This is a genomic window from Nocardioides eburneiflavus, from assembly GCF_004785795.1.
GTDB lineage: Bacteria > Actinomycetota > Actinomycetes > Propionibacteriales > Nocardioidaceae > Nocardioides > Nocardioides eburneiflavus.
The window spans coordinates 2,661,964-2,719,634 of sequence record NZ_SRRO01000001.1; the positions used below are offsets into that span (position 1 = coordinate 2,661,964).

The window sequence follows — 57,671 nt, forward strand, 5'->3', positions numbered from 1 at the left end:
CGGCAACTCCTACTTCTGGGTGAAGCCCGACCGCATCGTCCCGGCCGACCGCGTCCGTACGGTCGGGGGCCGCCTCGACTTCACCGGCGCCGAGATCCGGCCCTTCGACGAGGAGCAGGCCGTCGCGGCGGCCCGCTGGTTCCGCGACCAGGGCATCTCCACCATCGGTGTCTGCCTGCTGCACGCCTACGCCAACGACGAGCACGAGCTCCGCCTGCGCGAGGTCCTGCGCCGCGAGCACCCCGACGCCGTCGTCTCGATCTCCAGCGAGGTGCTGCGCGAGTACCGCGAGTACGAGCGCTCGATGACCACGCTGGTCGACGCGGCGGTCAAGCCCAACGTCAGCCGCTACGTCACCAACATCTCCGAGCGGCTGCTGAACTTCACCGGCAGCGCCATCCCGTTCTACGTGATGAAGTCCAACGGTGGCGTGCTGTCGGCCGACGAGGTCGTCCACCAGCCGATCACGACCGTGCTGTCCGGCCCGGCCGCGGGCGCCCTCGGGGCCGCCCTGATCGCGAAGGTCGCCGGCTTCCCGAAGATCCTCACCTGCGACGGCGGCGGCACCTCCACCGACGTCTCGGTGGTCCTCGACGGCGAGCCCACTCTCACCACCGAGGGCACTGTCGGGGCCTACCCCAGCAAGATCCCCATGATCGACGTCGTCACCGTCGGCGCGGGTGGCGGCTCGATCGCCTGGCTCTCGCCCGAGGGCACCCTCAAGGTCGGCCCCCACTCGGCCGGCGCCGACCCGGGCCCGCTCTGCTACGGCAAGGGCGGCACCGCCCCGACGATCACCGACGCCCACGTCACCCTCGGCCGGATCCCTCCCCACCTGCTCGGCGGGGAGATCCCGCTCGACGTCGAGGCGGCCCGCGCCGGCATCACCGAGCTCGCCGGCCAGCTCGGTGTCGACTTCGAGCGCTGCGCCACCGGGATCCTCGAGATCTCCGCGTGGAACCAGGCCAACGCCCTGCGCCAGGTCAGCGTCAAGCGCGGCCTCGACGTGCGCGACTTCATGCTCACCACCTTCGGCGGCTCCGGCTCGCTGCTGGCCTGCCGGCTCGTCGACATCCTCGACCTCGCGGGCGTCGTCGTGCCCCCCAACCCGGGCAACGTGAGCGCCTTCGGCCTGCTGACCGTCGACGTGAAGAACGACTACGTCCAGACCCACGTGGCCAAGGAGTCCGCGCTCGACCACGCGGCCGTCCAGGCCGTCCTCGACACCCTCACCGACCGGGCCCGCGAGGCGCTCGACAAGGAGGGCTTCACCGAGGACCAGCACCAGTTCCACCGCACCATCGACGTGCGCTACGTCGGCCAGGCCTACGAGGTGCGCGTCGCCGCACCCGAGGGCGAGGTGGACCAGGCGTACGTCGCCGAGGTCGCCGACACCTTCCACGCCGAGCACCGCCAGCTCTACGGCTACGACTTCCGTGGGGACCCGACCCAGCAGGTCGAGTGGGTCAACCTGCGCGTCACCGGCATCGGGCCCATCACGCGCCCGGAGATCCCCAAGCTCCCATCGGTGGTCGAGGTGCGAGCGTCAGCGAGCCTCGAGACCACGACCCGGCCCGTGTGCTTCGACCCGGAGGTCGGCTACGTCGACACCCCGATCATCTGGCGCGGCGACCTCGGCGCGGGCGACACCTTCAGCGGCCCGGCCATCGTGGAGGAGTTCGGGTCCACCATCCCCGTCCACCCCGGCTTCGAGGTCGTGGTCGACGACTGGGCCAACCTCGTGATCCGGAAGGAGTCGGGCCGATGAGCACGAGCACCGACGTCAGCACCCGCCCCGTGGACCCGGCCTACGTCACGGCGAAGCCGGTCAACCCCGCCGGCCTGCCCACGGCGTACGAGCACGGCGGGCGCCTCACGCCCGAGGGCTCGAGCGTCGACCCGATCCTCGTCGAGATCGTCCAGGGCACCCTCGCCAGCGTCGAGATGGAGGTCGAGACCGCCATCGGGCGTACGAGCCGATCGCCGATGATCCGCGACGCGCACGACTTCCGCGCCGGCATCCACGACCGCCAGCTGCGCAAGCTCACCGGCCGCTCCTACAGCGCGCTGGTGCACCCGATCGTGCGCGACTTCCCGCTGGAGGAGATGCGCGAGGGCGACGTGTTCTTCCACAACGACGTCTACGAGTCCGAGGGCGGCATCGGCCATCTCCCGGACCTCTGCGTCACCGTGCCGGTCTTCCACGAGGGCGAGGTCGTCGCGTTCGTGCAGGCCTTCGGCCACCACGACGACATCGGCGGCGCCTGCCCCGGGTCGATGCCGAGCGGCGCGACCAGCGTCTACGAGGAGGGCCTCGCCGTCCCGCCGATCAAGCTGTGGGACGCGGGCGTGCCCAACAAGGCCGCGCTGCGGATCATGACCCGCAACTCGCGGATGCCCGACAGCCTCGCCGCCGACCTCGACGCCGAGTGCTCGGCGTGCCTGATGGGCGCACGCCGGCTCAGTGAGCTGTTCGAGCGCTACGGCCGCGAGGCGATCGAGACGTCGTTCGACGCGATCCTCGACGCGACCACCGAGACCTACCGTCGCGAGATCCTCTCCAAGATCCCCGACGGCACCTACGTCTGGGAGGACTACGCCGAGCACGACGGCGTCGACGAGCCGCAGCTGCACACCCAGCGGATCACCCTGACCAAGGTCAGCGACGCCCCGGCCGACCCCGAGAACGGTCGTCCCGCCGGACCGCGGCTGATCATCGACTTCACCGGCACCAGCGCCCAGGCCAAGGGGCCGATCAACCACTGCGGCGACTACGTCGGCGGCAACTTCCTCAAGAAGTGGCTCGCGCCGATCCTGCGCAACCTCGCCGACACCCCCGAGCGGATGGCCGAGCTCGACGTCAACGAGGGCATCGTGCCGCTGATCGAGATGCGCTTCCCCGAGAAGGGCACGCTGCTCACCCCGATCCACCCGGGCCCGACCAACGCCCGCACCTTCGTGATCCTGCGGCTGCTCGGTGTGCTCGCGGGGGTCGTGGCCAAGGCGGTCGACGGCAAGATGCCGGCCGACCAGGAGACGATCCGCTACACCGGCGTCTACGGCAAGGACCTCGAGGGCAACGACTACCTCATGCGCGAGGTGCTCGGCGGCGGCTCCGGCGGCCGCTACTACGCCGACGGCGAGGACACCATCCACGTGGTGCCCGACTCCCGCAACCTGCCGACCGAGTTCACCGAGTCGCGCTTCCCGTTCATCGTCGAGCGCCTCGGCCTGGCCGTCGACTCCGGCGGCGCGGGCCAGTTCCGCGGCGGGCTGGGCTACGAGAAGCAGATCCGGATGCTCAAGGACGCCCACTTCATGTCCATCGCCGACCGCTCGATCCTGGCCTGCTGGGGCGTGCGCGGCGGCAAGGCGGGTGCCCCCTTCCAGGTCGTCATCGACCCGGGTGGCCCCGAGGAGCGCGAGGTCGACGCCCTCGCCGACGCCGAGGTGGTCCGGGCCGGCCAGGTCGTGCGGATCCGTACGACCGGTGGGGGCGGCTGGGGCGACCCGCTGGCCCGCGACCCGGAGCTCGTCGTCCGTGACGTGGTCTGGGGCAAGGTGTCGGCCGAGGGCGCGCTGCGCGACTACGGCGTCGTGCTGACCGGTTCACGTGACGGCGGTGACCTCGGCTTCGACGCTGCAGCCACCGACGCCGAGCGCGCGGGGCGGGCTGCGTGGAGCCGGGAGGACGACGCGTTCTTCGACCGCGGTCCGGGATACGCCGAGCTGGCGGAGGGCGCTGCCTTCGCCGAGGTCGACCGGATCTGATCGCGGTGTCGGTGCGGCGCGTCGCGGTGCTCGGAGGCCACGGCAAGACGGGCCGGGCCGTCTGCGCCGCGCTCGCCGACCGGAGCCTCGACGCCGTCCCGCTGGGGCGGTCGGACTGGCCGGACCTCGCCGGGGCCGTGGCGGAGTGCGACGCGGCGTACGTCATCGCGCCCAACCTGCACCCCGACGAGCCCGCGTACGTCGGCTCCGCGCTGACCGCGCTCGCCGCGGCCGGCGTCGGTCGGGTGGTCCACCACTCCGTCGCCTCGCCCTACGCGCCGGCGATGCCGCACCACGTCGGCAAGGCGATCAGCGAGGACCTCGTCCGTCGCAGCGGGCTGTCGTGGACGATCCTCCAGCCCGGCGCCTACCTCCAGAACCTCGACCTCAGCGGTCCGCTCGACCTGCCGTACTCGGCCGACGTGCGCTTCGGCTTCCTCGACCTCGCCGACCTCGGCCGCGCCGCCGCGGTCGTGCTCACCGAGGACGGTCACGAGGGGGCGACGTACGAGCTCGCGACCCGCGTCGCGACGGTGCGCGAGCTGGCCGCCGAGGCGGGCGTGCCGGTGCGGAGGGTGGCCGACCCGGGCACCCACCCGTGGCTGTCGGCGATGTTCGCCTACTACGACGACCACGGCCTGCCGGTCGGCACCCGGGTCCTCGAAGCGCTGCTCGGCCGGCCCTGACGCCGCGTCACGATCCGGCAACATCCGTTGCACCTCCTCGCAGCGGGCCGGATGCTGCGGGGATGGGACGGGGGATCGTGCTGGTGGTGGCGCTGGCTGCCGCACTGACGGGCTGCGGCGAGGCGACCAGCGAGCCGGCGGCGGACGAGGCCACACCGGGCCTCCCGGCCGCGTCGCCCACCGCGATGCTCCCGGCGGACGCTCCGGTCCGTGCCAGGGCGACGGTGCTCGACGAGGGCGGTGGGCCGATGCTGTGCCTCGGCTCGGTGGCGTCCTCCTACCCACCCCAGTGCAGCGGGCCCGACGTCGGAGGGTGGATCTGGGACGAGCACCCCCACGAGTCGTCGGGCGGGGTCCGGTGGGGTGCCTACACGATGGACGGCTCGTGGGACGGCACGACCTTCACCCCGACCGAGGTGCGGGAGAGCACGCCCGAGGACTGGCCGAAGGAGGACCTGGCTGCCCTGTTCGCCAGCCGCTGCCCGGCACCCGACGGCGGCTGGGTCCCGGTCGACCCGGCCACCACGACCGGCACGGCGCTGTCCGCCGCGCACCGCGTCGCGGAGGGGCTGCCCGACTACGCGATCTCGTGGGGCGACCAGACGATCAACCCGGTGTGGCCGCAGACGGTGCAGGACGACCCACCGTCCCTGGAGGTCCAGCAGGCGATGAACGACCCGCGCTGGACCGTCCTGAACGTCGGCGTGACCGACGACGTCGCCCGCGCCGAGGCCGCCGTGCGAGAGGTGTGGGGCGGCGCCCTGTGCGTGTCGGAGTTCGCGAACACGCACGCCCGGCTCCGCGAGGTCGCGGAGGACCTGGAAGACCTGCCGGGTGGCCTCGACAGTGGCTACGGCAGCATCGGCAACACCGTCGAGATCGGGGTGGTCTTCGACGACGGCTCGATCCAGGCATGGGTCGACGAGGAGTACGGCCCGGGCGTGGTCGAGGTGACCTCCGCCCTCACCCCGGCCGGCTGACGGCTCGCTTTCTCCTCCTGTTCGGCACGCCGCCGCGCGTCGTCCGCGCGTCGTGCGCCCCGTGGACAGGTGGCGGCAGTAGGAAGTGCGCAGACGCAGGCATCGGGCCTGCCTCCCGCAGGAGATCACCATGTCTCGTTCTCGGAAGCTGCACCACCGTCCCACGGCCGCACGGCGGTGGTCCTCGGCGCTGCTCGTGCCGATCATCGGCGCGCTGCTCCTCCTCGCGCCCGCCCCCGCGCAGGCGGCGACCTTCAGCGGCACGCTCGCCCAGGCGGTCGCGGCCGTCCCGACCGCCGCGGAGGCCAACACCGGCTACGACCGCACCCTCTTCAAGCACTGGGTCGACGCCAACGGCGACTGCCAGAACGCTCGCGCCGAGGTCCTGATCAGCGAGGCGGAGCCCGACACCCCGCTCACCTACACCACGTCGGGCAAGTGCACGGTGTCGACCGGTCGGTGGTTCTCCTACTACGACCGCGTCTCGTGGACCCTGGCGTCCGACGTCGACATCGACCACATGGTCCCGCTCGCCGAGGCCTGGGGCTCCGGTGCCAGCGGCTGGACGGCCGCCCGGCGCGAGGCGTACGCCAACGACCTCGGCGACTACCGCACCCTCGTCGGCGTCACCGACAACGTCAACCAGTCCAAGAGCGACCAGGGCCCCAGCACCTGGCTGCCGACCTACGACAAGTGCCGCTACGTCGCGGAGTGGGTCGCGGTGAAGATCCGCTGGGGCCTGACGGCCGACTCGGCGGAGAAGAGCGTGCTCAACAGCTACGCCTCGACCTGCTCCAACACCGTCACGGTCACGACCGCGTAGTCCTCCACAGCACGTGCAGGGCTGCGCCTACGGCTCGACCATCCCCGCACGTACGGCGCGCTGCTCGATCTCGTCGACCACGTCCACGTCTCACACGTGGTGGCCGCGGCGCTCGAGCTCGGTGGCGACCGAGGTCTTGCCGGTGCAGGAGACGCCCTCGACGAGGTAGTTGTGAACGCCCACCGCACCAGTATCAACTGTTGCCAGCGATACCTGCCGTCGTTGGCCGAATCTGCCGTGGGGGGCAGGTGAGCGCCGACACTAGGTTTGCGCCATGAGGGTCCTGCTCGCACTCGGCGGCAACGCCATGACGAACGCCGACGGCCGGGCGCGCCCCGAGGACCAGATCGAGGCGGCCGGCGTGGCGATGGCCGCGGTCGCCGGCCTCCTGGAGCACGACCACGACGTCGTCGTCACCCACGGCAACGGTCCCCAGGTCGGCAACCTGCTCGTCAAGAACGAGCTCGCCGCCGCCGTCGTGCCCCCGGTCCCGCTCGACTGGTGCGGCGCGCAGACCCAGGCCACGCTCGGCTTCGTGCTGCTGGACGCGCTCGACAGCGAGCTGGCGGCCCGCTCCGTCGACCGGCGCTGCGCCGCACTCGTGACCCGCACGCTCGTCGACCCCGACGACGAGGGCTTCACCACGCCGACCAAGCCGATCGGGCGTCACCTGCCCGAGGCGGAGGCCCGGGTCCTGATGGACCACGGCGAGACCTGGGAGGACCGCGGCGAGAAGGGCTGGCGCCGGGTCGTCGCGTCGCCCGAGCCGCGCGAGATCCTCGACGCCCCTGCCGTGCTCGCCCTGATCGAGGCCGGGTTCGTCGTCGTCGCCAACGGTGGCGGCGGCATCCCCCACGTACGCCGCCCCGACGGCTCCCTGGCCGGGGTGGAGGCCGTCATCGACAAGGACCTCGGCGCCGCCCTGCTCGCGCAGACCACGGGTGCCGACGTCCTGGTGATCGCCACCGACGTGCCCAACGCCGTGATCCGCTGGGGCGAGCCCGACGCCGAGCCGCTCGGCACCGTCACCGTCGACCAGCTCCGCGCGTACGCCGCCGAGGGCCACTTCGCCTCCGGCTCGATGGGCCCCAAGGTCGACGCGGTGTGCCGCTTCGTCGAGGCCACCGGCAAGCGCGGCGTCATCACCAGCCTCGACCAGATCACCGCGGCCGTCGCCGGCGATGCCGGCACCGTCGTCGTACCCGCCTGACACCCCACCGAAAGGAACCCAGATGCCCAGCGCCATTGAGGTCCGCAAGGTCCCCATCCACTCCGTCGCCGACGCCTCGGAGCTCACCAAGCTCATCGACGAGGGCGTCATCGCCGCCGACCGCGTCTTCGCGATCATCGGCAAGACCGAGGGCAACGGCGGGGTCAACGACTACACCCGCATCATCGCCGACCGGGCGTTCCGCGAGGCGCTGGTCGCCAAGGGCGCCGACCCCGAGCAGGTCAAGGGCGTGCCGATCGTGTGGTCGGGCGGCACCGACGGCGTGATCAGCCCCCACGCCACCATCTTCGCCACGACCGACGTCCCCGAGGACGACCCGTCGCGCGAGGAGATGCGACTCACCGCCGGCTTCGCGATGAGCGAGGCGATCCTGCCCGAGGAGATCGGCTACACCGCGATGATCGAGAAGGTCGCCGCGGGCGTGAAGGTCGCCATGGAGCGCGCCGGCATCACCGACCCCGCCGACGTGCACTACGTGCAGACCAAGACCCCGCTGCTCACCATCCACACGATCCGCGACGCCAAGTCGCGCGGCAAGACGGTCTGGACCGAGCACACCCACGAGTCGATGGACCTCTCCAACGGCGTCACCGGCCTCGGCATCGCCGTCGCCCTCGGCGAGATCGACATGCCGACCGACGCCGACGTCATGCACAACCGCGAGCTCTTCTCCTCGGTGGCCTCGTGCTCGTCGGGCGTCGAGCTCGACCAGGCCCAGATCGTCGTCGTCGGCAACGCCAAGGGCGTCGGCGGCCGCTACCGCATCGGCCACTCGGTGATGAAGGACGCGCTCGACGCCGACGGCATCTGGGAGGCCATCCGCTCGGCCGGCCTCGACCTGCCCGAGCGCCCGCACACCGACGACCTCGACGGCAGGCTCGTCAACGTCTTCCTCAAGTGCGAGGCCAGCCAGGACGGCACCGTCCGGGGCAGGCGCAACGCGATGCTCGACGACTCCGACGTGCACTGGCACCGCCAGATCAAGTCCTGCGTCGGCGGCGTCACCGCGGCCGTGACCGGCGACCCCGCGGTCTTCGTGTCCGTCTCCGCGGCCCACCAGGGCCCCGAGGGTGGCGGCCCGGTCGCCGCCATCGTCGACCTAGGCTGACGACACGCCCGTACGCCCCGCGCGGGGCCGGCAGGCGACTGTCGGTCCCGCGTGATGGGGTGGTCCCGTGAGCACCCCGACCACCCGCTACCGCCTGGTGCAGCCCGACCGCGAGGTCGTGGTGCCCGAGCTCGACGAGCACCAACAGCGCGTCGTTGACCACGAGGGCGGCCCGCTGCTCGTGCTCGCCGGTCCCGGGACGGGCAAGACCACCACGCTGGTGGAGGCGATCGTCGACCGCATCGAGCGCCGCGGCGCCTCGCCCGACGCCGTGCTGGCGCTCACGTTCTCCCGCAAGGCCGCCGAGCAGCTGCGCGACCGGGTCACGGCGCGGGTCGCCCGCACGACCTCCGCGGCGTCCTGCTCGACGTTCCACTCCTTCGCCTACGCACTGGTGAGGAAGTACGCCCCCGCCGAGCTCTACGAGGGGGCGATCCGGCTGCTGTCGGCGCCCGAGGCCGACGTCGTCCTGCGCGAGCTCCTGCGTGACAACCCCGAGTCGGTGGTGTGGCCCGAGCAGCTGCGCCGTGCGGCCGGCACCCGCGGCTTCGTCCGCGAGGTGCAGGCCGTGCTGGCGCGGGCCCGGGAGAAGGGCCTCGACCCGGCCGGCCTCCGTGCCCTCGGCATCGAGCACGACCTCCCCGAGCTCGTCGCCGCCGGGCTCTTCCTCGAGCAGTACCTCACCGTCCTCGACAACCTCGGCGCCACCGACTACTCCGACCTCATCCGTCGCGCCGTCATCGAGGCCGAGACCCACCGTGACGAGCTGCGCGCCCGCTGGAGCCACGTCTTCGTGGACGAGTACCAGGACACCGACCCCGGCCAGGTCGCCCTGCTCCGCGCGCTCGCGGGCGACGGGCGCGACCTCACGGTCGTCGGTGACCCGCACCAGTCGATCTACGGCTTCCGCGGGGCCGACGTGCGCGGCATCCTCGACTTCCCGGCGAGCTTCCCCACGGCAGCGGGCTCACCCGCCCCGGTCGTGGTCCTGCAGCGCACCCGCCGCTTCGGCCCGCGGATCCTGCTGGGTGCCGGCCGGGTGGCGAGCCGCCTCAGCCTCACCGGCAGCATCGCGCCCGAGGCCCGCGAGGCGTTCCTCGCCCCCGAGGCGGTCCCCGGCCCGCAGGGCGAGGGTCGCATCGAGGTCGTCACCTACGACACCGAGCGCGCCGAGGCCGAGCGGCTGGCCGACCTGCTGCGCCGCGCCCACCTCGAGGACGGCATCGCGTGGGACCGGATGGCCGTCCTGGTGCGCTCCGGCCGCGCCAGCATCCCGCCGCTGCGCCGGGCGCTCGCCGCCGCGGGCGTCCCGGTCGAGGTGGCCTCCGACGACCTGCCGCTGGTCCGCGACCCCGCCGTGGTGCCGCTGCTCGACGGGCTGCGCGCCGTGGTCAACCTCGACAACGACGACCCCGACTCGCCCGACTTCCTCGACCCGGGCCGCGTCGAGTCGCTGCTGCTGTCGCCGCTCGGTGGCCTCGACGCCTCCGACCTGCGCGCGCTGGTGCGCCGCCTCCGCGCGCGCGAGAAGGACGCCGCCGACGCCGCAGACCGGCGCACCTCGCGCGAGCTGCTCCGGCTGGCGGTCGTCGAGCCGGGCTTCCTCGACGGCCTCGACGCGCCCGACGTCGAGCGCGCCGGCGCCCTCGCGACGCTGTTGGGCGAGGGCGCGCGGATGCTGGCCGAGCGGGCCGGTGTCGAGGACGTGCTCTGGCACCTGTGGTCCGGCACCTCCTGGCCGCAGCGGCTGCGTCGCCAGGTCGACGGCGGGGGAGCGGGTGCCCGGCGTGCCCACCGCGACCTCGACGCGATCGTCGCGCTCTTCGACCTCGCGTCCCGGGCCCTCGACCAGCGCGACCACGTGGGCGTCGCCGCCTTCTTCGCCAGCGTCGTCGCCCAGCAGCTGCCCGCCGACACCCTCGCCGAGCAGGGGGTGCGTGGCGCCGCCGTACGCCTCCTCACCGCCCACCGCTCCAAGGGGCTGGAGTGGGACCTCGTCGTCGTCGCCCACGTGCAGCAGGAGGGCTGGCCCGACCTGCGTCGCCGCACCACCCTGCTCGGTGCCGACCGCATCGGGGTCGACGCCTCCGGACACCCCGACCTCGTCCCGCCGGTGACGACGAGGGCACTGCTGATGGAGGAGCGCCGCCTCTTCTACGTCGCGTGCACCCGTGCCCGGCGGCGCCTGGTGGTGAGCGCGGTGCGCTCGCCCGACGACGACGGCGAGCAGCCCTCGCGCTTCCTCGAGGAGCTCGGCGTCACCATCGACCACCAGGACGGCCGGCCGCCGCGCCCGCTGTCGCTCGGCGGGCTGGTGGCCGAGCTACGCCGCACGGCGGCCGACCCCGCGACCTCGCCGGCCATGTGCGAGGCGGCGGCCCGCCGGCTCGCCGCGCTGGCGGGCGAGGAGGTCGACGGTCGTCAGCTCGTGCCGGCGGCCGACCCCTCCAGCTGGTGGGGCACCCGCAGCACCACCCGCTCCGTGCAGCCCATCCGCGACCCGGACCGCCCCGTGCCGGTCTCGGCCAGCATGCTCGAGTCGATCCTCGTGTGCCCGGCGCAGTGGTTCTTCGAGCGCGAGGCCGGTGGGGTCTCGGCGGTCCACCAGTCCGCCAACCTCGGCCAGGTCCTCCACGCCCTCGCCGAGCGCGTCGCGGTCGGCGAGCTGCCCGCGGAGGTCGAGCCGCTGATGGCCGAGGTCGAGGCGGTGTGGGACCGGCTCGCCTTCCGTACGCCGTGGTCGCGCCAGCGCGAGCTCGCCCGCATCGGCAAGGCCGTGGCCCGCTTCGTGCAGTGGCACCTCGCCAACCCGCGCGAGTTCCTCGGTGCCGAGCAGCGCTTCCAGAGCGTCGTCGACGTCGACGGGCGGCCGGTCCGGCTGACGGGGTTCGCCGACCGCCTCGAGATCGACGACGCCGGCCGGGTGGTCGTCGTCGACTTCAAGAGCGCGCGCACCGCCCCCACCGGTCCCGCGGTCGCCGGCAACCTCCAGCTCGCCCTCTACCAGTACGCCGTCGACACCGGCGCGATCGACGACGCCGCCGGCCGTACGGTCGTCTCCGGTGGCGCCGAGCTCGTCCAGCTCGGCATCGACGACGACTCTTCGGCCGCCAAGGTGCAGGCCCAGCCCGCCCACGCCGACGACGGCGCCGAGCGTCTCGCGCTCCGCGCGGGGCTGGCCCGCGCCGCCGACCTCGTCCGCGCCGAGACCTTCCCCGCCACCGCGGGCGCCCACTGCCGGGACTGCGCGTTCACGGCCATCTGCCCGGCCAAGGGCGCAGGGAGCGTGACCGTCCAGTGACCCCGGCAGAGCCCGCCCAGCCAGTCCAGCCGTTCCGGCCGGTCCGGCTCGACACCCCCGAGGACCTCCGTGCCCTCATGGGTGCCACGCACGCCGCCAGCGACGAGCAGTGGGCCGCGATCACGTCCCCGCTGCGGCCCACGGTCGTCGTGGCCGGTGCCGGCTCCGGCAAGACCACCCTGATGGCCCAGCGCGTGGTGTGGCTCGTCGCCACCGGCAAGGTGCGGCCCGAGGAGGTCCTCGGGCTGACCTTCACGACCAAGGCCGCGGCCGAGCTCCGCCAGCGGGTGACCGCGGCCCTGGGGGCGGCCGGCCTGCTCGACCGCTCCGTCGTCGCCGAGGGCGAGGACGTCCTCGAGCCCACCGTCGCCACCTACCACGCCTACGCCGCCAACCTCCTCACCGACCACGGCCTGCGGATCGGCCACGAGCCCGACACCCGCGTCGTCTCCGACGCCTCGCGCTACCAGCTCGGCGCCCGCGTCATCGAGCGGTTCACCGGTCACATCGAGCTGCTGACCGACCACCCCGCGACCGCGATCCAGAACCTCCTCGCCCTCGACGGCGCGATGAGCGAGCACCTCGTCGACGCCGACGACGTGCGGCGGATCGACGAGGAGGCTCGTCGCGGTTTCGAGCGGGCCCTCGTCGAGGAGCAGGCCGGCAAGGCCCGCAAGACCTACCTCGAGCCGCCGGCCAGGGCGATCAACGCGATCGACCGGCGCGCCGAGCTGCTCCAGCTCGTCACCGGCTACCGACGCCTCAAGGCCGACCTGGGGCTGATGGACTTCGGTGACCAGATCGCCCTCGCCGCCCGGCTCGTGGAGGACCAGCCCGAGGTCGGCGAGCTCGAGCGCGCGCGGTTCAAGGTCGTCCTCCTGGACGAGTACCAGGACACCTCCGTCGCGCAGGCCACGATGCTCGCGCGGCTCTTCTCCGGACCCGACCCCGACCACGGGCTCGGCCACCCGGTGATGGCGGTCGGCGACCCCAACCAGGCGATCTACGGCTGGCGCGGCGCGTCGGTGTCCAACATCCTCAACTTCGCCGACACGTTCCCGGCCGCCGACGGCGAGCCCGGGCGGCTGCCGCTCACGGTCAACCGGCGCTCCGACCGGCACATCCTCGACGTCGCCAACCGGCTCGCCGAGCCGCTGCTCGCCGCCTACGGCGACAAGGTCGCCCGCCTGCGTGCCGCCGACGGCGCCGCCGACGGTCACGTCGAGGCCCACGTCTTCGAGCGCGCGAGCGACGAGCTGGCGTGGCTGGCGGTCGAGGTGCAGCGGGTCCACGACGCCGGCACCGCGTGGTCGGAGGTCGGGGTGCTGAGCCGCGACAACGCGCAGGCCGAGGAGGTCTACGACGCGCTCACCGCCGCGGGGGTCCCCGTCGAGATCGTCGGCCTGTCGGGACTGGTGCGGCTCCCCGAGGTCGCCGAGGTCGTGGCGACGCTGACGCTGATGCACGACGTGACGGCCAACTCCTCGATGCTCACCCTGCTGACAGGTCCGCGCTGGGCGATCGGTCCTCGCGACCTGCGGCTGCTCGCCGAGCGCGCCGCCGAGATCGCGGGCGTGCGCGGCCGCCGGGAGACCGCGTCGATCGCCGACCAGCTCCTCCAGATCGCCGACGGCATCGACGCCTCCGAGCTGCCCGCGCTCAGCGATGCCGTCGAGTCGCCGGGGGAGGCTGCCTACTCGGCCGAGGCGCTCGACCGCTACGGCCTGCTCGCCGCCGAGCTGCGCCGGCTGCGCGCCCACGTCGGCGACCCGCTCCTCGACGTGGTGCGCCGCATCATCGACACGACCGGCGTCGACGTCGAGCTCGCCTCCGCGACCTCGCCGGCCGCCGCCGCGCGTCGCGACAACCTCGACCTCTTCGTCAAGGCGGTCGCAGAGTTCCAGTCCGTCGACGGCGACGTGACCCTGCCCGCCCTCCTCGCCTACCTCACCGCCGAGGACGACCAGGGCAACGGCCTCGACGTGGCGACCCCGACGGCCGCCGACTCGGTCAAGCTGTTGACCGTCCACCGGGCCAAGGGCCTCGAGTGGTCGTCGGTGTTCTGCGTCGGGGTGGGGGAGACCCGCTTCCCCAGCAACCGCTCCCGCACCCTCTGGACGTCCTCTCCGGCAGTGCTGCCCGCGCCGCTGCGCGGCGACCGGGCCGACCAGCCGCAGCTCGCCGGTCACGACAAGGCCGCCCTCGACTCCTACCGCGCCGCGACCAAGGCGCACGACGCCGAGGAGGAGCTCCGGCTGGGCTACGTCGCCTTCACCCGGGCGGCGCACCACCTCAGCGTCACGTCCTACGTCTGGGGCCAGCGCTCCACGCCCTTCGGGCCCTCCGACTACCAGGCCGTGGTGCGCGACCAGCTCGACGACTGGGGCTGCCCGGTCGAGCGGTGGCTCGAGAAGCCGCCGCCGAAGTCCCCCAACCCCAACGACGACGTCGACACCTCGCGACCGTGGCCGGTGCCCGGCACCGGCGAGGAGGCGCGCCGACGACTGGCCGCCGCGGACCTCGTACGCTCCGTCGACCCCACCGCACCCGACGAGGGTCTCGACGTGGTCGAGGCCGCGAGGGTGGCCGAGTGGGACGACGACCTCGCCCAGCTGCTCGCCGAGGCCCGGGCCGAGCGCGCGACCACCCTCGACCTCCCGCTGCCCGGCAGCCTCTCCGTCACGTCGCTGGCCCGGCTGCGCGACGACCCCGACGCCTTCGCCGCCGAGCTCGCCCGGCCCATGCCGCGACCGCCCGCGCCGGCCGCCCGCTTCGGCACCGCGTTCCACGCCTGGGTCGAGCACCGCTTCGGCCAGCAGGCCCTGATCGAGCCCGACGAGCTCCCGGGTCGCGCCGACGCGGGCATCGACGACGAGGCCGACCTCGGCGAGGTGGTCAAGCGCTTCGAGGACGGCCCCTTCGGCGACCGTGCGCCGCACGCGGTCGAGGCCCCGTTCGCGCTGGTGCTCGCCGGTCAGGTCGTCCGCGGCCGCATCGACGCGGTCTACGCCGAGCCGGAGCCCGCCGGCGGCGGCTTCCTCGTCGTCGACTGGAAGACCGGCCGCCACGAGACCGCCGACCCGCTCCAGCTCGCCCTCTACCGCCTCGCGTGGGCCGAGCTCACCGGCACGCCCTTGGAGCACGTACGCGCCGCCTTCCACTACGTCCGCACCGGCCGCACCGTGGAGCCGGCCGACCTGCCGGACCGCACCGCGCTGGAGCGCTTCTTCAGCGAGGTCTGAACGCCTGACGCTCCGGGGAGCGGTGCCCCAGCCACCTTCCCCGGGCTGGGAATGTGGCTCACGCACCGCCCACGGGCGCGTCGTACGCCGCCACGCGGGCGAGCGGTGCCCCAGCCACCCTCCGCGGTCCGGGAATGTGGCTCACGCACCGCCCGGGCGGGCGGCGGCCGTAGGCCGGACGCCTCAGCCCAGCGCGGCGGTCAGCGCGATCTCGATCATCTCGCCGAAGGTCTGCTCGCGCTCCTGTGACGTCGTCTCCTCACCGGTGACGATGTGGTCGGAGACCGTGCAGATCGCCAGCGCGCGCCGGCCGTGCTTGGCGGCGAGCGTGTAGAGCGCGCTCGCCTCCATCTCGACGGCCAGCACGCCGTACGTCACCATCTCGCCCAGCAGCTCCGGCCGCGCGGGGTAGAACGAGTCGCTCGAGAAGATCAGCCCGACGTGGAAGGGCGACCCGCCCTCGCGCGCCTCGGCCGCCTCGACCGCGCCGCGCAGGAGACCGAAGTCGGCGACGGGTGCGTAGTCGATGCCGTAGAAGGCGATGCGGTTCATCGAGGAGTCGGTGCACGCGCCCGAGGCGATGACGACGTCGCGCACGCCGACGGCCTCCGTCACCGCGCCGCACGAGCCCACCCGTACGACTGTCTGCACGTCGTAGTCGGTGAAGAGCTCGTTGACGTAGATCGCCATCGACGGCTGGCCCATGCCGGAGCCCTGCACGGAGACGGGCTGCCCGTCCCAGGTGCCGGTGAAGCCGTACATCCCGCGGACCTCGCTGTAGCAGCGGGCGTCGGAGAGGAAGTTCTCCGCGATCCACTTGGCCCGCAGCGGGTCGCCGGGCAGGAGGACGGTGGGGGCGATCTCGCCGGGCTGGGCGCCGATGTGCGTGCTCACGGGCGCTGACGCTACCGGCTAGCGTTGCGGGTCGTGAGCACCGAGCGCCCCCTCCCGCACGTCGCCCTGTCCGCCCACGCCCACAACCGGATGGGGTTGCGGCGCACCGACGAGGCGTGGCTGGCCGAGCGGACGGCCGACGCGACGACCCGGGTGCTGGTGGTGGCCGGCAACCGGCTGCGGCCCGTCGACGGCGCCGTCGAGTGGATCTCCCCCCACGAGGCGCCCGACGGGACGCTCGTGCTGCTCGGCGAGGCCGCCGACGTCGTGCACCTCGCCGTGATCGTGGATCCCTCGCAGGCAGCGGGCGCACCCGAGGAGTGGGTCCCGCTGCGGTCGGTGCTGACCGCCCTCGCGGAGCACGCTCCCGACCAGGCGCCGCTGCTGATGCACGCCATCGGCCTGGCCGAGTGGCACCACGCGACCCGCTTCTGCCCGCGCTGCGGCGGCGCGCTCGCGAGCCGTGCCGCCGGCCACGAGCTGCGGTGCACGCAGTGCGACCGGGCGCAGTTCCCGCGCACGGACCCGGCGGTGATCATGGCCGTCACCCACGGGGAGGGCGACGACGAGGCCCTCCTGCTGGGCCGCAACGCGGCGTGGCCGGCCGGTCGCTGGTCCACGCTCGCCGGGTTCTGCGAGCCGGGGGAGACCCTCGAGGACGCCGTGCGACGCGAGGTCGAGGAGGAGGTCGGCATACGGGTGGGCGAGGTCCGCTACTTCGGAAGCCAGCCGTGGCCGCTGCCGGCGAGCCTGATGCTCGGCTTCACCGGTCGCGCCCTGACGACGGACATCGACGTGGACGGCGCCGAGATCGAGGAGGCGCGGTGGTGGACCCGCGACGACTTCGAGGCCGCGGTCCGCGAAGGGGACATGGTCGTGCCGCGCGGCGTCTCGATCTCGTCCTCGCTCATCGAGAGCTGGTTCGGCCGGCCGCTCGACGGCCCCGGCTGGGACTGAGCCGGGCTGGTCGCGGTCAGTCGCAGTTGTCGCAGATGCCCGTGGCGGGCACCGCGATGAAGCAGCGCGGGCACAGCGTGACCGGCTTGTCGGTGGCGGCGACGCGCGTGGGCCGTGGGGTCCCGGTGCTGCGGGTCGTGCTGCGCGTCGACGTCGAGCGCGTACGCGGGGTGCTGGCTCGCGTGCCGGGCACCCGCTCGCTCGGGGGCGAGTCGTCGCGGATGTCGAAGCCCAGCCGCGTGAGGGCCTTGCTGGCCCCGGCGGCACCGCCCGGGATGTCGGCCGGGGTGAGCGTACGGCCGGTGGCGAGGCCGTGGGCGATGCCGGCGATCGCCGCGGCGTCGTACTCCCTGCCGCGGTGGAGCAGCACGTGGGTCGAGACGCCACCGCGCACGAGCATGTAGTTGGCACCGCCGGCCGTGTCCCACGTCTCGATGGCGGTGAGGACGTGGTCGCGGTCGATCGAGTTCAGCAGTGACACGACGTCAGGCTAACCCCGGGGCCCTGTGGCTGCTCACGCGAGGGCGGCCAGCTTGTCCTTGACCTGCGCCACGGACGGGTTGGTGAGCGTGCTGCCGTCGTCGAACAGCAGCGTCGGCACGGTCTGGTTGCCGCCGTTGGCCTGCTCGACGGTGAGGGCTGCGTCCGGCTCCTGCTCGATGTCGACGATCGAGAAGGGGATGCCCTCGCGGTCGAGCTGGCTCTTGAGGCGGTGGCAGTACCCGCACCAGGGCGTGGTGAACATCGTGAAGGTCATGGGATGGAGTGTCCCCTCCGGCGTCTAGGGTGAAGAACAAGGGTCAGACAGCCCTCTCAACCACGATCTCCCAGGAGTTGTTCCGTTGCTCGAAGCGCTCGATCCCGAGCAGCGGCAGGTCGCCGAGGCGCTGCGTGGACCGGTGCGCGTCCTGGCCGGTGCCGGCACCGGCAAGACGCGCGCCATCACGCACCGCATCGCCCACGGGGTGGCGCAGGGCGTCTACGCGCCGACCGAGGTCCTCGCGCTCTCGTTCACCACCCGGGCCGCCGGCGAGATGCGCGAACGGTTGCGCTCCCTCGGAGCGCCCGGCGTGCAGGCCCGTACGTTCCACTCCGCCGCGCTGCGCCAGCTGAGGTTCTTCTGGCCGCGGGTGCACAACCGCGAGCTGCCCGAGCTCACCGAGTCCAAGCTCGGCATGCTCGCCCTCGCCGCCCGGCGCCAGCGGCTCGGCGTCGACCAGGCCACGCTGCGCGACCTCGCGAGCGAGATCGAGTGGGCCAAGGTCTCCAATGTCAGCCCCGACTCCTACGCCGCCATCGCGCGCGTCCGCGGTCGCGCGGTGTCCGGCATGGACCCGGAGGTGGTCGCCCGCGCCTTCGACGCCTACGAGGAGGTCAAGCGCGGCCAGGGCCGCATGGACATGGAGGACGTGCTGCTCTTCGGCGCCGGCCTCCTCGCCGACAACGACGCGGTCGCCGCGCAGGTCCGTCGCCAGTACAAGTGGTTCGTCGTCGACGAGTTCCAGGACGTCTCCCCGCTCCAGCAGGCGCTGCTCGACCTGTGGCTCGGCGGTCGCGACGAGCTGTGCGTGGTCGGCGACCCCGCCCAGACGATCTACTCCTTCGCCGGCGCAGACGCCCGCTACCTGCGCGAGTTCACGAAGACCTTCCCGGGCGCCACCAGCGTCGAGCTGGTCCGCAACTACCGCTCGACCCCCGAGGTCGTCGCCGCCGCGAACCAGCTGCTCGCCGGCACCCCCAGCAAGGGCGTCGACCTCGTCGCCCAGCGCCCCTCCGGCGCCCGGATCACCTGGCGCGAGGCCCCCGACGAGGTCGCGGAGGCCGACGCAGTCGCCGAGCGGGTGGCTGCGCTGCGGGCGTCCGGCACCCCCGCGAGCCGGATGGCCGTGCTGCTGCGCATCAACGCCCAGTCCGAGCGCTTCGAGGAGGCGCTGGCGGCCCGCGGCCTCCCCTACGTCGTACGCGGCGCCGCACGCTTCTTCGACCGCGGCGAGGTGCGGCAGGCGATCACCCTGGTCCGTGGTGCGGCGCGCAGCGGGGAGGCGTCGGGTGCCGTCGCCGAGGCGGTCGTGGCGGTGCTGTCGCAGATGGGCCACTCGACCGAGCCCCCGGAGGGCAGGGGAGAGGTCCGCAACCGCTGGGAGTCGCTGCAGGCCCTCGTCGACCTCGCGACCGAGTTCGGCCGTGAGCGACCCGAGGCGGGCGTGGGCGACTTCGTCGACGACCTCGACCGTCGGGCGAGCGAGCAGCACGCCCCGGTCGCCGACGCGGTCACGGTGGCGACGATCCACTCCGCCAAGGGCCTGGAGTGGGACGCCGTCTTCGTCGCCGGCATGCACGAGAAGATGATGCCGATCTCGCAGGCGCAGACACCGGCCGAGGTCGAGGAGGAGTGTCGCCTGCTCTACGTCGCGATGACGCGGGCCCGCGACGAGCTCACCGTGTCGTGGGCGACGGCGCGTGAGCCCGGGGGCCGGTCCAACCGCGGCAGCTCGCCGTTCCTCGCCCCGCTGCTCGATGGGGTGCCCGGGGTCACCGGCCAGCGTCGCGAGCGCAGCCGCCGCAACCGCGCGGCGATGCACTGCCGGGAGTGCGGCACCGCGCTGTCGACGGCCGTCGAGAAGAAGACCGGCCGGTGCGCCGACTGCCCGGCCTCCTACGACGAGGCACTCTTCGAGCGCCTGCGGGCGTGGCGGCTCGCCCGCGCCACTGAGGACGGCGTCCCCGCGTTCGTGGTGTTCACCGACGCCACACTGCAGCTCATCGCCGAGCACGTCCCGAGCGACGAGAAGGGCCTGCGCGCGATCAGCGGCGTAGGCCCCGGCAAGATCGCGAAGTACGGCGACGACGTGCTCGCCCTGGTCGCCGGGGAGGCCGTCGGAGCCGGCTCCGAAAAGAAATCTCGGTAATACCCACAAAATGGTTTGCCCCTGACGATGTGCGGGGTCTAACGTTCCCCTCACAACAACCCACGCGCATGGGATCGCTGACGACGATCCGCGCCCGACGCCCCGAAGGAGGTGGCCCCCATGGAGAACTACACGAAGACGATGACGGCTTGGACGCCGTCCTTCGGCATGCCCGCTGCCGGCCACCGCTGCGCCACTGATGTGCGCGTCCTCGGTGTCGATGTCGCAGCTGCGCTCCAGGGGACCGCTGTGTCCATCGAGCGCGTCAAGGGCGTCTTCCCGGGTCTTCCAGCCTGGAGTCCACCGACGAGTTGAGACAACTCGCATCGGCAGCCTCCAGGCCGCGGAACCCGAACCCGGGATCCGCGGCCTTTCTGTTTGTCCCAGTGAGTCAACACCCGCGATCAGGTCAACGAGAAGGAGGTGAACACATGACCATCAGCGTTCTCGACCGCGATCGAGCTGCCGACAAGACCGTGACGGAGCCCCAGGCCCCGCTCGGAGCACTGCACGACGCAGCTGCCGGAGTGGATGAGGAGTTGCTGCCCTGCCGCGTCAACGACGCAGAGCTGTGGTTTGCCGAGTCCCCCGCGGACGTGGAGCACGCCAAGGCCCTCTGCATCGAGTGCCCCGTGCAGGCGCTGTGCCTCGACGGAGCCCTCGAACGGCGTGAGCCGTGGGGCGTCTGGGGAGGCGAGCTCTTCCTCCAGGGCGTGGTGATCCCGCGCAAGCGGCCGCGAGGCCGGCCCCGCAAGTCCGACCAGACCGTCCAGGTCGCCTAGGGCGGACAGCAACCAGTCGAACGGGGCCCGCGCAGGCGCCACCGCTCAGTCACCTCCGAGGAAACACAGGAAATACACCGATGAAGACCTACCGAAATGGACGCAACGACATGAATCTCATGCATGAAGAACTCGCTCGCGCGCAAATGACCGCGCGCCTGGGAGAGGCGCACGAGCTGCGGCGTGGCCACCACCTGGCCATGGCCCGCCGGATGAGCCGCAAGGCCGAGCAGGCCGCGCAGCAGGCGCGTCTCGCCCTCGCCCGCGCGATCTGATCCATCCCCCTCGGGGGACGCTCTCACCCTGATCGCGGGTGAGCACCACCAGTGAGCCGGTACGTCGTCACGATGACGACGTACCGGCTCACTGTCGTTCCGGGCAGGCTCCGCGAGACCGGGAGCGGGAGTACGCTCGACGCGTGAGCGAGCTCGTGACCTGCGACTTCTGCGGCACCCAGGCACCGGAGGGCCAGACGCTGACCTGGAGCACCGCGGTCGAGCGCGGACGCCGGCAGGTGTTCTGCGAGACCTGCTCACGCGACAACCTGCGCGCCATGGAGGGCAAGCTCGACAGCGAGTGGTGGTGAGCGCTGCCCTGTCCCGCCCGGTCGCGCCTCAGGCGGTCTCGAACCACGCGCACCCGCAGTAGGGGTGCCGCTCCCACCGGCGGGCGGTCGGCACCGGGTCGTGGTCGTGGCGCCACGACGTGAGCCAGGAGTGCGGCGGCTCGCCGCGTGCCCAGGCGCCGAGGTCGCGGGCGGCGGCGCCGACCGCCAGCGCCAGCAGCGGTCGCGGGAGCACGCCCGGGGTGGCCGGCACGCCCGCGTCCAGGACCGCCGCGGCGACGCACCGGGCGCACGGCCCGACGCCCGGCAGCGACCACGGACCGACCTCGACGGCGTACGGTTGCACCGCGAGCAGCAGGTGGGGGAGCGAGGCGACGCTCCAGTCGTCCACGACGGGGGAGACCAGCCGGCCGGGGCTCACCGCGACGCCCACGGGTGCCGCGTGGTCGACGACGACACCCGCCGCCGAGAGCGCCGCGACGACGTCCGCGCGCCACGCGGCGGGGCATTCGACCTGCGCCCGGACGGGGGTGTGGTCGGACGTGGCGTACGCGGGGCCGTTCACGCGTACGACGGTGCCACGGGCGGTTCCGCGGGAGTGCGTCGTCCACAGGGGAAATGCCAGCGGCGGCGCCACCCGGGTGGGTGACGCCGCCGCTCGGTGATCAGGTGAGGCTCACGCCTTGCCGAGGATGCGGTTCAGGTTGGTACCACAGACCGGGCAGACGCCCTTGGCCATCTTGGTGCCCTTGTCGTTGACCTTGATCTCGCCCTCCGCCTCGCGCTTCTCCTTGCACTTGACGCAGTAGAACTCGCCGCTCCAGGTCTCCGCCATGACGGCCTCCTTGCTTGTTTCTTCGTGGTCGTCGCGACGGGGTAGTCGAAGGGGAAGCCCGCCGGGGAACCCTGGCCTGCGCCAGTGCTCCGTGAGGGACCCTACGCCACGCTCGGCCCACGCTCACGCACCACACGCGCTGAGCGTGGAACCGCCTGATTCCACGCTCAGCGGCATCAGTACCCTCGGGCCATGCCCGACCACACCCCAGACCCCGTTCCTGGCCCCGTACCGGAGCTCCGCCACCTGCGTCTCGAGCGCCCCGCCGAGGGGGTCGCCCTGCTGCGGCTCGACAACCCCGCGATGCGCAACGCGATGAGCGACGAGATGACCGCGTCGTGGGTCGCGGCCATCGACGCGCTGGCCGCCGACCGGACCGTGCGCGCCGTCGTCGTGACCGGTGAGGGGAGCGCCTTCTGCTCCGGGGGCAACACCTCGTGGATCGCCAGCGAGCCGGACGCGACCGTCGACCACCTGCGCGCCAGGATGCTGCCGTTCTACCGCGCCTGGCTCTCTATCCGTCGCCTGGAAGTGCCGACGATCGCGGCCGTCAACGGGCACGCCATCGGGGCGGGCCTGTGCCTGGCCCTCGCGTGCGACATCCGGTACGCCGCTGCCGGGGCGAAGCTCGGCCTGCCGTTCAACAAGCTCGGCATGCACGCCGGCATGGCCGGGACGTGGCTGCTGCCCAACGTGGTCGGCCCCGCGCACGCACGCGACCTGCTGCTCACCGGACGCGTGGTCGAGGCCGACGAGGCCCTGCGCCTGGGCCTCGTCTCGCGCGTCATCGACCCCGACGTGTTCCTCGACGAGGTGCTCGAGACAGCGACCGGCATCGCGGCGACCGCCCCGATCGCCGCCCGCCTGACCAAGGTCGCGCTGGCGGACGGCGGCCACGCCGACTTCGAGGCGGCCCTGCAGTGGGAGGCACTGGCCCAGCCGATGACGCTCGCGACCGCCGACCTCCAGGAGGGGATCGCCGCCGCGCAGCAGAAGCGGGCGCCGCAGTTCCGCGGGGAGTGAGCCCGGGGAATGAGAGCGGGGAATGAGAGCGGGGAATGAGAAGGGGCCCCGCAGCCTTCGACGCCTGCCTTCCCCTGCTGACGTCGAGGAGGCCGTGGGGCCCTTCTGCTGCGCAACGCTAGGGCCGGCGCCGGGGGCGGTCAACGAATCGACGTCCACCCCTGTGGACAGGGCTGTGGACAGCATGTGCACGCCGCGCCCGTGATCGTGGAGGGTGACCCCCGGGGTGGGGAGGGTCCTGTGGGCGACACGCCCGGACGGGGCGACGTACTGTGCGGGTGACCAGCGGGTTCGAGGACCCTCAGGCTGTGGAGGAGAAGAAGGTGGGTGAGGAGTCGGCTGCCGCCGCGCGCGGACCGGTCGCCACGCTGCGACGCATCGCGTTCCTGATGGAGCGCCAGCGTGAGGAGACCCGCCGGATCGAGGCGTTCCGCAACGCCGCGCGCACCATCCTGCCGCTGCCCGAGGACGAGGTACGCGCCCGCGCCGACGCCGGCACGCTGACCGAGCTGCCCGGCATCGGCCCCAGCACCGCCGCGGTGATCACCGACGCGTGCCACGGCGTCGTCCCCGACCGCCTCGTGCGGCTGGAGACGACGTCCGGTCCGCTCGCCCGCGGCGGCGAGGAGCTCCGGGCGCTGCTGCGCGGCGACCTGCACTCGCACTCCGACTGGTCCGACGGCGGATCGCCGCTGGAGGAGATGGCGATGACCGCCATGGAGCTCGGCCACGACTACCTCGTGCTGACCGACCACAGCCCGCGGCTGCGCGTGGCCAACGGCCTGAGCGCGGAGCGGCTGGCCCGCCAGCTCGGGGTCGTGGACGCGGTCAACGAGCACCTCGGCGGGTCCTTCACGCTCCTCAAGGGCATCGAGGTCGACATCCTGGACGACGGCTCGCTCGACCAGACCACGCAGATGCTCGACCGGCTCGACGTGCGCGTGGCGTCCGTGCACTCCAAGCTGAAGATGGACGAGGCGCCGATGACGAAGCGGATGGTCGCAGCGGTGCGCAACCCGCACACCAACGTGCTCGGGCACTGCACCGGCCGCCTCGTCACCGGCAACCGGGGCACCCGCCCGCAGAGCCGGTTCGACGCCCGCGCGGTCTTCACGGCCTGCGCCGAGGAGGGCGTCGCGGTCGAGATCAACTCGCGTCCGGAGCGACGCGACCCCCCCACCCGGCTGCTCGAGCTCGCCCGCGACCTCGGCTGCCTGTTCTCGATCGACTCCGACGCCCACGCGCCGGGCCAGCTCGACATGCTCGACCACGGCGCGGCGCGCGCCACCGAGGCGGGCATCGATCCCGAGCGGATCGTCAACACGTGGGAGCGGGACCGCCTGCTGGAGTGGGCCTCGGCGCGGCTGTGACCCGCGCGTCCCGGTGCCGACGTGGGTGGGTGGGGCTAGGTTCGATCACATGAGCAGCCCCGCCGTCCCGCCCGACGTCGAGGTGCGCCGCTCGCGCCGGCGCCGGCGTACGGTCTCGGCCTATCGCGACGGCGATCGCATCGTGGTGCTCATCCCCGCCACGATGAGCAAGCGCGACGAGGCGACCTGGGTCGCCGACATGGTCGCGCGCGTCCAGCGGCAGGAGAAGCGCAAGCTGCACTCCGACGACGACCTGGTCGCCCGGGCCGCCAAGCTCAACGACCTCTACTTCGGCGGCCTGGCAGTGCCGGCGTCGGTGCGGTGGGTGTCCAACCAGAACGCGCGCTGGGGGTCGTGCACGCCCGGCGACCGCACCATCCGCCTGAGCGACCGGTTGCAGCAGGTGCCGGCGTGGGTCGTCGACTACGTCCTCGTCCACGAGCTCGCCCACCTGCTGGAGGCCGGCCACACCCCGGCGTTCTGGGCCTGGGTCGACCGCTACCCGCGGGCCGAGAAGGCCAAGGGCTACCTCGAGGGATACTCCGCCGCCGCCCGCCTCGAGCCGCCGCCCGGGGTCGAGTCCGACTGACCTCGTCCGCGGCGGTGCCGGAGCCGATCCTCCCCCAACACGGGGTAGGTTCCGGTGGACGGCGACCCGCGCGGGTCCCGGACTCGGACCATGCGTCCCATGTCCCCCTATGTCGCCAGTCGCCACCGGCCGTGGGCCCTCGCGGCCATCATGGTGGTCGCCGCCGCAGGCATGGCAGCTGCTGTGCTGCTCGCCGCGCCCTCACAGGCCGTCCCGGCGCACCCGGAAGCAGTCACCCTCACCCAGCCGGACGGGGAGAGGTTCAAGGCGCGGCTCTTCGGCGACGAGTGGTACAACGGCCACGAGACCGTGGACGGACACACCATCCTGCGGGGCGAACGGGGCGTGTGGCGCTACGCCCGCCAGGACGCGCGCGGTGAGCTGCGCGCGTCGGGGCTCGTCGTCGGTCGTGACGAGCCGGTCATGGGCAAGCACCTGCGCGACCGCGTGCTGACCGCCCGAGCGGAGCGGCACCGGAAGTCCGCCTCCCGGGAGGTGCGCATCGCCGAGGGCGTCGGCGGCCCAGCGGCGTCACCCTCGATCGGACAGGACAGGTCCCTCGTGATCCTGGCGACCTTCAACGACCAGGGCAGCCTCGGCACGACAGCAGCTCAGTGGAGCAGCGCGTACTTCAACCCCACCAAGAGCGTCTCCCAGTACTACGCCGCCAACTCGGGTGGTCAGTTCGGTCTCGTCCCGGCCGCCGAGAGCCACGGCACGGTCAACGACGGGGTCGTCGGCTGGGTCAACGTCGGGATCAACCACCCGAACAACTCCATCTCCGACGTCAGCAACCGGCTCGCCACCCGGGCCGCCATCCTCGCTGCCGACCCCTACGTGAACTACGCGGCGTACGACACCGACGGCGACGGCGTCGTCCGCAACACGGAGCTGCACGTGACGGTCATCGCGGCCGGCCAGGAGGCCTCGTGCTGCGCCGGTCTCGGCGGCGCTCGGTCCCTGTGGGGTCACCACTGGGTGCTGCAGGGGACGGAGATCCCCAGCGTCGACGGCAAGTGGGTCGGCGGCTGGGGCTACACCCAGTTCGGCGAGATGCACGGCGACCACATGGCGGCCATGGGGATCATGGTCCACGAGATCGGCCACGACCTCGGCCTCCCCGACCTCTACGACATCGACCGCAGCTCCAGCGGCGTCGGCACGTGGAGCGCCATGGGTGGGGGATCGTGGGGCTACGTGCCAGGTGTCGACCCCTACGAGGGCATGACCCCGCCCCTGATGGATGCCTGGTCGCGCTCGTTCAAGGGATGGATCACCCCGACGGTGGTCACGGGCACGCAGACCACCACGCTGAACGCCGCCACGACCGGCACCGCCGGCGTGGCCGTGCAGATGCTCCCCAATCCCGACGGCCCCCACGACTGGAGCTGGCAGGGCACCGGAACGGGCGAGTACTTCCTGGTCGAGAACCGTCAGAGGACCGGGTACGACGCCTCCCTGCCAGGCGCCGGCGTGGTCGTGTGGCACATCGACGAGTCGAGGGGCAACAACGCGAACGACGTGGCCAGGCTGGTCGACATCGAAGAGGCTGACGGCGCCATGACGGGACGCGGAGACGCGGGTGACACCTTCAAGGCAGGAGGAGCCACCGCGTTCAACGGGGCCACGACCCCCAACAGCAACCTGAACAGCGGGGCACCGAGCGGCGTCTCCATGAGCGGAGTGAGCGCGACCAGCGCCTCGATGTCGGCGACCTTCACCGCCCCCGGCGGTTCGTCGACACCCGTCAACGACCACTTCGCCAACGCCACCGCTGTGAGCTCGCGCGTCTTCGACGCCACCGTCAACAACACCAGTGCGACAGCGGAGGCCGGCGAGTTCGCCCAAGCCGGCTGCCCGATCGGTCGCACCGTCTGGTACCGCTACACACCGGCCCGTGACGTCCGGGTCGCTGCCGACACGTCCGGCAGCGCGATCGACACCGTCCTCAGCGTGTGGCGAGGCACGTCGCTGGCGAACCTGACCGCCCACAGCTGCAACGACGACGTCTCGACAGGCACCGAGACGACGTCGCGCGTGCCCGAGTTCGTCGCCCAGGCCGGACAGACCTACTACTTCCAGGTGGGTGGCTACTACGACAGCGCTGCCAACACCGTGGCCGTGGGCAACATCCGCACCCGCGTGCGGGTCCGCCCGCTCAACGACGACTTCGCCCAGGCGACGACCCTCGCCGGGACCGGCGGGGCGGCCACGGGCAACAACCAGAACGCCTCCAAGGAGCCGGGCGAGCCGCCGATCACCGGCAACGCCGGCGGAGGGTCGGTCTGGTGGAGCTGGACCGCTCCGAGCTCGGGGCAGGTGGTCGTCGACACCCAGGGGAGCGGCGCGCAGGTCGACACCCTGCTCGGTGTGTACACCGGGGCATCGGTCAACGGGTTGAGCCTGGTGGCGGAGAACGACGACATCGACGTGACGGGCAACCGGTGGAGCAGGGTGACGTTCGACGCGGTGGCCGGGTCGACCTATCGGATCGCGGTCGACACCTACGACAACGCGTCACAGGGCGAGCTGAAGGTCAGCTGGAGCCTGGCGGCGTCCTCGACACCGGGTGCACCGACGAACGTCACGGCCACCGCGGGGGATGCAAGTGCCGTCGTGTCGTGGTCACCCGGACCGGACAACGGGTCGCCGATCACCGGGTACACCGTGACCGCGAGCCCGGGAGGCATGACCAAGAACGTCGGGGCGGCGGCGACCAGCACGACGATCGGCGGGCTGACCAACGGGACCGCCTACACCTTCACGGTTCGGGCGACCAACGCGCTCGGAACGGGCCCGGCCAGCGCACCATCGAACCAGGTCGTCCCAGCAGCGGTGGTCGTCGCGACAGACCTAGCGGTGTCGATGTCGCTCGTGGACCGACCGGAGCAGACGGGGTTCGCCTACCGGGTGCGCGTGGAGCGCACCGGCGCGACCTCAGGCACGCCGGTCGAGGTGTCCGCGACGGTGCCAGCGAGCGTGGTCCTCGAGTCGCGTGCCGGCTGTGCGGGCGGCAAGGTGCTGGTCTGCGACCTCGGAGCGGTCGCGAGCGGCACTGGGGCGGTCCTCGACCTCGGAGTCCGGCCCCTGTCGCCCGGACCGCACGAGGCATCCGCGTCGGTCGCGGCGCCTGACGCCAGCCCGGGCAACAACAGCGCGTCCGCGCGGGCTGGGGTCGGGTTCGTGTGCGACAACACCCCGACGGGAGCCAGGGACAAGGTCGTCGGCACGGCAGGCGACGACGTCCTGTGTGGTCTCGGTGGAGGCGACACCATCTCCGGCCGCGGGGGCGACGACCTGCTCTTCGGCGGTCGGGGCGACGACAAGCTCGACGGCGGGACGGGCAAGGACTGGCTCTACGGCAACGAGGGGAAGGACCGGCTGGTCGGTGGGCCGGGTCGCGACCGCCTCGACGGCGGGCCCAAGCGCGACACCTGCTCGGGGAGGTCGGACAAGCGCGTGTCCTGCGAGCTCTGACTCGAGTGCCGTCAGGCCCGTGCGCGGGACCGCACCCGCGCCACCGCGGCGTCGACCAGCGCGTACATGTCGTCGAACGTCGCGGGCAGGGCGTCCACGGGCCACCAGCGCACGTCCAGCGACTCCTCGCTCGCGGCGTGGGAGGCACCGGGCTCGGCCGTGGCGAGGAAGCGTACGTCGAGGTGGTGGACGGTGCCGCGGTCGGAGCAGAACTCCACCGCGTGCTCGTCGAGGCACAACGGGTCGTGGTCGAGCTCGAAGTCGGTGAGCCCGGACTCCTCCTCGAGCTCGCGGCGCGCACCGGCCGCGAGTGAGCCGTCCCCGGGCTCAAGGTGACCGCCGAAGGCCAGCCACGCGTCGGCCTTGCGATGGTGGTTGAGCAGCACCTGCTCGCCATCGGGGGAGACGACGATGGCGCCGGCTGTCAGGTGGTCGGGGAAGCAGGACTTCGCCAGTCCGTCGTCGTGGGCGTCCAGGTGGGCCAGGAAGCGGGCCCGGAGCCCGGCCTGGGCGGGGGAGGGGGCGGGCCAGACGGTCAGGGTCGCGACGGCGCTGGCGTGCGGGAGGCTCACGCGGTGGGGCGCTCGTCGCCACCGCCGTCGAGCAGGTCGCGCAGACCGGCGTCGAACTCCTCCTCCGACAGCTCGCCGGGCGCCACCGAGTCCTCGCGGAAGCCCAGCGGGTCGTCGAGGTCGGCGGCCGTCGGCAGCAGGTGTGGCGACATCCACACGCCGTCGCGGGCCTCCGTGCCCTGACGGGTGCGCAGCGATCCCCACAGGGTGGCGGCGTCGCGCAACCGGCGCGGGCGCAGCTCGAGGCCGACCAGCGTCGCGAAGGTCTGCTCGGCCGGGCCGCCGGCGGCGCGACGGCGGCGTACGGTCTCCTGGAGCTTGGCCGCGGCCGGCATCCGCTCCGCAGTGGCCTGGCTGACCACCTCGTCGACCCAACCCTCGACCAGCGCGAGGGTGACCTCGAGCTTCTCCAGGGCGGCCTTCTGGGCGGGGGACGGCTCGGGGTCGAAGAGGCCGCCGGCGAGGGCGTCCTGCATCGCGGCCGGGTTGGTCATGTCGACCTCGCGCAGCTTGGCCTCCATCCCGGAGGTGTCGAAGTCCATCCCGGCGCCGTACTCGGCGACCGCCCCGATGAGGTGGTCGCGCAGCCACGGCACGCCCGCGAAGAGGCGCTGGTGGGCGGCCTCGCGCAGCGCGAGGTAGAGGAGCACGTCGTCGGTCGAGACGTCGGGGAGCTCGTCGGCGAAGGCCGTGACGTTGGTGGGCAGCAACGCCGCCCTGCCGATCGGGCCCAGCGGCAGGCCGATGTCGGAGGCGCTGAGCACGTCGCCGGCGAGGGCGCCGAGCCCGCTGCCCACCTGCGAGGCGACCATCGCTCCGCTGGCCTTGCCGAGCATCGCCATCAGCGGGCCTGCGAGCTGCCGCATCTCCTCGGGCATCGCCTGGCCCAGCGCCTGGGTCGCGGACCCGGCGATCGGCTCCACGAGCACCTTCCAGACCGGGATGGTCTCCACGATCCACTCCGCGCGCGACCACGCGGCGGTGGTCGTCACGCCGGACGGGAACTCGGTGGTGGTGTCGAGCCAGTGGTCGGCGAGGCGTACGGCGTCGGCGACCGCGCTCGACTGCGCCGCGCTGACGGCGGGGTCGGGCTCCTGCGCGGCGGCGCGGCGGGCGAGGTCGGTCACGGTGTCCCAGTTGACGGGCCCGTCGTGGGGCGCGAACAGCGACTGCATCTGCGCCATCAGCGCGTTGAGGTCGGGCATGCCGCCACCGGCGCCGAACCCGCCCATCTGGGAGAAGATCTGCTCGAAGGGCGTGCCCTTGAACGGGTTGTCGTCGTCGGGGCCCTGACCGGACTGTCCGGGGCCTCCGGGGGTGTCACTCATGGCATCCACGGTACTCACCGCGCCCAGCACGGGCACCCCTCCTCTCCTAGACTCGGCCGGGTGACCGATCCCGTACGCCTCGTCGACATCCGCGACACGCCGCTCGACGTCACCGAGGTCGTCGACGCGCTCGGCGACGACGGCGCCGGCGGCCTCACCCTCTTCATCGGCCAGGTCCGCGACCACGACGGCGGCAAGGGCGTGACCGCGCTGGACTACTCCGCCCACCCGACCGCGCTCGCGCGCCTCGAGGACGTCTGCCGGCGGGTGGCCGCGGAGCACGACGTACGCGGCGTGGCCGCCGTGCACCGCGTCGGCGAGCTGCGGATCGGCGACCTCGCGGTGGTCGTCGCGACCACGGCCGCGCACCGCGGTGACGCGTTCGCGGCGTCGCGTGCCCTGATCGACACCCTCAAGGCCGAGGTGCCCATCTGGAAGCACCAGGTCTTCGACGACCGGACCGAGGAGTGGGTCGGCACGCCGTAGGGCCTCCCTGTTCCTGTGCGCCCACGCGCCTAGGCTCGGCGCGTGGAGATCCTGCTCTGGCTCGTCCCGTCGGCCGTCGTCACCGCCGCCGCGATGGCGTGGGTGTCGTGGGCCGGGCGCGACGGCCGCGGCGAGGTCGACCGCGACGTCGCCGTACAGCGGCTCGGCAAGGCCCTCGGCAAGGACCTGCCGGCCGGCACGCGGCGTACGTCCCCTCCGCTCCGCGACCGCAGCACGGGCATCGCCGTGCGACCCAGCCACGGCGCCGGTGCCGACCGCGGTGCCTCCCGTCGGGCGGGCTGAGGCGCTGGCCGGGACGACGGCGGACGGGCCGGGTGTCGGCTGGGTGCCGGTGAGTTGCTGCCGTTTGAGAGAGTTGCGTCCATGAGTCAGCGGACCGGGGCGGGTTTGGTCGCGCTGTGCCTGCTGGCGGTGCTGTGGGCGACCGCCGTGTTCGTGCCGCTGCCCTACGTCACCTACTACCCCGGGCCGACCGTCGACATCCTCGCCGAGTCCGACGGCGACGAGATCGTGCAGGTCGCCGGGCGCGAGGCCTACTACGACGACGGCGAGCTGCGGATGACGACCGTCTACGTCAGCACCCCGCAGGAGGACGTCACCCTGCCCGAGCTGCTGCGCGCCTACTTCGACCCCGACGCGGCCGTGTGGCCGCGGTCGTCGATCTATGCGCCCGACGAGACCGACGAGTCGAGCGACCGCGAGTCCGAGGCCGCGATGGTGTCCTCGCAGGACACCGCCGTGGCGGCCGCCCTCACCGAGCTCGGCGAGGAGGTCGACCCAGTCGTCGAGGTCGTCAGCGTCACTCCCGGACTCCCGGCCGACGGCCGGCTCGAGGTGCGCGACCGGCTGCTCCGGGTCGACGGCGCCGAGATCGCCGACGCCCAGGACGTCGTCGACGCCGTGGACGCGGCCGCCGAGGGCGAGGCGCTGACCTTCCTCGTACGCCGGGGCGGGGAGGACGTGAGCGTCGACGTCACGCCGGAGGAGGTCGACGGCGACCTCCGCATCGGGATCACGCCGGGGATCGGCTTCGACTTCCCCTTCCGGGTCAGCGTCGACATCTCCGACAACATCGGCGGTCCGAGCGCCGGACTGATGATGTCCCTCGCGATCTACGACACGCTGACCCCGGGGTCGATCACGGGCGGCGCCGACATCGCCGGCACCGGCACCATCACCCCGGCCGGCGAGGTCGGCCCCATCGGCGGGATCCAGCAGAAGATCGCCGCCGCCCGCGACGCCGGCGCCGAGCTCTTCCTCGTGCCCGCCGACAACTGCGACGGCATCGGGGGAGTGGACCCCGGCGACATGCGCCTGGCCCGGACGACCACGATGCACCGCGCCGTCGAGACCCTGGCCGACTGGGTCGCCGACCCCGACACCGAGCTCCCCACCTGTGAGGACACCGCGTCATGACCGAGCTGCCCGACCAGCCCCTGCCCGAGGACCCGGCCCTCGCGGCGGCCGTCCTCGAGATCGAGGCGCACGTCGCCCAGGACGGCTGGGACCAGCCGGCGCGCCTCTACGCCCTCGTCGACACCGCGACGCTCGTCGCGCAGGAGCCGGCGCTCGCGGCGGCGATGTCGATCGACGGCCCGGGCGACGAGGGGTCGTTCACGCCGATCGAGCAGGACGGGCTGCCGCCCGGCCAGGCCCTCGAGGCGGCGCTCCACACGATCGCGTGGCCCGACAGCGTGACTGGGTGCGCCGCCGTGATCGAGCGGCTCGTGCTGCCTCCCGGCACCGACGACGACATCCCGGACGACCCGACCGCCGCCGAGCTCTTCGCCCGCGAGCACCCCGACCGGCAGGAGGTGCGGATGGTCGCCGGTGCGACCCGCGCCGGCGCGTCCTACTGCGCCCTGCGCCTGCGCGCCCACGACGACGAGCAGTCCGTGGTCAACGGCACCGAGCTGGTGCCCGGTCTGCTCGAGCTCCTCCACGCGACGTTGCACGACCCCCAGACCCGCCCCGACGAGAACCCCTGAGCAGGCCATGAGCAATCCCTTCGATCGACCCAGCGGACCCGACGGACCGAGTGGCCCCAAGCGACCCGGTGGGTCCGGCGGCCCCGGCGGTCCCGCTGGCGGTGGGGGCGCCCGGCCCGCCGTCGCCTCGCGCCGCCCGGGCGCCCTGGTGATCACCGCGATCATCCTCGTGCTCGCCTTCATGCTGCTCAGCGGCTTCGCGTCCTTCTGGACCGAGCGCCTGTGGTTCGGCTCGGTCGGCTTCCAGGACGTCTTCACCACGCTGCTCCTGACCCGCATCGGCCTGTTCCTGGTCTTCGCCGGCCTGATGGCCGCCACGGTGGCGACCGCGATGGCGCTCGCCTACCGCTTCCGGCCGGTGCTGTTCCCGGGCATGCCGGGGCTGCCCGACGACGGGATGGACCGCTACCGCGAGCTCCTCGCGCCCCGGATGGGATGGGTCATCGCGGGCGCCTCGTTGCTCATGGGCCTGTTCGCCGGCGCCTCGGCGTCGGGCCAGTGGCGCAGCTACTCGCTGTGGCGCCACTCGCAGACCTTCGGCACCACGGACCGTTACTTCGAGAAGGACGTCGGCTTCTACGTCTTCGACCTGCCCTTCTGGCACTACATCGTCGACTACGTGATGGCGCTCGCCGTGGTCGGGCTCATCGCCTCGATCCTGATGAACTACCTCTTCGGCGGGATCCGGCTCTCGGCCCGCCCGGGTGAGCGCCTCACCAGCGCCGCGCAGATCCAGGTCTCCGCCCTGCTGGCCGTCTTCGTGCTCGCCAAGGCGGTCGACTACTGGCTCGACCGCTTCGACCTGGTCACCAACTCCGGCTCGATCTTCACCGGCATGGGCTACACCGACGAGAAGGCGGTGCTGCCGGCCAAGGAGATCCTCGCCGGCATCGCGATCGTGTGCGGCCTGCTCTTCCTCGCCAACATCTGGCGACGCACGTGGTTGCTGCCGTCGGTGGGCGTGGCGCTCTTCGCGCTCTCGGCGATCATCCTCGGGCTGATCGTGCCGACGGTGGTCCAGGCGATCCGGGTCAACCCCAACGTCCCGGACCGCGAGGGCCCGTACATCAAGGCCAACATCGACGCGACCCGGGCGGCCTACCAGCTCGACCAGATCGACGTTCGCAACGTCGGCGGCACGGCCGTGACCGAGGACGGCCGTCTCGAGGCGCTGGACGGGATGACCGACGGCATCCCGCTGGTCGACCCGCAGATCGTCAGCGAGATCTTCGAGCAGCAGCAACAGGTCCGCGCCTACTACTCCGTCCCCAACGTGCTCGACGTCGACCGCTACGAGATCGACGGCACGGACCGCGCCGTCGTGCTCGGCGTGCGCGAGCTCGACCAGAGCGGGCTCGCGGAGAACGACCAGAACTGGTCCAACCTGCACACCGCGTACACGCACGGCAACGGCGTGATCGCCGCCTTCGCCAACCAGCGTCCCGAGGACGACTCCACCCAGCAGACGGGCATCCAGTGGGCCGAGGGGGCGGAGGCCGACGAGAACACCCTGTCCCGCCTGGCCGGCGAGGACGGCTACGAGACCAGGGTCTACTTCGGTGAGCAGAGCCCGTCGTACAGCATCGTCGGCCTCGACCCCGACGGCGGTCCCGTGGAGTTCGACCTGCCGCGGGGCGACCGCAGCGAGGAGGACGTCGCCACGACGTACGACGGTGAGGCGGGGGTGAAGATCGGCAACGTCTTCACGCAGCTGCTCTACGCCGTGCGCTTCGGCGAGCCCAACCTGATCCTGTCGAGCCGCGTGCACGAGAACTCGAAGATCCTCTACGACCGCAACCCGCGCCAGATGGTGGAGAAGGTCGCCCCGTGGCTGACGGTCGACTCCGACCCCTACCCCGCGGTCGTCGACGGACGGATCCAATGGATCCTCGACGGCTACACCGTCACCGACAAGTACCCGCTCTCGCAGCGCGAGTCGCTCGAGGAGATGACCGACGACTCCCTGCAGGAGAACACCGGCTTCCAGACGCTGCCGACCGACGAGATCAACTACCTCCGCAACTCGGTCAAGGCGACGGTCGACGCCTACGACGGCACCGTCTCCCTCTACGAGTGGGACGAGGAGGACCCGATCCTCAAGGCGTGGACCGAGGTCTTCCCCGACGTCGTGCAGCCCAAGGAGGACATCCCCGACGCGCTCGAGGAGCACCTCCGGTATCCCGAGGACCTGTTCAAGGCCCAGCGCTTCCAGTTCCAGCGCTACCACGAGACCTCGGCGTCGGCCTGGTTCGAGGGATCGAGCCGGTGGGAGGTCCCCAGCGACCCGCAGAGCCCCAACCGCCTGCAGCCGCCGTACCGCCTCTTCACCGACACCGGTGAGGGCGAGACGTGGTCGCTGACGTCGGTCTACGTGCCGCGCGACAAGGAGAACAACCTGGCCTCCTACATGGCGGTCAACAGCGACGCGACGACCGACGACTACGGCAAGGTGTCGGTGCTGGAGCTGCCCAACGAGCCGACCGGCGGGCCGCTGCAGATCGCCAACACGTTCGCCACCAACGAGGACGTCAGCCAGGCCCTGCTGCCCTACACGACCGGTGACGCCGACCGCGTGCCCGGAAACCTGTTGACCGTGCCGATCGGCGACCAGTTCATGTACGTCCAGCCGGTCTACACGCGCCGCGCAGGAGAGTCGAACTTCCCGATCCTGCGCTTCGTGCTCGTCTCGTACGAGAACCGTGTCGGCATCGGCACCACCCTGGCCGCTGCCATCGAGGACGCGCTGACCTCCGACTCGTCGACGGACGGCACGGGTGAGGAACCCACCGAGGAGCCGACAGAGGAGCCCACCGAGGAGCCCACCGAGGAGCCCACCGAGGAGCCGACGAACACGCCGGGGGAGAACCCCACCCCCGGTGGTGACGCCACCGTCGAGGAGCTGCTCCGCCAGGCCGAGGCCAAGTTCGCCCAGGCCGACGCGGCGCAGCAGGCCGGCGACACGGTGCGCTGGGCACGCCTGATGGAGGAGGGCCGCGATCTGGTCGAGCAGGCGGTGCGCCAGCTCGGCTGACCCCGATTTGGGCTCTGCGGACCACCCCTGTAATGTTCTGTTCACCGACGCGGGGTGGAGCAGCTCGGTAGCTCGCTGGGCTCATAACCCAGAGGTCGCAGGTTCAAATCCTGCCCCCGCTACAAATCCGAGAGGCCCTCACAGTCTGACTGTGAGGGCCTCTCGCATGTGCGCAACCATGTGGCGGGGGACTGCAACGACGCGTGTGACAGGCATCGCGTGTTCGATCGTCGCGAAGAATCCTGGCGTGCTGATCACAGACCGAGGTCCCGGCCGATGAGCTCCTTCATGATCTCGTTGGACCCGGCCCAGATCTTGGTGACGCGGGCGTCTCGCCAGGCGCGGGCGACGCGGTACTCGTTCATGAAGCCGTAGCCGCCGTGGAGCTGCACGCAGTGGTCCAGGACGGTGTTCTGGACCTCGGAGGAGTACCACTTGGCCTTGGCTGCGTCCGCCGGGGTCAGATCGCCCTCGTTGTGGGCGAGCACGCACAGATCGAGGTAGCCCTCGACGACCTCGATCTGCGTGAAGAGCTCTGCAAGGAGGAACTTGTTGTGCTGGAACCGGCCGACTGACTGCCCGAACGCTTGGCGTTCCTTCGTGTACTCGAGGGTCTCGTGGAGGATCTGCTTGGCGTGCGCGACGTTGGAGACGGCGCACCCCAGTCGCTCCTGGGGCAGCTTCTCCATCATGTGCATGAAACCCATGTTGAGCTCGCCGATGATCTCCGCGTCCGTGAGGCGCACGTTGTCGAAGAACAGCTCTGCGGTGTCGGACTCGTCCTGGCCGACCTTGTCCAGCTTCCTACCCCGCACGAAGCCCGGGCTGTCCGCCTCGATCGCGAAGTGCGTGATGCCCTTGGCACCCTTCCCGGGGTCGGTGCGTACTGCCGTGATGACGAGGTCGGCGGAGTAGCCGTTGGTGATGAACGTCTTCGAGCCGTTGATGATCCACTCGTCGCCATCCCGCACCGCTGTCGTCCTGAGCGCGCCCAGGTCTGAGCCGCCGGACGGCTCTGTCATGCCGATGGCGAGGAGCGTCTGACCCGAACAGACACCGGGTAGCCACCGCTGCTTCTGCTCCTCCGTGCCGAGGTCGACGAGGTCGGGCGCTGCAATGTCCGCGTGGATGCCCCAGCACGAACCCAAGGCCGCGTTGACGCGGTTCAGCTCTTCGAGGACGACGGCGTTGAAGCGGTAGTCCCCAAGCGTGGACGCCGCCGTGGGCTTCTGGGACTTCGAGGCCGAGGAGCCCCTGCTCGCCGGCCGCGAGCCACATCCCACGGTCCACCTGCTTGTTCGCAGCGTGCTCGTCGACGTACGGCGACACCGACCGCTGCACGAACTCCCGTACGGACGAGCGGAACGCCTCGTGGTCGTCGTCGTACAGGCGGCGCTTCACTGCGGCGTCCCGTCGGCGCCCGTGACCGCTGTCGAGCAGGTCCAGCACGAGTTCTGGGCCCCGGGAACGAATCGACGGGTCCAGAACACGTACCACGTGAGGGTCGGCAGGCCGCACGCGGTGACGTTGGAGCCGTTACGCCGTACATGCACCGTTCCCCAAGGGCGACGTTCCCCATGGGCTGAGGCCTTCTGTGGTCCGGTGACCTGCCAAGGGACCTGTTCGAGGGGTGCAGTTCGCATTGGTGGCTCCTGTTCACGACGCTCGGGCGTGCCAGCTTCTGTAGGGATGGGGTAGTGGAATCAGCCGTGGGGTAGGCCGGCGCCGTGGCGCTGGAAGTCGAGCAGTCGTTCGTTCTCGTAGGCGATCCGCTCGGACGTGTGCTCCAGGTGTCGGAACATCTGCTTCAGATCCCGGACACCGTTGCTCGACTGGCGCCTGACCTGGTCCGCGAGCTCGACCGCTGCGGTTTCTGTCTGGTCGGCAGGCGTGACGCGATGCACCAGGCCGTACGACGCCGCTTCGGCGGCGCCGACCGTGCGCCCTGTGTAGACGAGCTCCTTGGCGCGGGAGAGTCCCACCAGCTGCGTGAGGCGAGCGGGTCCGACCGGCACGCCGAGCCGGGCTCCGGCCCAAGCGAGCTTGAGGTTGTCGCCCGCGACGCGGAGGTCGCAGCCCGCCACGATCTCGGCTCCCGCCCCGACGCACGCCCCCACGCAGGCGGCGATCGTGGGGACCGGGACGTGCTCCAGGCGGTGGTACAGCTCGGCGAACGCCTCCATCCGGGCCACCCCGGACTCGGTGTCCAAGGGCTCGGTGACGTCGGCTCCGGCGCAGAATGCGTCTACCGACGTCGTCGACAGAATGAGCACCCGCAGTGCCGAGTCCTCGGACAGCTCCGTGAGCGCCATGACAAGCTGCCGGAGGGTGGAGCTGTCCAAAGCGTTGCGGTTGGCGGGCCGGTCGATGCGAAGCAGTTCAACGCCGTGCTCGTGGCGTTCGCGCAGGACGCTCATGTGCCCGGGGGCGGGGTCGAAGACGTCGAGCCGGTCCGCGTCAGCTCGCGCTTCAAGATCTTCCCGGTCGCGGTCATTGGAAGGCTGGGGACGAGCTCCACGATGCGCGGGTACTTGTAGGCCGCCATCTGCTCCTTGGCCCAGGCGATCAGGTCGCTCTCGGTGAGCGAGGCGCCGGGCTCGAGGATGACGAACGCCTTGATCTCCTCACCGTGGCTGTCGTGGGGTACGCCGACCACCGCGGCCAGGCTGATGCCAGGGTGCGTGATGAGGACCTCCTCGATCTCGCGCGGGTAGACGTTGAAGCCGCCCCTGATGATGAGGTCCTTGGTCCGGTCGACGATGTAGTAGTAGCCGTCCTCGTCGCGGCGCGCCAGGTCGCCGGTGCGGAACCAGCCGTCGCTGTTGAGCACGGCAGCGGTCGCTTCCGGGCGCTGGTAGTAGCCCTTCATCACGTTGTGTCCCTTGATGGTGATCTCGCCAACCGCGTCGGGAGCCCACATGATCTCGGTCCAGGAGTCGGGTTCGATGAGCGTCATCTCGACGCCGGGGATCGGCTTGCCGATGGAGCCGGGGCGCGGCGGCGCGCCGAGGGGCGCGAAGGACGCGACGGGGGAGGTCTCGGAGAGGCCGTAGCCCTCGGCGATCGACACGCCGAAACGCTTCTCGACCTCGCGGTGGATCTCGACCGGGAGGGCAGAGCCGCCGGCGATCGCGATGCGCAGGTTCTTCCCCAGGGTCTGCACGTCGGTGTCGCTGTCGAGGGCGCCGAGCAGTCCCCAGTACATCGTCGGGACACCGGCGAAGACGGTCACTGACTCGCGGAGCATCGCCTCGATCGCGGGTGCTGGCTCGAAGCGAGGGAGCATCACGATCGTTCCTCCGAAGGCGAAGGCCCCGTTCTGGATGACGGTCTGCCCAAACGAGTGAAACAGGGGGAGCACGCACAGGTAGGTGTCGGGTCGGTCCTCGTCGCAGCCGAACAGCTCCCTGCCCGCCATCGCGTTGTCGCGCATGTTGCGGTGGCGGAGCTCTGCACCCTTGGGTTGGCCGGTCGTGCCGGAGGTGTAGAGGATGACGGCTGTGTCGTCCTCGTCGGTGGCTGCTGTCGCGAAGGTGGTCGGGCGGTCCGCCATCGCGTGGCCCAGGGTCTGCATGCCGTCGATCGGCGAGGGAGCTTGGGGGTCGGCCGTGATGAGGAACAGGTCCGCGCAGCCCTCTGCCTGGTCGAAGCCGGCCTTGGCCTCGACTCCGATCGGCAGCTCTGCGGTGCCTTGGAACGCGAAGAGCGCCTTGGAGTCGGAGTCGTCGAGGTGGTAGGCGACCTCACGTCCCTTGAGAAGCACGTTCAGCGGGACGACGACGGCGCCGGCCTTGAGGATGCCGTAGTAGACGATGGAGAACTGGGGCAGGTTGGGGCACATCACGGCGACCTTGTCGCCAGGCCGGATCCCGCGGTCGACGAGGAGGTCCGCGACCTGGCTGGCTGCCGCGTCCACTTGGCCGTACGTCAGGCGCGTGGACCCCAGGACGAGCGCATCGCGCTCGGGATGCTTGCGGGCTGAGTCCTCGAGCAGGTTCGACAGGTTGTGCATGGGTGTAGGGACCTTTCGGGAAGCCTGATCAGTCATCGAGGCTGGCGAGGACGCGGTGGGCTGCCTGCTCGCCTGACGCGGCAGCGTCGGCGAGGGAGGGCATCTCGAGCTGATAGTCACCGGCGAGGTGGACCGGCCCGATGGGTTCGCGCAGGGTCGCGAGGGAGGCGCGGCCGCCGGGTGCCCAGAACGGCACCACCCGTGGATGGCGGCGGAGGATGCCGGGCTCGATCTTCCCCTCCAGCTCGGGGTAGAGGTCGAGGAGGTCGGCCGTGAAACGAGCGACGATCTCCGCGTCTCCGAGCTGGAACAGCCGGTCGGCCTCGGCGCCGCCCGCGAAGCAGGCGAGCGCGCCGCCAGGCTTTCGGCCACCACCGCGGCGCAGGGCGGCGGCATGGTTGAACACGGCTTGGAACGACCGGTCCGGCGTCGACACCGCAAGGAAGTCGTCCCACCGCTGTGGGCCCTCTTCGTGGGTGAAGAACCCCACGACGACGTAGCGGCCGTAACGGATGGACTCGAAGGCAGTTCGGTACGCCGCAGGTAGCCCGGGCATGATCTTGAGCGCGATGTCGGCGGGTACGGCCACGATCGCGCGTCCCGCGTGGATGCGTGCCGGGCCGTCGTGGCTCTCGTAGTCGACGACGACACCGCCGTCGGTCCACTCGACGGTGTGCACCGGAGAGCTGAGACGGATCCGGTCACCCAGGTCCTCGGCCAGGATGTCGGTGAGCGTCTGGTTGCCGCCTTCCGGCAGGGTCAGGTTGTCCACCTTCTCGGGGTCTGTGAGGAGGATGCCCATGGAGAAGACGAACTGCGTGGCAGCGGTCTCCTCCGGCTCGCAGCCCATCCACTGTCCCGACCAGGATCGGACCATCTCGCGGGCGAGCTCGGACCTCACCCCGCGCAGGACGAAGTCGGCGCGCCGGTTGTCGAGCTTGGCCCGCACGCGATTGGCCCACCGGCTGTCAGGGCTCATCTCCAGGAACGGGACGTTGGCGAGAATCCGTGTGCCGACCGCCGCGAGGCCGATCCGGTCGCTCCACGTCATCTTGGTCCGGAACATCAGGGCGAATGGGTTCGACGTGTCGACCTGCTCTCCGCCAAGGGCGAGGGCGACCGACTTGTCTTCCAGCGTCCCGAGGTGGACGCCGTGCCGGTGGAGGGCGTCGATCAAGGGACCGGTGCCCTCGGTGAACTGCGTGCCCAGGTTGATCCAGTAGTCGCCCTTGCGGACGGTGTCCACGCGACCGCCCGCACGGTCGCTTGCCTCGAGGACGACGACGTCGCGGTGTGCCAGGTTGGTCGCAGCCATCAGACCGGCCATGCCGGCTCCGATGACGACGACCTCGCAGCTCTGCTCACGCTTCGTGGGTTCAGCCATGGGTGCTCAGCTCGCCTTCATGGAGGAGATGGTGTGGTCGGCGCGGTCGAGCGCTGCGCTGACCGAGGCGACGAGCCGCTCGGTCGCCTTCCTGCAGCTCGGGCTGATGGCGGTGTAGGAGAGGTAGCCGTGCACCTGTCCGGGCTCGAGATCCACCTCGACCGGGATGCCCGCCTCGCGGAGGGCGGTCGCGTAGGCGAGGCCGTCGTCGTGGAGCGGGTCGAAGCCGGCGAGGTTGACGATCGCGGGCGGGAGCCCGGCGAGGGACGACGCGCGGTAGGGGGAGATGCGGGGGTGGGCGGGGTCGGTCCCGTCCGGGAGGTAGTTCTCCACGAACCAGGCGACCTGCTTGGCCGACAGGGCCGGCGATGCGGCGAACTCGTCCTGCGAGGGCCGGTGCTCCACGAGGTCGGTCACCGGCTGGATGAGCACCTGGAGCATCGGCCGGACCTGCTCGTCACGTAGCTCCTGGCACAGCACGGCGGCGATGTTGCCGCCGGCACTCTCGCCGGCGATCACAATGCGGCGCGGGTCGACGCCCCAGTCGGCCGCGTGCTCGAGGACGTACCGCCACGCCGCGACGGCGTCGTCCTGCGCTGCCGGGAATGGGTGCTCGGGCGCGAGGCGGTACTCGACTGACACGACGTCGGCACCGGTTCCATGGGCGAGCATCCGCACTGGCGCGGTGTAGCTCGCACGGCTGCCGATGACGAACCCGCCCCCGTGGAAGAACAGAATCAGACCTCGTTCGGGCGTCCCGTTGCTGTAACGCGTGGCCAGGATGCCATCGCCGATCTCGACCTCTTCCTCGACGTCGCACGCAGGGAGCCGTGCCGCGAAGAGCGCGAGATCGCGCTCCGTCATCGTCCTTGCGTCATGCGGAGGAAGGTCGCTGTAGTCGGGTCCGGACGCGCTGAGCTTCATCAGCAGTGCCACGTCGGGCGCCATGGTGTGGCCTGCCGCGTTGGTCGCAGGTTGCGCCAGCATGCGTTGCACAGCCTCGGGCAGGCGGCTGAGCGCGACGAGGCAGGTTCGCTGGACGCGCTGACCAACTGTGAAGTCCTGTGTGCTCATGACGCCGCCTCGGCGCTCACAAGGTGAGGCGCCTCCGCCGACCGCTTGGAGAACTGGAGGTCGCGGTGGATCAGCCGACCCTTGAAGAGCCGGTTGTCCCGGACGAAGGTCGTGTGCATCTGCCAGGGCGAGCCGGTGCCCTGACGCGGAAGACCGGCCTGCGCCCGCTGCATGTAGCCGGATGAGAGATCGAAGAGCGCCTGGGTCGACATGCCTTCCGGAGCGACCGGGACTGCCGTGTCGTAGCCCTTGTCATCCATCTCGCGGATCACGTCCGCGACGAGACGACACACGTTGCGGATGCGCAAGGTCCACGTCGCCTTGGTGAAGCCGAGCATCATGCCCCAGTTGGGCACCCCGGAGATGAGAGCGCCGCGGTAGAGCACCGAGTCGGACATCTTCACCGGCACACCGTCCACGGTGGGCTCGATCCCGCCCAGCATCTGCATGACGAGGCCTGTAGCGGTGACGATGACGTCGGCCTCGAGCTCGCGGCCCGACGCGAGCAGGATGCCGTCCTCGGTGAAACGCTCGATCTGGTCGGTCACCACGTCGGCGTTCCCCTCGCGGATCGCGGCGAAGAAGTCCCCGTCAGGAGTGGCGCACAAGCGCTGGTCCCACGGGTTGTACGGCGGCGCGAAGTGGGTGTCCACGTCGAATCCGGCCGGAAGCTCCTTGGCCGTCATGCTGTGCACGAGCTTGCGCCCGAACCTCGGGAACCGGCACATCACCGTCACCGTGAAGTGATCCCGCCAGATGTTCTTGAACCGCGTGGCGGCATACCCACGCTCGATCCCGAAGAGCTTCATCATGGCCTGGCCCACCTTGTCGATGCGGGGGATCGACGCGACGTAGCTCGGGGTGCGTTGCAGCATGGTGACGTGGGCCGCCGCGCCCTCGCCCTTCAGCATCGCGGGAAGCATCGTGACGGCGGTCGCGCCGCTGCCGATGATGACCACGCGCTTGCCGCTGTAGTCGTAGTCCTCCTGCCAGTGCTGCGGGTGGAGGATGTCGCCGCGGAAGTCCTCACGCCCGTCGAAGTGGGGCTCGTAGCCGCGGTCGTAGCGGTAGTAGCCGGTGCTGCTGAAGACGAACCTGGTCCGGATGGACCTCTGGGTCTCGTTGCCGTCCTCGTCGGTCACCGCGACCTGGAGCGTCCACTGCGCGTCGTCGCTCGACCAGTCCGCAGCCGTGACCCGGTGACGCAGCCGCAGGATCTTGTCGAGCCCGAACTCGGTGACGGTCTCGGTCATGTACTCGCGGATCAGTGCGCCCTCGGCGATCGCGTCCTCGTGCAGCCACGGCTTGAACTCGTAGCCGTAGTGGTGCACGGCGTCGTCCGACCGGATCCCTGGATAGCGGAAGAGGTCCCAGGTGCCTCCGATCGCGTCACGGGCCTCGAGCAGGAGGACCTTCTTCTCGGGGAAGTCATCCGTCAGGTACTTCGCTGCGCCGATGCCGGAGAGCCCGGCGCCGATGACGACGATGTCGGCGTGCTCCGTCTCAGGGACGTCGTGGTTCATGCTGCACTTCCTCTTCGCTGATGGGTCCGGGCGGCGAATGCCGCCTAAGTAGGTCATATGACCAAGTCTTTCGACTAAGTATGTGGCCGCCGTCACGTTCCGTCAAGGCACTCTCGGCCGAGGATCACTCGATGGCGGCGTACGTCGCCGGCCTCCGTGCCTTGAGCCAGGCGGCCCAGGCCGGGCCCGTGAGCAAGGCGGCCACCATCACTGCCAGCAGCACGTAGGCCAGCCAGGCCGTCCCGATGAGCAGCTCGAAGTTGCGCACCACCAGGACGAGGATGAACCCCAGGCTGAGGAAGGCGATGGTCGGCGCGATGGCGCCCTTCCAGAGCGAGACGCGGCCCGGCGTCCTGCGGAAGTGCGCGACCACGGCGACCGACGTCAGCGTGAGCAGCATGATCAGGCCCAACGTGCCACCGCCGCCGAGCCACGCGTAGATCTCGAGGACCGGGTCGAGGCGGAACAACGCCATCACCGCCAGCAGGCCGCTGACGACTACGGAGGTCGTCAACGAGGCGACGTGCGGCGACCGGTGGTCCGGGTGCACGGCCCCGAACCGGGTTGGCAGCGCTCCCTGATTCCCGAGTGCGAAGAGGTAGCGCGCGACGACGTTGTGAGCAGTGAGGACACAGGCGAAGAAGCTCGTCGCCAGCAGTACCTGGATCGTGTCGTGTGCGAAGCTCGACAGGTAGGCGTTTGCCAGGTCGGTGGTGAGGCCCTCCGGACTGGCGCCAGCCATCCCGACGACCTGGTCGACTCCCGCGCCGTTGATGACGGCCCAGGCGGTGAAGGCGTACAGCCCGCCGATCAGGAGCACCGCGATGTAGGTCGCCCTCGGAATGGTGACGTCGGGGTCCTTCGCCTCCGAGCGGAACACGGCGGTCGCCTCGAAGCCGATGAACCCGAAGATCGCGAACATCACGCCGGTCCCCACGGCCCCTTGGCTGAACGCCTCCCAGGAGAACGGTGCAGCCGAGAGGCCGTTCCGACCTCCCTGGAGCACGATGGCCAGGTCGAGGATCGCGACGGCCAGGATCTCGGCGACGAGGAGCGCGCCGAGGACGCGGGCGCTCATCTCGATGCTGCGGTATCCGAGCAGGCCGATGGCGAGCAGGCACAGTCCGGCGAGGGCCCACCACGGCACCGAGATCTCGACGAGCGACACCAAGGCGTTCCGGGTGGCCGCACCCAGGTAGGCCGATACCGCTACCAGCAGGACAAGGTAGGTGGTGATGGCGAGCGATGCGGCACCTAGTCCGGCGACCTTCCCCAGTCCCTTCTGGACGTAGGAGTAGAACGCGCCCGCATCCTTGACCTCGGGTGTCATCGCGGAGAAGCCGACCGTGAAGAGCGCCAGGATCAAGGCCACCAGGATGAAGTCGAGCGGCACTCCGGTGCCGTTTCCGACGGCGATCATGATGGGGATGAGTCCGGCGACGACGGTCAGCGGCGCCGCCATGGCAACGACCATGAAGACGACCTGGGGAACCCCCAGTCTTCCGTGCAGCCGTTCGGGACAGGTGGTTGGTACGTCTTGGTGCTGGGTCATGACGGCTCTCCGCTCGGTGCTTCGTGAAGGGGATGGATGTTGTCGGGCTCACACCTTGTCAAATGACTCAGTCATATGACAAGGTTTGCGAATCGTTGATCCCCATCGGACGAAAGGGCCGCGCGATGACCGAGACAACGACACTCCCCGTGCGAGTCGGGACGGGCGATCCCGTCACGCTCGAGGACGACGCCACGCCGCTCGTCCGGCTGGTCGGACGCGCCCTTCGGGCATCGGTGAGAGACGGCCACGTACCCGACGCGTTCGACCTGCTCTCCGGCGCGGTCGCCGTCCGGTCCCACGACACCCCGCACACGGCGACGATCCGTTTCGACCGGGGGACGGCGGCGGTGTCGAGCGGAGTGCTGGGCCAACCTGACGCCACGCTCGTCGTCGACCTACATGCGCGCTTCGCCTCGACGGAGGAGCCGAGCGGCGACGCGGCGCTGGCCTCCGCGGCGCTGACTGTGCTGCAGCCACCGCCTCCGCCCTGGCGCGAGGCCGCGGCGCAGTTCTGGGAGGCGGCCCGAGTCGTCAAGGGCATCCCGGACGTCTTGGTCCTGGAGGCGCACGGACCGGACGGTCCCCAGCACGGTCGCTTCGGCGAGGGCACGACGACGTACGGGATCGCCGGACCGGCCGACCTCCTCGCCGGAGTCTTCAGCGGCGCCGACGACTTCCTCGTCGCCCTGGCTGCGGGCCTGAAGGTCAGAGGCACTCTCTCCCAGCTGTCAGTGATGACAGCCGCCTCCTGGAAGGTCCGCTTCGATGTCTGAGACCAGCACCCACCGAAAGGCCGTCCGCCTCGAGGCCACCAACCACGAAGGCAGCCTCCTCGGCAAGAACGTGTCACCCGCGAAGTTCGAGGCGGGCAAGGACAGCGGCTTCGCGTTCGCAGACATCCTGTTCGCTATCGACCTCAACAACGAGATCGTGCTCGGCGACGCCTTCCCCGACTGGCGCGGCAACCTCTACGACATCCAGATGGTTCCGGACATGGCCACGATGGTGGAGTGGAAGCCGGGCCTGGACTCGGTCATCGGCGACTACTGGCTCAAGGACGGCACCCCGGTCCCCATCTGCCCGCGCAACCTCGTGCGCAAGCTGGTGGCCCGCCTCGCCGACCACGGGTACGGCGCAACGGTGGCCGTCGAGATCGAGGCGACGCTGTTCGAGGAGCCCGTCCAGGAGGCCCGTGCGCGCGGCTACCGCGACCTCACGCCGCTGGGCGGCAGCACCGGCGCGACGTACCACCTGGCACGGTCCAACGACTGGGTCGCCTACATGGAGGCGGTCGTCGACCGGCTCGACCAGGTCGGCATCACATGGGAGGCATGGACCGACGAGGCCGCGCCCGGCCAGACAGAGCTCAACCTCGCGCCGACCGACCCCGTCCGGCTCGGCGACAGCTGGGCACGGACCCGCCAGGTGATGCGCGAGGTGGCCCACGAGCTGGGCCACACGGTCTCCTTCATGGCCAAGCCCACGGCGGGCTTCGGTCAGGGTGCGCACATCAACATCTCGCTCCGGAGCGACGGCGTGAACAGGTTCTACGCCGAGGACGGCCCGTCCGAGCTGATGAGGCACGCTGTCGGCGGGCTGCTCGCCACCATGGAGGGCAACACGTCGATCGCCTTCCCCCAGATCACCTCCTACCGCAGGCTGGTCGACCTGACCGGACCCCCGACGACCGTGAGCTGGGGCGTCAACAACAAGACGGCGGCAGTACGCGCGATCACCGGCCACCCGAAGTACTCCCGCCTCGAGTACCGGCTGCCCGGGGCCGACGTGAACCCCTACCTGGCGCTCGCCGGCGTGCTGGCAGGCGTGCTCGCCGGCATCGAGCGACGCATCGAGCCGCCGCAAGAGGTCACGGACATGGCGTGGTGCCTGCCCGAGAGCTGTGGAGTGCGCCGGATCCCGGACACCATGTCGAAGGCCGGAGCCGCCCTCGACGCCGACCCGCTGCTGCGGGAGTACCTCGGCGACGAGTTCGTCGACTTCTGGGTGGCGTCACGGCGCTGGGAGTGGATGGAGTTCCACACCAAGGGCGGCGACCCCTTCGCCGAGCTCTCAGCGTGGGAGTCCCAGCGATACTTCGAGTTCCCGTGAACGCGGGCAACCGGGCCGCGCGGCGGCCATTGATCGGCATCACCGGCCGGCGCTTCAGGCTGTCCCTCGTCGAGGGCTCTGACGAACGGTACGGCGACCGGTGCATGGACACGTCGATGTCGGACTTCGCCACGAGGGTCGCCGATGCCGGTGGGCTCCCGGTGCACCTGTCCTACGACACCGACCCGGAGGCCATCTGCGACTGGATCTCCGGCGTCCTCGTCAGCGGGGGACAGGACGTCCACCCGTCGTGCTGGGGTGGCGACACCTCCGTCGTCCGGGGCCTCGACCCGCGCACGGACCCGATGGTGCACGACCTCCAACGCGACGAGTACGAGATCGCCCTGATCCGAGCCGCGCTCGAGCGGGGCATCCCCGTGCTGGGTGTGTGTCGTGGGATGCAGGTCCTCAACGTCGCCCTCGGCGGCACGCTCGTCCCCGACCTCGCGCCGGGAGCGGTGAGCCACCTGTCCGCCGAGACGGCGCCCACCGACGGCGACGTCGACCACCTCGTCTCCTTCGTGGACGGCTCCATTGCGGCGGGCCTCTTCGACGGCGACGTGGTGACGAACTCCTGGCACCACCAGGCCGTCGACCGCCGCGGCGTCGGGGTGGCAGTGACCGGCCGCACCGCCGACGGGGTCGTCGAGGCGATCGAGGTGCCCGGCCACCCGGTCCTCGGGGTGCAGTGGCACCCCGAGTGGATGAAGAGCACCGACCCCACGCTGACCTGGGTCGTCCGCGAGGCGGCCCGTCTGATGCAGAGGAGTGGTTCGTGATCACGCGAGTGATCGACGTGGCGCGCAAGGCGACAGTCGCACCGGAGCAGATGGCGGACGAGCCCTCCGGCGCGACGCTCACCGAGCTGCTCGCACGTCGTGCAAGAGATATGGGCAACCGGGAGTTCCTGCGCTTCGGAGACAGGTCCTGGACGTTCGCGGAGATCGAAGCCTGGACCTCCCGCCTTGCCCACCGGATGCGCGAGGTCGACGGTATCCGCCCCGGCGAAAGGGTCGCGATCGTGCTGCCCAACGTCGTGCAGTGGCCCGTCGTGTGGATCGCCACCCTCAAGGCCGGCGCAGTCGCCGTACCGATCAACTGCAGCTACCAGCGCGCCGACCTCGCCTTCGTCCTGAGCGACTCGGGAGCGCGGCTGGTCTTCACCGACAGCGAGCGCGCAGACCTGGTCACCGACGTACTGGCGGGCCTGGACGAGGGACACAGCGTGTGCGTCGTCGACGTCGCCGACGACGGCTCCGACCCCTTCCCTGACACGCCACCCGCCATGCCAGCGTCAGCCGGCACCCTGGCCAACCTGCAGTACACCTCAGGCACCACGGGCTTCCCCAAGGCCTGCATGCTCACCCATGGTTACTGGGTCCGGCTCGGCTGGATCTGCGCGGCGGCCACCGGGCTGGGCGACGACGACGTGCTCCTCACGTCGCAGCCGTTCTCCTACATGGACCCGCAGTGGAACACCGCCCTCTCCCTGACAGTGGGGGCGCCCCTGGTCGTGCTCCCACGCTTCTCCGCGTCGAGCTTCATGGCGGACGTACGACGCCACCGGGCGACGTTCTTCTACGTGCTCGGCTCCATGCCCACGCTGCTCTTCAAGCAGCCTCCGTCCCCGGACGACCGCGACAATGACCTCCGCATGGTGCTGTGCTCGGGAATCCCGGTGGCGTTGCACGCCCAGCTGGAGGAGCGCTGGGGCGCGCCGTGGCGCGAGGTCTACGGGATGACCGAGTCCGGGATCGACCTCTTCAGTTCCTTCGAAGACCCCACGGCCGTGGGCAGTGGAAGCATCGGCCGACCCGTGCCCACCAAGCAGGCGCGCCTCATCGACCCCGCTGGGCCGGCGGGGGAGGAGGAGGTGGCGGCGGGGACACCGGGGGAGCTGCTCCTCGCCGGCGCGCCGATGATGAGCGGCTACTGGAACCGTCCCGAGGCCACGGCCGACGTGCTGCGGGACGGGTGGCTGCACACCGGCGACCTCGCCGTACGCCGTCCCGACGGCGGCATCCAGCTCGTCGGCCGGATCAAGGACATGGTGCGGCGCGGGGGCGAGAACGTCGCCTGCGCCGAGGTCGAGGCCGTCCTCGAGCGGGACGACCGCGTCGTGGCGGCGGCCGTCGTCGCCGTACCCGACGACGTCCTGGGCGAGGAGGTCAAGGCCTTCGTCCAGCTCAGGGCAGGAGCGCTGCCCGACCGCGACACGGCACAGCTGCTCCTCGAGCAGGCCGGCACGCAGCTCGCGCGCTTCAAGGTGCCGCGCTACCTCGAGTTCGTCGCCGACTTCCCGCGGACCCCGTCCGAGCGGGTCTCGAAGCCCGCCCTCAAGGCCCGAGCGGCCGACCAGCCCGGGACCACCCACGACTTCGCCCGACCCAGGAGCTGACCATGACCACACCCAGCAACGTCGGAGAGCACCTCGACGTCGCCCTCGTGCGCGACGTCGCCGTCCTCACGCTCAACCGCCCCGAGAAGCTCAACGCCCTCACCGTCGCCATGCGGCGACGCATGGCGTCACTGGTGCGCGAGCACGGCACGGGCAAGACGGTCCGCGGCATCGTCCTCACAGGGAGTGGCCGCGCCTTCTCCGCTGGTGAGGACCTGCAGCAAGCGCCGACCACCGAAGCAGAGGTGCACGAAGCGTTCGAGAGCTTCCACGACGTCACCCGCGCGATCCTCCAGACCCGAGTCCCGGTGATCGCCGCTGTCAACGGCCTCGCCGTCGGAGGCGCCTCCGAGATCACGCTGTGCTGCGACGCCCGGATCGGAACGCCGTCGGCGGAGTACTTCCAGCCGGAGAACGCCCGCGGTCTCACCATCTCCAACGCCACCAGCGTCCTGCTGCGGCGCCTCGTCGGCAACCACGCCATGCGGATGGTTCTCGGATCGGATCGGATCCCGTCCGACGAGGCGCTACGCATTGGCCTGCTCGACGAGACCGTCGCGTCCGACCAGCTCATCGACCGCGCCGTCGACGTCGTGCACGCGTGGACCCCCGAGGGAAACACCACCGCGTTGCACCTCGCGCTGCTGCGCCCTCTCCTCACGGAGGTCGAGGCCGCCTTCGAGCGCGAGGACCACGCCGCCCACGAGACGTGGGCGAGCGGACTGCTCACCGCCGGTGTCGCCGGCTTCTGGAAGTCGAGGGAGACCACCGCATGATCACCACACAAGCGGCCGTACTGAACGAGATCGGCACACCGCTCGAGCTGACCGAGATCCGCGTGGACGACCCCGAGCCGCACGAGGTGCGGGTTGGCGTCACACACGCCGGGCTGTGCCACAGCGACCTCCACTACATGACGGGAACCGTTCCGACGGAGCTCCCAGTGGTCGTCGGACACGAGGTGGCTGGAGTCGTCGAATCCGTCGGCTCGGCGGTGACTACGCTGCGCCCCGGCGACCGGGTCACAGGAGCCTTGACCCCCTCCTGCGGCGGGTGCGTCAACTGCGACGCAGGACGCTCGACCCAATGCCTGCGCCTCGACGAGGTCCGCCGGCGCGAACGTCCCGCCTTCCAGACCGTCGACGGTCGGCCGATCGAGCGGCTCGCCGCCATCGGCGCCTTCTCCCAACACATCCTGCTCCGAGAGAACGCACTGGTCAGGCTCTCCGACGACGTGCCCCTGCACGTCGGGTGCCTGCTGTCCTGCTGCATCGTCACCGGGGTCGGCGCCGTCTTCCGGGGCGCTCAGGTGCGACCGGGCAGCACCGTCGCCGTCATCGGCTGCGGCGGCGTCGGCTCCGCCATCATCCAGGGCGCACGCCTCGCAGGTGCGTCCGCGATCGTCGCCATCGACCTCGACGACGCCCGGCTCAAGGCCGCCCGGCAGTACGGCGCCACCCACCTCATCAACGGCGGCGACGGGGACCCGGTCGAGGAGCTGCACGCCCAGCTGGGCGACGGCGTCGACTACGCGTTCGAGGCCGTCGGCTCAGCCCGCACCGCGGAGACCGCATTGGCACTCGTGCGGCCGACCGGCACCGCCTGCCTGGTCGGCATCGCGCCGGTGGGCACCAACCTCACCGTGCCCGCACTCGACTTCTTCTTCGCGGAGAAGCGGCTGATCGGGTCGTACATGGGATCCGGCCAGGCGCGCGAGGACATCGCCCAGTTCGCGCGGCTCTACCAGCAGGGCCGGCTGATGCTCGACGAGATGGTGAGCCGGGTCGTCCCGTTCGCCCAGATCAACGACGGCTTCGAGCAGATGAAGTCCGGCGACGTGACCCGCATCGTCGTCGACCTCCAGTCCTGAACTCCCACCGAGCACAGAGGTGAACACCATGACCACCATCTCCCCAGAGGCCGCCCTACCCCCGCCGGTGAACTACATCGCCGACGAGTGGACCGACTGCACGACCGTCGGCGACGCCTACAACCTCGACCCGAACACTCGCAATCCCATGCACCGCACCGCGGGCACGACTGCGGAAGACCTCGAGCGGGCGCTTCGGCACGCCGAGCAGTCGTACGACGTCGGGCAGTGGGACGAGGACGCTCGGCACGAGCGAGCCGCCGTGCTCGACCGCGTCGCCGACCTCCTGGACGCCAGGTCGGAGGACATCGCCCGGACCGACGCACTGACCAGCGGCACCCCGATCGCGGTGACCCGCCTCGTAGCGGCCTTTCTGCCCCACCGGATCCGGGCCTCAGCGGGGGAGCTCCGCACGATCCCCCGAGTCACCCAGCTCGAAGCGGGAGGTCGCGACGTGCGCCTCTACAAGGTCCCGTGGGGTCCTGCAGCGATCCTCACCCCGTGGAATGGGCCGAGCTTCATTCCTGCCTCGAAGGTCGCCAGCGCGATCGCTGCCGGCTGTCCGGTCATCCTCAAGCCGTCGGAGCACGCACCCGCTAGCGCCCAGGTGGTCGCCGAGTGCTTCGTCGAGGCGGGGCTCCCGGCTGGTGCGCTGCAGCTGGTGCACGGTGCCGGTGACGTCGGCGCTGCGCTGACGGCCGACCCGAGGATCAAGGTGGTCTCGTTCACGGGCGGCCCCGGCGCGGGCCGTGCCATCGCACGTGCTGCAGCAGAAGACTTCAAGGTGCTCCAGCTCGAGCTGGGCGGGAACAACCCCGTACTCGTCCTGGACGACGCGGACGTCGACGTGACTGCCGACGGCATCCTTGACGGGATGACCATGCTCAACGGCCAGTGGTGCGAAGGACCGGGCAAGGTGCTCGCGCCGCGCGAGCTCGTCGGTCCACTCGTCGAGGCGCTGACCGAGCGGATCTCCAAGCTGGTCGTCGGCCACTCCCTCGACCTGGACGTCCAGGTCGGCCCGATCTCCAACGAGCCGCACTTCCGGACCCTGCAGGCGAGGATCGACGGGCTGCGTGAGCTCGGCGCGACAGTCCACCAGGCGGCCCGGCTGCCGGAGCTCGGTGGCTGGTTCCTCTCGCCGACCGTGGCCGTGGGTGCCGATCCGGACCGGGCCACGGCTGAGCTCTTCGGCCCGATCGTCTCCGTGCACGCCGTCGACTCGGCCGAGGAGGCGCTCCGCATCGCCAACGCGAACCCGTCGGGCCTGGACGCCTACGTCTTCGGCACCGACACCGACCGGGCGATCGACGTGGGGTCGCGCGTCGTGTCCGGTGAGGTCCGGGTCAACGGTGCGAAGGTCGCCGATCTCGGCGACGACTCGGCCCAGAGCTTCTGGGGCCCGGCCGGCATCGGCGGCCACGGACCCGCTGAGTCCGTGCGGGTCTTCTGCGGCGACCGGGTCGTCGGCGTGGACTCCCCGGACCTGCCGCTCTGAACCCGCCACCTCGGCGTGAGCGCAGCCTGAGCGTGCGGCTGGGGCTCAGACCCCGGCCGCGCGCTTGCGTCGTGTGGGTTTGGCGGGGACCGCTGCCGTCCGGCTGGAGAGCCAGGCATCGAGCACCGCGCAGTTGACGTCCATCTGCTCCCGCGCCACGGAGGCATCGCCGTACGTCAGCCAGTTGACGCCGAACCCGTCGGCCAGGGTGGCCAGCACGTAGGCCATCTCGTCGATGACCGGCGGGGCGACCGAGTTGTCCGCGGACTCCTGGAGTGCCTTGCGCAGGCTCTCGAGCGCCTGGTCGTAGACGGCGATGCCGCGGTCCCCGTGCTGGCGTCGCGCCCAGTTGACCAGCTCGAACGTGGTCGCCGTGAAGCTCGGTGAGTCCACGTAGCACTGCATCACGCCCCGCAGGATCGCCTGGCCGGTCTCGGAGAGCGTCGTATGGGGGTCACTGTCCTCGATGACCTCGCGGTACTTGCCGGTGACGTACTCGAAGACGTCGGCGAAGAGGTCCTCCTTCGAGTCGTAGCAGTAGTGCAGCATCGCCAGGTTGGCCTCCGCCTGCTCAGCGATCCGGCGCGTCGTGGCGCCGTCGATGCCGTGGCTCGCGATCACCTCGACGGCGGCTCGGATGAAGTCCTGCCGCCGCTGGGCGGCCGGGATGCGGGCCATGAGGTCCTCCTGCGCTGGGCGTCGTGAAGTTGGGCAACTGTCTAAGTCGAGGCGAGCGTACCAGCGCTGTTCCGCGGAACTCTCGGCGTTGCAGCGTCAGCACGTGCCTGACGGGTCTTGGTCAAACAACTTGGTCATACATCTTGATCGTATGACTAACTAACGCCTACCGTATGAGCCGGATCACACAGACCCCCGAATCGGAGACCATCCATGACCCAGACCCAAGCGGCAGCCGGAAGACGCGGCAGCACCACGGCAGACCATCGGCCGAACCGGGTAACGCTCATCGGCATCGGAGCGTTGCTCGTCGTCCTGACCAACGCGGTGATCTTCATCCTCCCGCCGCTCCTGCCGGTCATCCAGGCGCAGTACGGCCTGGCGACGGTCGCGGAGACGACCTGGCTCTACACCGTCCTGACCCTCGGCGGCGGCGCCGGCTTCATCCTCCTGCCCCGCCTGGCCGACCTGTACGGCGACCGGAACGCCAACGTGGCGGCGGCGGCCTTCCTCACGGTTGGCGCCCTCGTCCCCGCAGTGGGCGACTCCTACCCGACGCTGCTGGTCGGCTGCTCCCTCATGGGCTTCGGCGGGGCCGCCCAGGTGCTGCCCCTCGGGTTCCTGCGGCGCGGACTGGGGGAGGGCGGCATCGCGGTCGCGGTCGGGGTCCTGGTCATCGGCACGGGCGTCGGCATCGTCGCCGGGATGATCGGCGGCGGGCTGATCGTGCAGAGCCTGTCGCTGCAGAGCTTCTTCGTCGTCCTCACCGCGGTCAGCGCGGTGGCCACCCTCGCGTCGTACGTCCTGATCCCGCACCTGCCTCCCGCCGAGCGGAGCGGCCGCATCGGCGCCCTCGGCACCGTGTGGATGATCGCGTGGGTCGCCGCGATCCTGTTGACCCTGACCCAGGGTCTGGTCTGGGGCAACGCCGCGCTGATCCCGCTGGTGCTCGGCGTGGTGGGCGGTGTCGCCTGGTTCCGGGTCGAGCGCAGGTCCACCACGGCGGTGTTCGACGTCGCCCTGATGAAGGCGCCTCTCGTCACCGCCTCGTGCATCTGCATTGCGCTGTTCGCCGCGGTGAACTCGGCCTTCCTGCTGCTCGTCAGCACCTACGCCCAGATCATCCCTGAGGCGCTGCGCCCCGGCGACGCCTACGGCCTTGGCCTCACCGCACTCGAGACCGGGTGGCTCATGCTCCCCTTCGCCGTCACCTTCGTCATCGGCGGTGCCATCGTCGACCGCCCGGTCAACAACGGTCGGGTCGTGCCGGTCTTCGTGATCGGCGCGCTCATCACGGCCGCCGGACTTGCCTGGCTCGCCCTCGCGCACGACCGGCAGTGGCACTACCTCGTGGGCGCGGCCGTCATCGGGCTCGGATGCAGCATCGGCTACGCCGCGGGTTTCACGCTCGTGCAGCTGGCGGTGCGCGAGGAGAAGGCGGGGATGGCCACCGGAGCCGCAGGCACCTGCCTGGCCGTCGGGTTCGCCTTCGGCACGGCGCTCGTCAGCGCCGACCTCAGCGCCTCCCTCGTTCCCGTTCCCGGCACGACCTTGGAGGTCGCCGCCGAGAGCCTGTACGGCGTCGGCTACTGCGTCGCCGGGGGCCTCGCCCTGGCCATCGTCCTGACAGTCCTCATCTCCACCGCCCGCACCCGTCGTCGTACCGGCCGGGTCGCCGCCTGACCGGGCCCCGGCCCCTCACCCCAAGGAAATGACATGAAAGAAGACGTTTACGGCCTGACCTTCCTGGTCGCCGACCTGTTCATGATCGTGTGCGGCTACTGGGCGGGCTGGCGCTTCATCAAGCACCACCGCAACTACCTGCTCGGCATCGAGTGGTTCGTCGTCGCGACGTCCGGCACCAACTTCCTGATCTGGGCGCTGCGCTTCGCGGACGACCCGGAGGGCGGCGAGGCGAGCGGGCAGTACGCCTTCGCATTCTTCCTCGACGCCTTCTCGCGGTCGATCGGCATCACGCTGCTCCTGGTCGTCGGCCTGATGGCCGTGACCCACCGCTACAAGGCAAGCTTCGCGGTCGAGATCGGCATCTTCGCCCTGGCGATCGGATGCGGCCTCTTCCTGGCTCAGCCGACGTATCGCGCTCACATGGACGACAACGGAGAGTTCCTGCTGCACCCTGGCCCGGCCACCTTCTACATCGTGGTGAACCTGCTGACGTTGGCGTTCCTCCTCTACTTCGTGAAGCGGCTGTGGCAGATCGGGGCAACCCGCGTCGCCCTCGCGACCCTGGCGGTCAGCCTCGCGGCGACGGTCATCGCCCTGACGTACGACTTCTTCCCGCTGCCCGCCTCCGTCGACCCGCTCGAGGACCGCGCGCTCTTCTACACGTTCGCGCTCACCGTGTGGGGACTGCAGATGCTCACCTACCTGTTCGCCTACCGCGCCCTCGACGCCCACAACGTCGCCTCGGGTCTCGCTCCAGCCCACGACGACCTCAAGGCGGTGCGCGCATGAGGACCGACCACGTCGAGTACCTCCCCTTCAGCGGCTGGGTCGACCCTCCGACCGACGTCCAACCGGCGCTCGACGGCGACGTCAGCTGCCGCGTCGCCGTCATCGGAGGCGGCATCAACGGAATGTCCACCGCGTTGCGCCTGGCCCAGCGAGGGCTGGACGTCGTCCTGCTCGAGGCCGAGTTCTGCGGCCACGGCTCGAGCTCACGCAACGCCGGTCAGCTGGCCGGTGCCCCGGGTGGCGACCTCCAGCTGCTGAACCTGCTCTCGCGCAAGAAGATGCCGGGCATGATGCGACTGGCCGAGCACGCCACCCACCACGTCGAGGAGTTCATCGCAAAGCACGACATCGACTGCGAGTACGAGGCGACCGGCAACGCCTTCGCCGCCGTCTCCCGCGGACAGATGGGCCGGGTCGGGAGAGTTGCCAAGATCGTGACTCGCGCCGGGGGACACGTCGAAGTCGGCACGAGCGAGGAGCTCGGGATCCCTCGCGGCTTCGTCGGCGGGATGCGGGAGACCGTCGGCGGACGGATGAACCCAGGGAAGTTCAGCCTCGGAATGCGCCGGGTGCTGCTCGACTCCGCGGCCCGCGTGTTCGAGCAGACGAAGGTCACCGATGTCTCGCGCGAAGGCGGACAGGTCGTCATGACCACGTCGCGCGGGCAAGTGCGGGCGGACCGCGTCGTGCTGGCGACCAACGCCTTCGCGGGCGAGTGGGACGTGACGCCGAAGCACCTGTCAGTGCCGATCTACGTGATCGAGGTGGAGACCGAGCCGATCGACCCTGCGCGGATCGCCGCGCTGGGCTGGACGAGCGGGATGGGACTGGTCACCCAGCACGCGATCATGGAGAACTACCGGCTCACCCCGCGCAACACCATCGTGTTCGGCGTACGACGACTGGAGCGCGGCACCAGCTACCCGCTTCCGGAGAAGGTGCCTGACCCCGAGCTGGTCCGGGAGCTTGCCAGCGCCTTCGAGCGGCGGTTCCCGTCGCTGGCCGACGTCGCGATCGAGCGAGCATGGGGCGGTTGGATCGCGATCACACCGTCCTGGCTTCCCGTCGCCGGGCGGATCGACGGCGACGTCTACTACTCGATCGCCTGCAACGGCCACGGCCTGGC

The 57,671-nt window shown here is 71.2% G+C and carries 48 protein-coding genes, 1 tRNA gene and 1 pseudogene (2 of these 50 only partly in view); 34 read left to right on the plus strand and 16 right to left on the minus strand.

The features are described from left to right. The 5 genes from EXE59_RS12495 to EXE59_RS12515 all read left to right on the plus strand — a co-directional run. Window positions 1-1,768: the 3' portion of a hydantoinase/oxoprolinase family protein gene (locus EXE59_RS12495; protein ID WP_135839197.1), read on the plus strand. 323 nt of this gene lie to the left of the window's left edge; 1,768 of the gene's 2,091 nt are visible here — the last part of the coding sequence; its start codon lies beyond the left edge, outside the window; the stop codon is at window positions 1,766-1,768. After that, window positions 1,765-3,771, plus strand: a complete 2,007-nt coding sequence (locus tag EXE59_RS12500; RefSeq protein WP_135839198.1) for a hydantoinase B/oxoprolinase family protein — start codon at window positions 1,765-1,767, stop codon at window positions 3,769-3,771. The genes EXE59_RS12495 and EXE59_RS12500 overlap by 4 nt, the downstream gene beginning before the upstream one ends. A gap of 5 nt (window positions 3,772-3,776) precedes the next feature. Beyond that, window positions 3,777-4,457 carry an SDR family oxidoreductase gene (locus EXE59_RS12505; protein WP_210428978.1) on the plus strand — a complete coding sequence of 227 codons (681 nt, stop codon included), beginning with the start codon at window positions 3,777-3,779 and terminating at the stop codon, window positions 4,455-4,457. Window positions 4,458-4,519: 62 nt separating this feature from the next. After that, window positions 4,520-5,437: a hypothetical protein gene (locus EXE59_RS12510; RefSeq protein ID WP_135839199.1), complete on the plus strand. Its 918-nt coding sequence runs from the start codon at window positions 4,520-4,522 to the stop codon at window positions 5,435-5,437. Window positions 5,438-5,567: 130 nt separating this feature from the next. After that, window positions 5,568-6,260 (plus strand): HNH endonuclease family protein, encoded by a 693-nt coding sequence (locus tag EXE59_RS12515; RefSeq protein WP_135839200.1) that lies wholly within the window; start codon window positions 5,568-5,570, stop codon window positions 6,258-6,260. 90 nt (window positions 6,261-6,350) lie between these two features. On the opposite strand, the gene EXE59_RS24490 is transcribed toward EXE59_RS12515, so the two are convergent. Further along, entirely contained in the window at window positions 6,351-6,443 is a 93-nt protein-coding gene (locus EXE59_RS24490; RefSeq protein ID WP_246056758.1) for an AAA family ATPase, read from the minus strand. A gap of 91 nt (window positions 6,444-6,534) precedes the next feature. On the opposite strand from EXE59_RS24490, the gene EXE59_RS12525 reads away from it, so the two are divergent. The 4 genes from EXE59_RS12525 to EXE59_RS12540 all read left to right on the plus strand — a co-directional run bounded on the left by EXE59_RS12525 (window position 6,535) and on the right by EXE59_RS12540 (window position 15,142). Further along, on the plus strand, window positions 6,535-7,470 hold the full coding sequence (locus tag EXE59_RS12525) for a carbamate kinase (RefSeq protein ID WP_135839201.1): 936 nt from the start codon (window positions 6,535-6,537) through the stop codon (window positions 7,468-7,470). A 22-nt stretch (window positions 7,471-7,492) separates the two neighbouring features. Then, complete coding sequence (gene bar, locus EXE59_RS12530; protein WP_135839202.1) at window positions 7,493-8,599, plus strand: barbiturase; 1,107 nt, start codon at window positions 7,493-7,495, stop codon at window positions 8,597-8,599. A 67-nt stretch (window positions 8,600-8,666) separates the two neighbouring features. Further along, window positions 8,667-11,900 (plus strand): ATP-dependent helicase, encoded by a 3,234-nt coding sequence (locus tag EXE59_RS12535; protein ID WP_246056760.1) that lies wholly within the window; start codon window positions 8,667-8,669, stop codon window positions 11,898-11,900. Then, window positions 11,897-15,142 (plus strand): ATP-dependent helicase, encoded by a 3,246-nt coding sequence (locus EXE59_RS12540; protein ID WP_246056762.1) that lies wholly within the window; start codon window positions 11,897-11,899, stop codon window positions 15,140-15,142. The genes EXE59_RS12535 and EXE59_RS12540 overlap by 4 nt, the downstream gene beginning before the upstream one ends. A 183-nt stretch (window positions 15,143-15,325) precedes the next feature. On the opposite strand, the gene deoD is transcribed toward EXE59_RS12540, so the two are convergent. Further along, window positions 15,326-16,036 (minus strand): purine-nucleoside phosphorylase, encoded by a 711-nt coding sequence (gene deoD, locus EXE59_RS12545; RefSeq protein ID WP_135839203.1) that lies wholly within the window; start codon window positions 16,034-16,036, stop codon window positions 15,326-15,328. Between the two features lie 33 nt (window positions 16,037-16,069). On the opposite strand from deoD, the gene nudC reads away from it, so the two are divergent. Beyond that, the gene (gene nudC / locus EXE59_RS12550; protein ID WP_246056764.1) at window positions 16,070-16,993 is read left to right on the plus strand and encodes an NAD(+) diphosphatase; all 924 of its coding nucleotides are present in this window, start codon (window positions 16,070-16,072) and stop codon (window positions 16,991-16,993) included. Window positions 16,994-17,009: 16 nt separating this feature from the next. On the opposite strand, the gene EXE59_RS12555 is transcribed toward nudC, so the two are convergent. Together EXE59_RS12555 and EXE59_RS12560 are read right to left on the minus strand one after the other, a co-directional pair. After that, the gene (locus EXE59_RS12555; protein ID WP_135839204.1) at window positions 17,010-17,474 is read right to left on the minus strand and encodes a ScoMcrA-related endonuclease; all 465 of its coding nucleotides are present in this window, start codon (window positions 17,472-17,474) and stop codon (window positions 17,010-17,012) included. A gap of 33 nt (window positions 17,475-17,507) precedes the next feature. Next, window positions 17,508-17,750: a mycoredoxin gene (locus tag EXE59_RS12560; RefSeq protein ID WP_135839205.1), complete on the minus strand. Its 243-nt coding sequence runs from the start codon at window positions 17,748-17,750 to the stop codon at window positions 17,508-17,510. Window positions 17,751-17,835: 85 nt separating this feature from the next. Between EXE59_RS12560 and EXE59_RS12565 the strand changes: the two genes are divergently transcribed. The 4 genes from EXE59_RS12565 (at window position 17,836) to EXE59_RS23780 (ending at window position 21,270) form a co-directional block, all read left to right on the plus strand. Beyond that, complete coding sequence (locus tag EXE59_RS12565; RefSeq protein ID WP_135839206.1) at window positions 17,836-19,902, plus strand: ATP-dependent DNA helicase UvrD2; 2,067 nt, start codon at window positions 17,836-17,838, stop codon at window positions 19,900-19,902. Between the two features lie 431 nt (window positions 19,903-20,333). Beyond that, a complete protein-coding gene (locus EXE59_RS12570) occupies window positions 20,334-20,684 on the plus strand; it encodes a WhiB family transcriptional regulator (RefSeq protein WP_135839207.1) in 351 nt (116 codons plus the stop codon). An 80-nt stretch (window positions 20,685-20,764) separates the two neighbouring features. Further along, window positions 20,765-20,959, plus strand: a complete 195-nt coding sequence (locus EXE59_RS12575; protein WP_129456428.1) for a hypothetical protein — start codon at window positions 20,765-20,767, stop codon at window positions 20,957-20,959. 143 nt (window positions 20,960-21,102) lie between these two features. Further along, complete coding sequence (locus tag EXE59_RS23780; protein WP_168218338.1) at window positions 21,103-21,270, plus strand: hypothetical protein; 168 nt, start codon at window positions 21,103-21,105, stop codon at window positions 21,268-21,270. 28 nt (window positions 21,271-21,298) lie between these two features. Here the strand turns inward: EXE59_RS23780 and EXE59_RS12580 are convergent, their stop codons facing one another. Next, entirely contained in the window at window positions 21,299-21,814 is a 516-nt protein-coding gene (locus EXE59_RS12580) for a hypothetical protein (RefSeq protein ID WP_135839208.1), read from the minus strand. 111 nt (window positions 21,815-21,925) lie between these two features. Beyond that, window positions 21,926-22,084 carry a DUF5679 domain-containing protein gene (locus EXE59_RS23785; RefSeq protein WP_090969683.1) on the minus strand — a complete coding sequence of 53 codons (159 nt, stop codon included), beginning with the start codon at window positions 22,082-22,084 and terminating at the stop codon, window positions 21,926-21,928. 192 nt (window positions 22,085-22,276) lie between these two features. Between EXE59_RS23785 and EXE59_RS12585 the strand changes: the two genes are divergently transcribed. The 4 genes from EXE59_RS12585 to EXE59_RS12600 all read left to right on the plus strand — a co-directional run bounded on the left by EXE59_RS12585 (window position 22,277) and on the right by EXE59_RS12600 (window position 28,543). Then, a complete protein-coding gene (locus tag EXE59_RS12585; protein WP_135839209.1) occupies window positions 22,277-23,107 on the plus strand; it encodes an enoyl-CoA hydratase/isomerase family protein in 831 nt (276 codons plus the stop codon). A gap of 308 nt (window positions 23,108-23,415) precedes the next feature. Continuing rightward, the gene (locus tag EXE59_RS12590) at window positions 23,416-24,477 is read left to right on the plus strand and encodes a PHP domain-containing protein (protein ID WP_281280310.1); all 1,062 of its coding nucleotides are present in this window, start codon (window positions 23,416-23,418) and stop codon (window positions 24,475-24,477) included. A gap of 49 nt (window positions 24,478-24,526) precedes the next feature. Further along, window positions 24,527-25,066 carry a M48 metallopeptidase family protein gene (locus EXE59_RS12595; protein ID WP_135839210.1) on the plus strand — a complete coding sequence of 180 codons (540 nt, stop codon included), beginning with the start codon at window positions 24,527-24,529 and terminating at the stop codon, window positions 25,064-25,066. A gap of 99 nt (window positions 25,067-25,165) precedes the next feature. Then, window positions 25,166-28,543: a M6 family metalloprotease domain-containing protein gene (locus EXE59_RS12600; protein WP_168218501.1), complete on the plus strand. Its 3,378-nt coding sequence runs from the start codon at window positions 25,166-25,168 to the stop codon at window positions 28,541-28,543. An 11-nt stretch (window positions 28,544-28,554) separates the two neighbouring features. Here EXE59_RS12600 and EXE59_RS12605 read toward each other — a convergent pair whose 3' ends face one another. Further along, window positions 28,555-29,115 carry an NUDIX hydrolase gene (locus EXE59_RS12605; protein ID WP_135839212.1) on the minus strand — a complete coding sequence of 187 codons (561 nt, stop codon included), beginning with the start codon at window positions 29,113-29,115 and terminating at the stop codon, window positions 28,555-28,557. Next, window positions 29,112-30,443, minus strand: a complete 1,332-nt coding sequence (locus tag EXE59_RS12610) for a zinc-dependent metalloprotease (RefSeq protein ID WP_135839213.1) — start codon at window positions 30,441-30,443, stop codon at window positions 29,112-29,114. Before EXE59_RS12610 ends, EXE59_RS12605 begins: the two co-directional genes overlap by 4 nt. A gap of 60 nt (window positions 30,444-30,503) precedes the next feature. Between EXE59_RS12610 and EXE59_RS12615 the strand changes: the two genes are divergently transcribed. The 6 genes from EXE59_RS12615 (at window position 30,504) to EXE59_RS12640 (ending at window position 36,091) form a co-directional block, all read left to right on the plus strand. Further along, complete coding sequence (locus tag EXE59_RS12615; protein WP_135839214.1) at window positions 30,504-30,929, plus strand: molybdenum cofactor biosynthesis protein MoaE; 426 nt, start codon at window positions 30,504-30,506, stop codon at window positions 30,927-30,929. Between the two features lie 42 nt (window positions 30,930-30,971). Next, window positions 30,972-31,232: a hypothetical protein gene (locus EXE59_RS12620; protein ID WP_246056765.1), complete on the plus strand. Its 261-nt coding sequence runs from the start codon at window positions 30,972-30,974 to the stop codon at window positions 31,230-31,232. 81 nt (window positions 31,233-31,313) lie between these two features. Beyond that, the gene (locus EXE59_RS12625; protein WP_135839215.1) at window positions 31,314-32,366 is read left to right on the plus strand and encodes a YlbL family protein; all 1,053 of its coding nucleotides are present in this window, start codon (window positions 31,314-31,316) and stop codon (window positions 32,364-32,366) included. Further along, window positions 32,363-32,938 carry a PPA1309 family protein gene (locus EXE59_RS12630; RefSeq protein ID WP_135839216.1) on the plus strand — a complete coding sequence of 192 codons (576 nt, stop codon included), beginning with the start codon at window positions 32,363-32,365 and terminating at the stop codon, window positions 32,936-32,938. The genes EXE59_RS12625 and EXE59_RS12630 overlap by 4 nt, the downstream gene beginning before the upstream one ends. A gap of 7 nt (window positions 32,939-32,945) precedes the next feature. After that, complete coding sequence (locus EXE59_RS12635) at window positions 32,946-35,969, plus strand: UPF0182 family membrane protein (RefSeq protein ID WP_135839217.1); 3,024 nt, start codon at window positions 32,946-32,948, stop codon at window positions 35,967-35,969. Window positions 35,970-36,017: 48 nt separating this feature from the next. Beyond that, a tRNA-Met gene (locus EXE59_RS12640) sits at window positions 36,018-36,091 on the plus strand. A 132-nt stretch (window positions 36,092-36,223) separates the two neighbouring features. On the opposite strand, the pseudogene EXE59_RS12645 reads toward EXE59_RS12640, so the two are convergent. The 7 genes and pseudogenes from EXE59_RS12645 to EXE59_RS12675 all read right to left on the minus strand — a co-directional run bounded on the left by EXE59_RS12645 (window position 36,224) and on the right by EXE59_RS12675 (window position 45,514). Then, window positions 36,224-37,370: pseudogene (locus tag EXE59_RS12645) on the minus strand (acyl-CoA dehydrogenase family protein). A gap of 302 nt (window positions 37,371-37,672) precedes the next feature. Further along, window positions 37,673-38,386 (minus strand): enoyl-CoA hydratase/isomerase family protein, encoded by a 714-nt coding sequence (locus tag EXE59_RS12650; RefSeq protein WP_135839218.1) that lies wholly within the window; start codon window positions 38,384-38,386, stop codon window positions 37,673-37,675. Continuing rightward, window positions 38,383-39,981, minus strand: a complete 1,599-nt coding sequence (locus EXE59_RS12655; protein ID WP_135839219.1) for a long-chain-fatty-acid--CoA ligase — start codon at window positions 39,979-39,981, stop codon at window positions 38,383-38,385. Before EXE59_RS12655 ends, EXE59_RS12650 begins: the two co-directional genes overlap by 4 nt. A 28-nt stretch (window positions 39,982-40,009) precedes the next feature. Next, entirely contained in the window at window positions 40,010-41,365 is a 1,356-nt protein-coding gene (locus tag EXE59_RS12660; protein WP_135839220.1) for a flavin monoamine oxidase family protein, read from the minus strand. Between the two features lie 6 nt (window positions 41,366-41,371). After that, entirely contained in the window at window positions 41,372-42,439 is a 1,068-nt protein-coding gene (locus tag EXE59_RS12665) for an alpha/beta hydrolase (protein ID WP_135839221.1), read from the minus strand. Beyond that, on the minus strand, window positions 42,436-43,962 hold the full coding sequence (locus EXE59_RS12670) for a flavin-containing monooxygenase (RefSeq protein ID WP_135839222.1): 1,527 nt from the start codon (window positions 43,960-43,962) through the stop codon (window positions 42,436-42,438). The genes EXE59_RS12665 and EXE59_RS12670 overlap by 4 nt, the downstream gene beginning before the upstream one ends. A gap of 124 nt (window positions 43,963-44,086) precedes the next feature. Further along, the gene (locus EXE59_RS12675; protein WP_135839223.1) at window positions 44,087-45,514 is read right to left on the minus strand and encodes an APC family permease; all 1,428 of its coding nucleotides are present in this window, start codon (window positions 45,512-45,514) and stop codon (window positions 44,087-44,089) included. A gap of 125 nt (window positions 45,515-45,639) precedes the next feature. Here EXE59_RS12675 and EXE59_RS12680 point away from each other — a divergent pair, with 125 nt between their 5' ends. The 7 genes from EXE59_RS12680 to EXE59_RS12710 are packed head-to-tail and all read left to right on the plus strand — an operon-like array spanning window position 45,640 to window position 53,392. Continuing rightward, window positions 45,640-46,290 carry a hypothetical protein gene (locus EXE59_RS12680; RefSeq protein WP_135839224.1) on the plus strand — a complete coding sequence of 217 codons (651 nt, stop codon included), beginning with the start codon at window positions 45,640-45,642 and terminating at the stop codon, window positions 46,288-46,290. After that, window positions 46,283-47,626, plus strand: a complete 1,344-nt coding sequence (locus tag EXE59_RS12685; RefSeq protein WP_135839225.1) for a glutamine synthetase family protein — start codon at window positions 46,283-46,285, stop codon at window positions 47,624-47,626. The genes EXE59_RS12680 and EXE59_RS12685 overlap by 8 nt, the downstream gene beginning before the upstream one ends. Next, window positions 47,623-48,405 (plus strand): gamma-glutamyl-gamma-aminobutyrate hydrolase family protein, encoded by a 783-nt coding sequence (locus EXE59_RS12690; protein WP_210428980.1) that lies wholly within the window; start codon window positions 47,623-47,625, stop codon window positions 48,403-48,405. The genes EXE59_RS12685 and EXE59_RS12690 overlap by 4 nt, the downstream gene beginning before the upstream one ends. Continuing rightward, complete coding sequence (locus EXE59_RS12695) at window positions 48,402-50,024, plus strand: class I adenylate-forming enzyme family protein (protein WP_210428981.1); 1,623 nt, start codon at window positions 48,402-48,404, stop codon at window positions 50,022-50,024. The genes EXE59_RS12690 and EXE59_RS12695 overlap by 4 nt, the downstream gene beginning before the upstream one ends. Before the next feature lie 2 nt (window positions 50,025-50,026). Next, entirely contained in the window at window positions 50,027-50,800 is a 774-nt protein-coding gene (locus tag EXE59_RS12700; RefSeq protein WP_135839226.1) for an enoyl-CoA hydratase/isomerase family protein, read from the plus strand. Next, entirely contained in the window at window positions 50,797-51,894 is a 1,098-nt protein-coding gene (locus tag EXE59_RS12705; protein WP_135839227.1) for a Zn-dependent alcohol dehydrogenase, read from the plus strand. The genes EXE59_RS12700 and EXE59_RS12705 overlap by 4 nt, the downstream gene beginning before the upstream one ends. A gap of 28 nt (window positions 51,895-51,922) precedes the next feature. Further along, a complete protein-coding gene (locus EXE59_RS12710; protein ID WP_135839228.1) occupies window positions 51,923-53,392 on the plus strand; it encodes an aldehyde dehydrogenase family protein in 1,470 nt (489 codons plus the stop codon). A 45-nt stretch (window positions 53,393-53,437) separates the two neighbouring features. Here EXE59_RS12710 and EXE59_RS12715 read toward each other — a convergent pair whose 3' ends face one another. Next, complete coding sequence (locus EXE59_RS12715; protein WP_135839229.1) at window positions 53,438-54,070, minus strand: TetR/AcrR family transcriptional regulator; 633 nt, start codon at window positions 54,068-54,070, stop codon at window positions 53,438-53,440. Window positions 54,071-54,283: 213 nt separating this feature from the next. Here EXE59_RS12715 and EXE59_RS12720 point away from each other — a divergent pair, with 213 nt between their 5' ends. The 3 genes in view from EXE59_RS12720 to EXE59_RS12730 are tightly spaced (at most 33 nt apart) and all read left to right on the plus strand, a layout consistent with a single transcriptional unit that may run on beyond the window. Further along, the gene (locus EXE59_RS12720; protein ID WP_135839230.1) at window positions 54,284-55,753 is read left to right on the plus strand and encodes an MFS transporter; all 1,470 of its coding nucleotides are present in this window, start codon (window positions 54,284-54,286) and stop codon (window positions 55,751-55,753) included. 33 nt (window positions 55,754-55,786) lie between these two features. Further along, window positions 55,787-56,545 carry a transporter gene (locus EXE59_RS12725; protein WP_135839231.1) on the plus strand — a complete coding sequence of 253 codons (759 nt, stop codon included), beginning with the start codon at window positions 55,787-55,789 and terminating at the stop codon, window positions 56,543-56,545. Beyond that, a protein-coding gene (locus EXE59_RS12730) for an NAD(P)/FAD-dependent oxidoreductase (protein WP_135839232.1) crosses the window boundary here: on the plus strand, window positions 56,542-57,671 show its 5' portion. It continues 223 nt past the right edge of the window; only the first 1,130 of its 1,353 coding nucleotides appear in the window; its start codon is at window positions 56,542-56,544; its stop codon lies beyond the right edge, outside the window. The genes EXE59_RS12725 and EXE59_RS12730 overlap by 4 nt, the downstream gene beginning before the upstream one ends.

Bases quoted from the DNA above. Each gene is read 5' to 3' on its own strand.
- EXE59_RS12500 (WP_135839198.1), top strand. From the start codon at position 1,765: ATGAGCACGAGCACCGACGTCAGCACCCGCCCCGTGGACCCGGCCTAC.
- EXE59_RS12510 (WP_135839199.1), top strand. From the start codon at position 4,520: ATGGGACGGGGGATCGTGCTGGTGGTGGCGCTGGCTGCCGCACTGACG.
- EXE59_RS12515 (WP_135839200.1), top strand. From the start codon at position 5,568: ATGTCTCGTTCTCGGAAGCTGCACCACCGTCCCACGGCCGCACGGCGG.
- EXE59_RS12525 (WP_135839201.1), top strand. From the start codon at position 6,535: ATGAGGGTCCTGCTCGCACTCGGCGGCAACGCCATGACGAACGCCGAC.
- bar (WP_135839202.1), top strand. From the start codon at position 7,493: ATGCCCAGCGCCATTGAGGTCCGCAAGGTCCCCATCCACTCCGTCGCC.
- EXE59_RS12560 (WP_135839205.1), bottom strand. From the start codon at position 17,750: ATGACCTTCACGATGTTCACCACGCCCTGGTGCGGGTACTGCCACCGC.
- EXE59_RS12570 (WP_135839207.1), top strand. From the start codon at position 20,334: ATGACCATCAGCGTTCTCGACCGCGATCGAGCTGCCGACAAGACCGTG.
- EXE59_RS12575 (WP_129456428.1), top strand. From the start codon at position 20,765: ATGAAGACCTACCGAAATGGACGCAACGACATGAATCTCATGCATGAA.
- EXE59_RS23785 (WP_090969683.1), bottom strand. From the start codon at position 22,084: ATGGCGGAGACCTGGAGCGGCGAGTTCTACTGCGTCAAGTGCAAGGAG.
- EXE59_RS12585 (WP_135839209.1), top strand. From the start codon at position 22,277: ATGCCCGACCACACCCCAGACCCCGTTCCTGGCCCCGTACCGGAGCTC.
- EXE59_RS12595 (WP_135839210.1), top strand. From the start codon at position 24,527: ATGAGCAGCCCCGCCGTCCCGCCCGACGTCGAGGTGCGCCGCTCGCGC.
- EXE59_RS12600 (WP_168218501.1), top strand. From the start codon at position 25,166: ATGTCCCCCTATGTCGCCAGTCGCCACCGGCCGTGGGCCCTCGCGGCC.
- EXE59_RS12610 (WP_135839213.1), bottom strand. From the start codon at position 30,443: ATGAGTGACACCCCCGGAGGCCCCGGACAGTCCGGTCAGGGCCCCGAC.
- EXE59_RS12625 (WP_135839215.1), top strand. From the start codon at position 31,314: ATGAGTCAGCGGACCGGGGCGGGTTTGGTCGCGCTGTGCCTGCTGGCG.
- EXE59_RS12630 (WP_135839216.1), top strand. From the start codon at position 32,363: ATGACCGAGCTGCCCGACCAGCCCCTGCCCGAGGACCCGGCCCTCGCG.
- EXE59_RS12635 (WP_135839217.1), top strand. From the start codon at position 32,946: ATGAGCAATCCCTTCGATCGACCCAGCGGACCCGACGGACCGAGTGGC.
- EXE59_RS12650 (WP_135839218.1), bottom strand. From the start codon at position 38,386: ATGAGCGTCCTGCGCGAACGCCACGAGCACGGCGTTGAACTGCTTCGC.
- EXE59_RS12655 (WP_135839219.1), bottom strand. From the start codon at position 39,981: ATGCACAACCTGTCGAACCTGCTCGAGGACTCAGCCCGCAAGCATCCC.
- EXE59_RS12660 (WP_135839220.1), bottom strand. From the start codon at position 41,365: ATGGCTGAACCCACGAAGCGTGAGCAGAGCTGCGAGGTCGTCGTCATC.
- EXE59_RS12665 (WP_135839221.1), bottom strand. From the start codon at position 42,439: ATGAGCACACAGGACTTCACAGTTGGTCAGCGCGTCCAGCGAACCTGC.
- EXE59_RS12670 (WP_135839222.1), bottom strand. From the start codon at position 43,962: ATGAACCACGACGTCCCTGAGACGGAGCACGCCGACATCGTCGTCATC.
- EXE59_RS12675 (WP_135839223.1), bottom strand. From the start codon at position 45,514: ATGACCCAGCACCAAGACGTACCAACCACCTGTCCCGAACGGCTGCAC.
- EXE59_RS12680 (WP_135839224.1), top strand. From the start codon at position 45,640: ATGACCGAGACAACGACACTCCCCGTGCGAGTCGGGACGGGCGATCCC.
- EXE59_RS12685 (WP_135839225.1), top strand. From the start codon at position 46,283: ATGTCTGAGACCAGCACCCACCGAAAGGCCGTCCGCCTCGAGGCCACC.
- EXE59_RS12700 (WP_135839226.1), top strand. From the start codon at position 50,027: ATGACCACACCCAGCAACGTCGGAGAGCACCTCGACGTCGCCCTCGTG.
- EXE59_RS12705 (WP_135839227.1), top strand. From the start codon at position 50,797: ATGATCACCACACAAGCGGCCGTACTGAACGAGATCGGCACACCGCTC.
- EXE59_RS12710 (WP_135839228.1), top strand. From the start codon at position 51,923: ATGACCACCATCTCCCCAGAGGCCGCCCTACCCCCGCCGGTGAACTAC.
- EXE59_RS12715 (WP_135839229.1), bottom strand. From the start codon at position 54,070: ATGGCCCGCATCCCGGCCGCCCAGCGGCGGCAGGACTTCATCCGAGCC.
- EXE59_RS12720 (WP_135839230.1), top strand. From the start codon at position 54,284: ATGACCCAGACCCAAGCGGCAGCCGGAAGACGCGGCAGCACCACGGCA.
- EXE59_RS12725 (WP_135839231.1), top strand. From the start codon at position 55,787: ATGAAAGAAGACGTTTACGGCCTGACCTTCCTGGTCGCCGACCTGTTC.